Source organism: Pseudanabaena sp. UWO310 (assembly GCF_006861605.1).
Classification (GTDB): Bacteria; Cyanobacteriota; Cyanobacteriia; order Pseudanabaenales; family Pseudanabaenaceae; genus Pseudanabaena.
Map to the genome: position 1 here is coordinate 1 of NZ_SELU01000050.1, position 42,746 is coordinate 42,746.

At 43.3% G+C, this 42,746-nt stretch carries 17 protein-coding genes and 3 pseudogenes; 6 read left to right on the forward strand and 14 right to left on the reverse strand.

Features of this window, described 5'->3' with window-relative positions; all coding sequences use genetic code 11:
- Nucleotides 1–16: 16 nt before the first annotated feature.
- A complete protein-coding gene (locus PseudUWO310_RS16015; protein ID WP_223805697.1) occupies nucleotides 17–22,402 on the forward strand; it encodes a putative Ig domain-containing protein in 22,386 nt (7,461 codons plus the stop codon).
- Nucleotides 22,403–22,502: 100 nt separating this feature from the next.
- Nucleotides 22,503–23,330, forward strand: a complete 828-nt coding sequence (locus tag PseudUWO310_RS16020) for a hypothetical protein (RefSeq protein WP_142603033.1) — start codon at nucleotides 22,503–22,505, stop codon at nucleotides 23,328–23,330.
- 558 nt (nucleotides 23,331–23,888) lie between these two features.
- Here PseudUWO310_RS16020 and PseudUWO310_RS16025 read toward each other — a convergent pair.
- Both PseudUWO310_RS16025 and PseudUWO310_RS16030 read right to left on the reverse strand, forming a co-directional pair.
- The gene (locus PseudUWO310_RS16025; protein ID WP_317845582.1) at nucleotides 23,889–24,149 is read right to left on the reverse strand and encodes a hypothetical protein; all 261 of its coding nucleotides are present in this window, start codon (nucleotides 24,147–24,149) and stop codon (nucleotides 23,889–23,891) included.
- A gap of 59 nt (nucleotides 24,150–24,208) precedes the next feature.
- Nucleotides 24,209–24,418 carry a hypothetical protein gene (locus PseudUWO310_RS16030; protein WP_190316052.1) on the reverse strand — a complete coding sequence of 70 codons (210 nt, stop codon included), beginning with the start codon at nucleotides 24,416–24,418 and terminating at the stop codon, nucleotides 24,209–24,211.
- Nucleotide 24,419: 1 nt separating this feature from the next.
- Between PseudUWO310_RS16030 and PseudUWO310_RS16035 the strand changes: the two genes are divergently transcribed.
- Complete coding sequence (locus PseudUWO310_RS16035) at nucleotides 24,420–25,274, forward strand: Rpn family recombination-promoting nuclease/putative transposase (RefSeq protein WP_142603037.1); 855 nt, start codon at nucleotides 24,420–24,422, stop codon at nucleotides 25,272–25,274.
- A 149-nt stretch (nucleotides 25,275–25,423) separates the two neighbouring features.
- Here PseudUWO310_RS16035 and PseudUWO310_RS16040 read toward each other — a convergent pair whose 3' ends face one another.
- The 5 genes from PseudUWO310_RS16040 to PseudUWO310_RS16060 all read right to left on the reverse strand — a co-directional run bounded on the left by PseudUWO310_RS16040 (nucleotide 25,424) and on the right by PseudUWO310_RS16060 (nucleotide 32,811).
- Complete coding sequence (locus PseudUWO310_RS16040) at nucleotides 25,424–27,085, reverse strand: HlyD family efflux transporter periplasmic adaptor subunit (RefSeq protein WP_223805698.1); 1,662 nt, start codon at nucleotides 27,083–27,085, stop codon at nucleotides 25,424–25,426.
- A 95-nt stretch (nucleotides 27,086–27,180) separates the two neighbouring features.
- Entirely contained in the window at nucleotides 27,181–30,129 is a 2,949-nt protein-coding gene (locus PseudUWO310_RS16045) for a peptidase domain-containing ABC transporter (protein WP_142603042.1), read from the reverse strand.
- A gap of 6 nt (nucleotides 30,130–30,135) precedes the next feature.
- Nucleotides 30,136–30,879, reverse strand: a complete 744-nt coding sequence (locus tag PseudUWO310_RS16050; RefSeq protein ID WP_142603044.1) for a peptidylprolyl isomerase — start codon at nucleotides 30,877–30,879, stop codon at nucleotides 30,136–30,138.
- A gap of 35 nt (nucleotides 30,880–30,914) precedes the next feature.
- Nucleotides 30,915–32,489 carry an AAA family ATPase gene (locus tag PseudUWO310_RS16055; protein ID WP_142603047.1) on the reverse strand — a complete coding sequence of 525 codons (1,575 nt, stop codon included), beginning with the start codon at nucleotides 32,487–32,489 and terminating at the stop codon, nucleotides 30,915–30,917.
- Nucleotides 32,490–32,520: 31 nt separating this feature from the next.
- Nucleotides 32,521–32,811: a hypothetical protein gene (locus PseudUWO310_RS16060; RefSeq protein WP_142603049.1), complete on the reverse strand. Its 291-nt coding sequence runs from the start codon at nucleotides 32,809–32,811 to the stop codon at nucleotides 32,521–32,523.
- Nucleotides 32,812–32,904: 93 nt separating this feature from the next.
- Between PseudUWO310_RS16060 and PseudUWO310_RS16065 the strand changes: the two genes are divergently transcribed.
- Together PseudUWO310_RS16065 and PseudUWO310_RS16070 are read left to right on the forward strand one after the other, a co-directional pair.
- On the forward strand, nucleotides 32,905–33,102 hold the full coding sequence (locus tag PseudUWO310_RS16065; protein ID WP_142603051.1) for a transposase DNA-binding-containing protein: 198 nt from the start codon (nucleotides 32,905–32,907) through the stop codon (nucleotides 33,100–33,102).
- A 14-nt stretch (nucleotides 33,103–33,116) separates the two neighbouring features.
- Nucleotides 33,117–33,716: pseudogene (locus PseudUWO310_RS16070) on the forward strand (IS4 family transposase); the annotation flags it as partial.
- 36 nt (nucleotides 33,717–33,752) lie between these two features.
- On the opposite strand, the pseudogene PseudUWO310_RS16075 reads toward PseudUWO310_RS16070, so the two are convergent.
- Nucleotides 33,753–34,965 (reverse strand): annotated as a pseudogene (locus PseudUWO310_RS16075) (IS256 family transposase).
- 78 nt (nucleotides 34,966–35,043) lie between these two features.
- On the opposite strand from PseudUWO310_RS16075, the pseudogene PseudUWO310_RS16080 reads away from it, so the two are divergent.
- Nucleotides 35,044–35,628 (forward strand): annotated as a pseudogene (locus tag PseudUWO310_RS16080) (IS4 family transposase); the annotation flags it as partial.
- 365 nt (nucleotides 35,629–35,993) lie between these two features.
- On the opposite strand, the gene PseudUWO310_RS16085 reads toward PseudUWO310_RS16080, so the two are convergent.
- The 6 genes from PseudUWO310_RS16085 to PseudUWO310_RS16110 all read right to left on the reverse strand — a co-directional run bounded on the left by PseudUWO310_RS16085 (nucleotide 35,994) and on the right by PseudUWO310_RS16110 (nucleotide 42,494).
- Nucleotides 35,994–36,314: a transposase gene (locus PseudUWO310_RS16085; protein WP_223805699.1), complete on the reverse strand. Its 321-nt coding sequence runs from the start codon at nucleotides 36,312–36,314 to the stop codon at nucleotides 35,994–35,996.
- A gap of 259 nt (nucleotides 36,315–36,573) precedes the next feature.
- Nucleotides 36,574–37,212, reverse strand: coding sequence for a hypothetical protein (locus PseudUWO310_RS16090; RefSeq protein ID WP_142603053.1), 639 nt, complete (start codon nucleotides 37,210–37,212; stop codon nucleotides 36,574–36,576).
- Nucleotides 37,196–37,525 (reverse strand): hypothetical protein, encoded by a 330-nt coding sequence (locus tag PseudUWO310_RS16095; RefSeq protein WP_142603055.1) that lies wholly within the window; start codon nucleotides 37,523–37,525, stop codon nucleotides 37,196–37,198. Before PseudUWO310_RS16095 ends, PseudUWO310_RS16090 begins: the two co-directional genes overlap by 17 nt.
- A 5-nt stretch (nucleotides 37,526–37,530) precedes the next feature.
- Nucleotides 37,531–40,938 carry an RHS repeat-associated core domain-containing protein gene (locus tag PseudUWO310_RS16100; protein WP_142603057.1) on the reverse strand — a complete coding sequence of 1,136 codons (3,408 nt, stop codon included), beginning with the start codon at nucleotides 40,936–40,938 and terminating at the stop codon, nucleotides 37,531–37,533.
- Nucleotides 40,939–41,008: 70 nt separating this feature from the next.
- Nucleotides 41,009–41,431, reverse strand: a complete 423-nt coding sequence (locus PseudUWO310_RS16105) for a hypothetical protein (RefSeq protein WP_142603059.1) — start codon at nucleotides 41,429–41,431, stop codon at nucleotides 41,009–41,011.
- Between the two features lie 37 nt (nucleotides 41,432–41,468).
- Nucleotides 41,469–42,494, reverse strand: a complete 1,026-nt coding sequence (locus PseudUWO310_RS16110; RefSeq protein ID WP_190316054.1) for an RHS repeat-associated core domain-containing protein — start codon at nucleotides 42,492–42,494, stop codon at nucleotides 41,469–41,471.
- Between the last annotated feature and the right edge of the window lie 252 nt (nucleotides 42,495–42,746).

Here is a 42,746-nt window from a genome sequence, read left to right on the forward strand (position 1 = left end):
GACTTTTACCTATAGCTTGGTTACAGGAACTGGAAGTACTGATAATGCTGCTTTCACAATAGTTAACAATGAATTACATATCAACAGTTCTCCTGACTTTGAAGCGAAGAATAGCTACAGCATTAGACTCAGAACGACAGATCAAGGAGGACTATCTTTCGAGAGAGTATTTACGGTAGGTATCACCGATGTCAACGAAGCACCAACAGCATTAGTTCTCAGCAATAACACAACTCCAGAGAATGTTGCAGCGAATTCTTTAATTGGGACATTTACCAGCACAGACCCCGATACAACTCCACAGACTTTTACCTATAGCTTGGTTACAGGAACTGGAAGTACTGATAATGCTGCTTTCACAATAGTTAACAATGAATTACATATCAACAGTTCTCCTGACTTTGAAGCGAAGAATAGCTACAGCATTAGAGTCAGAACGACCGATCAAGGAGGACTATCTTTCGAGAGAGTATTTACGGTAGGTATCACCGATGTCAACGAAGCACCAACAGCATTAGTTCTCAGCAATAACACGACTCCAGAGAATGTTGCAGCAAATTCTTTAATTGGAACATTTACCAGCACAGACCCCGATACAACTCCACAGACTTTTACCTATAGCTTGGTTACAGGAACTGGAAGTACTGATAATGCTGCTTTCACGATTATCAACAATGAGTTACGCATTGTTAACTCACCTGACTTTGAAGCGAAGAATAGCTACAGCATTAGAGTTAGAACCACCGATCAAGGAGGTTTATCCTACGAGAAAGTATTCACAGTCAACATTCTCAATGTCAACGAAGCACCAACTTTGTCAGCGATCGCCAATCAAACGATCGCTTCTGGAACATTATTAAGCTTGACTGCGATCGCCACCGATCCAGATCGACCAACCAACCTTACCTATAGCCTCGAACCAAATGCTCCTACAGGGGCTAGTATCAATCCGATTACGGGTGTTTTTACATGGACACCAACCGTATCCCAAGCAGGAACTTACACAATTGGGATTCGCGTCACTGATGATGGTAATCCCAGTCTTAGCGACTTCAAAACTTTTCAAACAGTTGTCATCAATCCCAATCTAGCTCCGACCGACTTAGCTCTTAGCCCCAGCTCCATAGCTGAGAATGTGCCCGTTAATACGGAAGTCGGCAGTTTTAGCAGCATCGACCCCGACACAGGTAACAGCTTTACCTATAGCCTAGTTAATGGGATCGGTGATATCAACAATAGCCTCTTTACTATTGAGAATGGTAAACTCAAACTCAACTTCTCACCTGACTTTGAGAGCAAAAACAGTTACTCCATCCGAGTCAAAACCACAGATCAAGGTGGTCTAAGTTTTGAAAAAGCGCTAATTATTAGCATCACTGATGTCAATGAAGCACCAACAGCATTGGTTCTCAGCAATAACACAACGCCAGAAAATGTTGCTGCAAATACCTTAATCGGCAAATTTACCAGCACAGATCCAGATTCAACTCCGCAGACTTTTACTTACAGCTTAGTTGCTGGAACTGGAAGTTCGGACAATACTTCTTTCTCAATTATTAATAACGAACTCCACATCGTAAACTCACCTGACTTTGAGACCAAGAATACCTATAGCATCAGAGTTAAGACTACGGATCAAGGTGGGCTATCTTACGAGAAGGTATTCACCGTCAATATCACCAATATTAATGAAGCTCCTGTATTTACAAGTGATATTAAAAATAACGGAAGTGCAGGTCAGCCCTACCAATACAATATCACCACATCCGATCCTGAAAATAATACCCTTGACATTACAGCGGCAAACCTACCATCATGGCTCACCCTTGTAGACAACCATGACGGCACGGCCAAACTCCAAGGTACACCTAGTTTTACCGACTCAGGCATCTATAACATCCAGCTCAAGGCTAGAGAAAATAGCACTTTTGAGCATTTAGAAGCCAACCAAAACTTCTATATCTCCGTAGATCTCAGTCTTAAAGAACGATCGTTCTTTAGCCCTATTCGTTCTATTCCTATTACAATTCCATCTCAGCCATCGATCCTGCAATTCAAAATCGATGGACTTAACTTTGATACCGCTGCTTTAAATTCTATCCATGATGCCTTTGAAGTTTCCTTAGTGGATAGTAATGGCAAACCCTTAACCTTAACGATCGGTGCGGGTAGAAGTAGCTTCTTTAACCTCAGCGAGAGCAGTAATATCCCAGCTCTTACCGCCGCTACGACCTATGACCCCATCACGGGAATTGTCAAATTAAATCTCACGGGTATTCCAGCGAATACTTCAGCTAATCTGGTGTTTCGCCTGATCAATGATGATGCAGATACCACTACTCAGGTCACAATCAAGGACTTCGCCATTGTCAACGCGCCACTAAATACTTTGCCTGCTCAACAGACAGTACTTCCCGCAAGCCCTTCACCCACTCCTCTAAATTTAGGCAATACGATTGATGTTAGTAGTAGCATTTTGCCTCAGTACGATCGCACGTCTTTCAATCAAGATAGCAAACTGCTATACGCAAGCCTCGCCCTGAAGAATTCAGGCACTTACGCGGTTAACAATCCACTTTTAGTCGCAGTAACCAATATTAGCGACCCCACGGTTCAAGTTCGTAATACCAATGGGTTTACGCCTGATGGATTGCCTTACTATGATTTCAGTGCGTTGGTTAATGATGGCAAGCTAAATCAAGGGCAGATCACCGAAATCGGCAATTTGATTTTCTACAATCCCAATCAAGTCCAGTTTACTTACAAGCTCCAAGTTCTTTCCACACTCAACAAACCACCAGTAATTACAAGCCAACCAAACTCAGAAGTAATTGGTGGAAAGACCTATACCTATAATGTCAAAGCTACTGACCCCGACAGCGATAACCTCACTTACAAACTTTTGGTCAACCCTGATGGTATGACCATCAATAGTCAGACTGGTGTGATTACATGGGTAACTACTACGGCGGATATTGGTAACAAGTCCATCAGCGTTGAAGTTAGTGATGGTAGAGGTGGGGTCTCAAAGCAAGACTATAACCTTGCCGTAACGGATATTCCTCCCAATCGTCCTCCCGCATTTGTAACTAATCCTGTAGTTCAGGCTTATATCAATAAGCTGTATCAATATGATTCTCAAGCGATCGACCCCGATCAAGACTCCCTAACCTATAGCGTCGTCATTGGTCCCGATGGATTAAAAGTTGATCCAGCCACAGGGAAAGTAGAATGGACAGCCCCACCATCATTAATTTTGGGCGACACTGTCATTGGGCAGATCAATGTACCTGGACAAAACCAAGAATTTAATTTCTCAGGTAAAGCAGGGCAGAAATTTTATTTTGACCCACTGCAATACACAGGCAGTAGAGAGAATTGGAGTTTTCAAATTTATAGCCCATCGGGACAGTTGGTAGCCAACACCTATCTTGCGTACTATGACAGTCCACTTCTAAGCCTAAATGAGGATGGCAACTATAAAATCGTCATTAATCCAAGTGGGGATACCGTAGGCAGTTATGGCTTTAGAGTGGTTAATCCTGCACTTCTTCCCATTACCAATTTTGACAAGGTAATTAATGACACCCTGAATTTAGGTTCACAAGATAATCTCTATCGCTTTACTGCTAGTAAAGGACAGAAACTTTATTTTGATATGCAAAGTCGTGCTTACGACAAGATGGACTGGGTACTCTACGATCCGCGAAATGTAGCTATTGCTGCTAATGGCTACATGGATGATATGGAAGTAGATATTCAAACTGATGGGGAATATGTTTTAGTAGTTCGCGGTAGAGATGCTCTGACTACGAGTAATAGCTATTCATTCAGCATTATTAACTCGCCATTACCCGTAACTCCCATGACTTTGGGAACGACAATTAGTGGCAATCTGAAAAAGGGCGAACAGGATACATTCACTTTTACAGGGACAGCAGGACAGCAGCTATTCTTTGATTCTTTAGTGCATCCATACAATTCAAGCTACTTTATTGCCTATATCTACGATCCATCAGGCGTGCAAGTAGATACATTTGACAGTCGTAGCGATCGCACTCCAGACAATGCTGGACTGCGTCTTACCTCTGATGGCACATACAAAATCAAGATAGATGGTTCTGGAGAGAACAATGGAGCCTATGCATTCCGTCTTTTAGATAAAGCTGCTGCTACGCCAATAGCTCTAGATACAGAATTTTCTGGAACCTTGGGAAATGGAGGCTACAATATTGAGCTATTTCAGTTTGAACTGACATCTCGTCAGTATCTCTATTTCGACACAACTTCTCTAGGGTATGACAACTATTATCCTGCATACTACAATGCTCAGCCTGGAGGATGGCAGCTTTATGATACTAGTGGTCAGTTGTATTACTCCCAACGCCTTTGGGAAGACAGAGAAGGATGGTTAGAAGCTGGGAAATATACCTTAGCGATACAGGGCTATGGCGCTGGCTACGAGTCACGCTATAAATTTAATCTGGTCACGCCCGAACTGACAACTAAGCCAGCTATCACTTTTGGCAGCGATGTCAGCGGCACTTTGACTGAAAAAGGCGCTCAAGACTATTACACTTTCACAGGTAAAGCAGGGCAACAGTTGTACTTTGATTCTTTAAGTAATCCAGCTAACTCTAACCCCTATAATCCGACTAACTTTAGCATCATTATTTACGATCCCACGGGTCGCGAAGTAGTCAGAACCAATAGTCGTTCGGATCTTAATCCCAGTGACTATGCGGCACTGAGACTGACTATGAATGGAACCTATAGAATTACCGTAGATGGTGATGGTGAGGCGATAGGCAACTATAAGTTCCGATTGCTGAATAAAGCAGATTCGCCTTTGGTGGCACTAGATACGGATATTGTGGGAACGTTTGATAACGATAATCTTGGTAGTGTCGGTTATCGCTTTAACATTCCGACTCAAACCTATGTGTATATCGATGGTCAGCAAGGTAATGGCTATTGGTACATATACAATGCTAGTGGACAGAGAATTACAGGAACTGGTACCAATAACGATCAAGAGCTATGGCTTGGCGCTGGTGAATATTGGCTGGTGGCTCAAGGCAATGGTTATGGCGATAGCAGTTACAAGCTGAGAATTGTTACTCCTGATTTGTTGTATAGCAATATAACGCTCAATACGGACATCATCGGCTCGATCGCTGAAAAGGGAGAACAGGATTACTATCGTTTTGAGGGTAAGGCTGGACAAGTTCTCTTCTTTGACGATTTGGGAACTAGTTCGGGCATTTACGCTACTCTCTACGATCCTAACGGTCGATATACTGGTTTTCAGATTAGCCAAGGAGATGGGAATCCGCATGACTACGCAGGGCTAAGATTGACTAGCGATGGTACTTACCAAATTAATATTGATGGCAGTGGAGAGACAACGGGTACTTATGGTTTCCGTTTACTTAACATGGCTGATTCTCCCCTAGTAGCTCTGAATACGGATATTACAGGAACTTTTGACAATAGCAATCGCGGTAGTGTGGGCTATCGGTTTAATCTAGCCGAACGCACTTATATATATGTTGATGGTCAGCTAGGTGATGGCTACTGGACTATTTATAATGCTAGTGGTCAGAAAGTTGTGGGGACTTATTCTATTAGCAATGGAGATCAAGAGCTATGGCTTGGCGCTGGTGAATATTGGCTGGTAGCTCAGGGTAATGGCTATAACGAGAGTAACTATAAGCTAAAAATTATTACTCCAGATCTGCTAGCTACTCCTTTAGCTTTGAATGGAGTTGTTACAGGTTCAATTAGCACTAAAGGCGAGCAGGATTACTATACCTTTACAGGCATTGCAGGCGATAAACTATTTCTTGATGCACTTGGTATCTCTCCAAATTTATCTTTCTATATTACCGATCCATTTGGACGGAATATATACAGTACAGGTAATATTTCCGATGCAGGACCTGATACTAATAATACAAGTTTGCTGTTGACTAAGAACGGTACTTATACCATTACCATTGATGGAAATGGCGAAGTAACTGGCAACTATAAGTTCCGCATTTTGAGTGATAGCTCTTCCCCATTAATCAATATCGGCGATATCATTCAAGGCACTTTTGATAACGGGGGAGTTGGAAGCAATGGCTATCGCTTCAACGTTAGTAATACTCAGACAATTCATGTTGACATCCAAGATGGTCAAAGTCCCAACTACTGGATTATCTATAGTGGTGATGGTCAAATTGTTGCCCGCCAAAATTTCCCTAATAGTGCCGATGTTAACTTGACAAAGGGGGAGTACTGGCTGGTAGCGATCGGGAATAGCTCTGCTGACAATACTTATAAGCTTCAGATTAATTCATCGTACCTTGCTTCTTCTAACGATCCCACACCCATTCCTTATATACCAAACACTACGATTAGTGGAACTATAGCCTCATCAATTGTCTCACCAATCTTAAACTCTAACAACTCACCTGTTCCTTATACAGTTACTGCTTCAAGTGAGTATTATGGATATTACCCTGCTTATCGAGCCTTTGATGGGAGCTTGAATGGTTCTAGCTTCTGGGCTTCTTCTGGCGAACAAAATCCATTCATTCAAATCGATCTGGGATCTCCTGCTACGATTTCTGGGTATTCTTTTGTTTCGCGAGCGGATGGAGAATATAACCAAAGTCCTCGTTGGTGGGTACTTTCTGGCAGTAATGATGGTACGACCTTTACATCCCTAGACAGTAGGTCGGGACAACCCGTTTGGGGCGTTGGCGAAAAGAGAGAATACGCACTTGCAACTGCTGACAATTATAGATATTACAGATGGACATATACGACTGAGGGCGCAATAGGTCAAAATATTATCTCTATTCAAGAAATTCAGCTAATAAATTCAATTGTTGATAGCAAGAAAATTTATTCCTTTGATGCGATTTCAGGACAAAGCTTCAAATTTGATGGTCTTTCTCTTGGAAACAACCTAAAGTACAGTATTATTGATCCAAATGGGAAATTACTAATTAGCAATGCTAAGGAGATAGAATCTAGCAAGGAAGTTTTTGCTAGTGAAACTGGAACTTACAAGCTAATTATTGACTCAGCCACAAAAGATGGCGGTAGCTATAGGTTTAATTTAGTTCCAACACTTTCTACATCAATCCCTTACTCGCTCAATACTACGGTGAGCGGAACTATAGCTGGCTCAATTGTAGTCTCACCAATCCTCACAGCTAATGTGATCTCTCCTTATAGAGTTACGGCTTCAAGCGAATATTTCCCAGCATATTTTGCCTTTGATGGTAGGACAAACAACTCAAATGGTTATGCTATGTGGCATACAAATGGTGAACCCAATCCATTTATCCAAATTGATTTAGGAACATCTACATCGGTTTCTGGATATTCTTTTGTTTCGAGAGCAGATGGGGAATTTAATCAAAGTCCTCGACAGTGGGTGTTTGCTGGCAGTAATGATGGAATTAATTTTACGACATTAGACAGTAAATCAGGACAACCTATCTGGGCTACTGGAGAAAAGAGAAGCTATGCTTTGGGAGAGACTGATAGTTATAGATACTATAAGTGGTCGCTTACAGCGCAATCATCCATAGGGCAAAGCTATCTATGTATTCAAGAGATTCAGTTGTTAAATTCAGTTTCTACTGGAGACACTAAAAAAATCTATTCCTTTGATGCAACCGCAGGACAGGGATTATATTTTGACAGTCTTACTTCTAATTCGGCTTTACAATATAGCATCATCGATCCCAAAGGTAGAACATTAGTCAAGCAAGGAAATTTAACGAGCGATCGCGGTGAAATTTTTATTGGTGAAACGGGAACTTATCAACTCATCATCGACTCATCTGGAGGATATGCAGGCAACTATAGCTTTAACTTAGTGCCCTATGGTAATAGCTCGACAATTGCTACCCCTGTAAGCCTAGGTAGTAATCTATCAGGCACGTTTGGCACGGATGGAAGAGAAGCTAAATTCTATCGATTTACGGCTAATGCCAATCAGTTATTAGCGATCGACCCATCTGGTGATAGTAATACCTATTGGTTTATCTATTCTCCGAAAGGCGATACCGTTGCTTCGGGCAGGTTAAGTAAGTATAAGGAATTTTTCCTCAATCAGACAGGAGAATATACGCTTGTTATCGCAGGAAACGGGGCGGCGAATAATAGCTATCAACTCAATCTATTAGCACCTAGCACGACTACGACTCCCTTAGCTATTGGTACAGATATCTCTGGAAACATTTCTACTAAGGGTCAGTATGACTCCTATACATTCACAGGTAAGGCGGGTCAGCAGTTATTCTATGATGCCTTGGGTGGAGACAATTATCTCTATGTCACAGTCTACGATCCCACAGGTAGAAAGATTGTCGATCGCGCTAATAATCCAGATGATCGCAATCTTCAAGACGGGCTAATCCTGCAAATGAATGGGACTTATACTTTGCAAATTGGTGGCTCAGACTACAATAGCTACATTGATTACTACGAAACTTCTTACCCCACTACCTCACCATATACAACCCACACTGGCAATTACAAATTCCGCTTATTAGATAAAGCTGATGCCACTGCGGTGAATGTTGGTGACTATATTACAGGTACTTTTGATAATGGAGCTTTGGGTTCCAAATTATACAAACTCTCGCTTACCGAAACTAAAGCGCTTTATTTCGATGGATTACAGGGTAATGGCACTTTTCGGATTTATAATTCCAACGGTTATGAAATTACAAACCTCAATCTGAATGACGGATACGATCGCGAGTTAACTCTGGGCGCGGGAGAGTACCTGATCGTGATGCAAGGTAGAGGTTCAGCCAGCAACTACCAGCTCAGGATTTCGCAGCCACCAGCTTACTTAAACGTTCCCATAGATTTTGATACTGTGATTAGCGACAGTATCACTGATAAAGGGGCGAAGCGATACTATAGCTTTAATGGGAAAGCAGGTAAGCAAATTTTCTTTGATGGTTTAGGTGGAAACTTCGGCAATAATTTGGTGATTTACGATCCCATAGGTAGAGTGATATTTAATCAGAGGCCTCAAGACGATGCTGCACCAAGCCAAGGATTGATTTTACAGATGGATGGCGTTTATCAAATTGTAATTGATAGCTCTTCCCACTATTACTATGACTATAGCTATGTCTATCCTTACCTAGGTGATTACAAGTTCCGTCTATTAGACAAAGACAATGCCACAGTGGTTAATGTTGGTGATGATATCACTGGAACATTTGACAACGGAGCTTTGGGATCAAAAGCATACAAACTAACACTAGCTGAAACTAAATTTCTCTACTTTGATGTAATTAAGGGGAATGGTTCTTTCATTCTTTATAGTCCCGACGGACAATTCATTAATAGCCTAGGATTATCTGCTGCCAATGATTTGGAATTCCCTCTATCTGCAGGTGAATACCTAATTGTGATGCAGGGGATTGGAGACATTGCTGGTGCTGACTACAAGCTACACATAAGCGCACCAATTATCCCTCCCGCAGAATCTATTGAACTTGGTACAGTTGTTAGTGGCAGCATCACCGAGAAAGGCGTGAAACGCAACTATACATTTACGGGTACAGCAGGACATCAGTTATTCTATGATGCTTTGGGAAGTGACTTGAACTATGTATCAATTTACGATCCCATTGGCAGAAGAATTTTCTTCCAAGATGGTCGCTACGATCGCGATCCTTATGTCGATGGACTGACTTTGCAAATGAGTGGAACCTATACTGTTGTAATCGACGGTTCAGATCACTATGCAGATCGCTTTGCTGGCTATGGCGATCATAGCTATGTCTATCCGAATTTAGGTAATTACAAATTGCGATTACTGGATAAAACTTTAGCTCCAGAAACGACATTAGATACAGTTGTCTCAGGTGCATTTGATAACGGCGGATTGGGAACCACTCAATATCGACTAAATATCAGCGAGCGGAAGTATGTTTATTTTGATGCCCAAGGAGGTAGTGGTAATTGGATTATCTATTCTCCCGATGGTAAAACTCGCGTCGCTTCGTCAGAATTGAATCGCAGTCAAGAATTTTGGTTAGATGCTGGTGAGTACACGATCGCTATCCAAGGAGTACCTCAAGGCTCGAATACAGTTCCCTATCAATTTAAAATAGTAACTCCAGATTTGGTTAGTACTGCCTATAAAGTGGGCGATACAATTTCGGGCAGCATTAGTGAAAAGGGAGAAAAAGACTTCTACACTTTTGAAGGAAAACCAGGGCAGAGATTATTCTTTGATGGTCTATCTACTACCGCCAATATTTATGCCACCCTCACTTCGCCAACGGGCAAGACAATCTTTAGTAGATTGGACACCCAAAGTAATTATGCTAATGAAGTTCTTGATGAGAATGGAATCTATACCCTCACCATAGATGGTTCGAGCTACGATTATTATGGCAATGTTTCTCTGGGGAACTACAGTCTGCGTTTATTGGAATATGCTAACGTTTCCTCCTTTGCTACATCTCAAGCTGTATTAGTACAGCCTAATACTGATATCACGGGTAGTCTTAGCGATGCTAATGGCAAACAGTCCAATCTCTATCGTTTCTCAGGGACTCAAGGACAAACCCTATATATCGATACGATAGCAGGCGATCCATCCAATTTTTGGGGCATCTATGCACCAAATGGTACAAGTGTAACCTATGGTAACTTGTCAACTCCTGGGGAAATAGTACTCTCGCAAACAGGAGAATATACCCTTGAAGTGCAGGGTCGAGGCGCTAGCAATCGTGACTATACAATACGCCTGATTACGCCAAATAGTTCGATCGCTAATTACACGTTAGGGAATGTTATTAGCACCTCTCTAGCTCGTAAAGGCGAAACCGACACCTATAGCTTCACAGGCAACCTCGGACAGAGATTATTTTTTGATTCAATTACGGCTCCGCCGAATGTCAGAGCAAGACTATATAGCCCCACAGATGTTCTATTGAAAGATAGCCTTTTAAGTGAAGGAGACTGGTTGCCTGAAACCTTAGCAGAGACTGGTAAATATCGACTAGTGATAGATGGTGATGGCGGAGCAATTGGGAACTATAGCTTTAGTCTCAGCGATCGCGCCATTGCCTCTGAAATTAGTCTTGCTACATCAATCTCAGGAACCGTCGCAGCTAATAGCGCCAACCTATACAAACTAAATGGTAAGCAAGGACAAGTCCTTAGTTTTGACCTTACCGCACCAAATTTGGTGGGTGCTAGTTGGGCTATCTATGACCCTTCGGGGATAGCTATAGCTACTCCTAGTTCGGCATCCCCAGACTTTAAAGTAGCTCTAGCTTCTACGGGAATATACAGCCTAGTAATTAATGGTAATAGCGGAGGCGAATACAGTTTCCAAGTTACCGACATCACTCCTGCGGCGGTAGCCAATTTAGGAATCGGTGTTGTCCAGACCGCAAGCATTAATAATGCAGGGGCGACAGTCGATTATGAATTTACGGGTAAAGCAGGTACGCAGATATTCTTTGACGCTCAAGCCTATGATTCTTCTAATAGCTATAATAATTATTACTATGGCGGCTATGATTACTATAGCTACTACTATTCTCGGTTTAGATTGATTAATCCAGATGGAACCGTGGCTCTAGACAACCAATCTGCGACCTCAGATCAAGTCTTGACTCTTTCTCAAACAGGTACTTATAAGTTGCAGGCTTATAGTGTCTATCCATATGCTGCTGCAAACTTTAGGTACAACCTATTGGAGATGCCGAATAGCTTTGGTTCGCCAGCACTTAACTATCTTGCCTTAAACGATACAGTAACAGGAACCCTAAATAATAAAGAAACTAAAATCTATACCTTTCAAAACTCTGTCGGCACTAAGGTACTGTTTAATGGCATGTATGGAGATGGAGTCAATGCCTATCTGTATGACCCCAGTGGACGAGTAGTTATGAGTCAGGGGGTTAACTCATCAGATTCAGCCCCATATACGCTCACCCAAGAGGGACTATACCATTTAGCAATATCGGGACAGGCTAACACCTACAGCAGTTCATTGCAACGTAGTTATTCCTTCCAATTGCTAGATGCTAGTACTGCTCAAGAGGTCGAATACAACCTCCCCATTACAGGCTCTTTAGACAATGGAGAGAAGGGCACTTTCTACAAAATTACGGCTGAGGCAAATAAGATCCTTTACTTTGATAATTTGTCCTTCAATACTAATTGGTACTATCCCTATGAATATCGTTGGACACTCTATGGGGCTGGCAATAATGTCATTGCTAGCAACGAATTACGTAATGATTTTGAAGTAAAAATCGACAAGGCGGGAGAATATTATCTGTATGTCGCAGGAGCCTATGCCACCAATCCTGTCGATTACAAATTCCGTGTAGTTGCCACTGATATTAGTAATCGCAGGGATGTGATTGTTCCTGGCTCTGGTATATCTGGAGCGAAAAATGACGATGGCTCCCTTGCAACTGTAGCGGTGGAATTACAAGCCAAAGATGGTAAGGGCGGCACAGCCACCCAAAATTATGATATTAAGCTGTTTGCCGACCCCAATAATGCAAATCCAGTTATTACTAGCATTCCCGACACAAAGTATAGCCTTGCAGAAGATGGATATCGTTATCAAGTTAAATCTCTCGATCCAGATAGCGACTCTTTAGTTTACCGATTAATTAACTCACCCATTGGCGCAGTCATTAACCGTGACACTGGCGAACTACTGTGGTTTCCTGCTGCTTCGGTCGTACCTGGTAGCAAAGCTAATTTCACAGTGGAAGTTTCCGATGGCAGAGGTGGGAAAGACACCCAAACTTTCACTGTAGATGTTTATGGCAACTTGGGCAAAATTCAAGGTGCGGTATTTGACGATCTTAATGGCAATGGTTTACTGGATAGTAAATTAATCAAGGGAGATAACCCTTCTGTGGTGCTAGCGATCGATGTATCGGGTAGTACTGCTGCTCCATTTCTAGGGACTGGCAAGTTTAAGGATGTTAAAACAGTTCTGGATGCAGAAGTAGCTGCTATAAAATCTTTGGTCAGTTCCATAATTGCTCAAGGACAGGGTAGTAAACTCAAAATTGGATTCCTACCTTTTACAACTGGCGCAACAATCCAAGACATGGACTTGGTCATGGCAGGATTGCAGGAATATACGACGGCGCTAGCTGATAGTAATGGTAATGGAACTTCTAATATCTCTGAAGTATTAGCCCTGCCTCTGTACCATGTTCCTGATGGCGGTAGCAAACTTAATAATGTCATCGAACAGATTGACACCTTGGTTAATGTATTGCCTGGTACGCCCAATCTGATCTTCATGTCCGATGGTTATTTCAGTAATTTAAATCCAACGGAAATTAACACGATCGTAGCGAATATTAAGTCACGGGGTGGAAATGTAACAGCATTTGGTATTGGGGATGCGGCAACTACCGATACTCTCAAAGCAATCGATCCCGATGTGATTAAGCTGAAAGACATCAACGAACTATCGAATATTTTTACTGGCTTTGATGAGAGATACGCTCTAGAGCCATTCAAAGAGAATGTCAGCGTTTACTTAGATTTGAATAATGATGGGCAGTATGAAGCGGGCGAACCCATCCAATTGACGAAACGAGGCAATGCTCCAAATAGTGTTGGTCAAACACCTTACTACTACACATTCGATCATCTGACTCCAGGAAACTATACCGTCAGAATTCTGACTCCCAATGGTTACAGCCTGAGTACTCCTGATACGGGTTTTGCGACAGATGTAGTGACGACAGCGGGTGAAACCTTCAGTCATCTATTTGGGGTTACCAAAATCGCAACACCTGTTAATACTGCACCGCAGTTTACGACTATTCCTCCTGAATTAACTCAACTTAAAGCAGGACAGTTACTGAACTACAAGGCTAAGGCGATTGACCCTGACGCAGACTCCGTGACCTATAGTCTGGTGTTAGCTCCCAAAGGCATGACGGTGGATAATGAAACTGGAACGGTAATCTGGAATCCTACTAAAACTCAGATCGCCGACTACTATGCCCAACTGGAAGCCGATCGCCAGCGCGTTGGTCCGAGTCGTGCGGCGGCGATCGCCAAGACTCCCGTATTTAACGTACTGCTGCGCGCACAAGATGGCAAAGGCGGACAGGCTCTGCAATATATCAAAGTAGAATTGCTATCGGATAACCAAGTACCTGTATTCACCTCAATATTCCCCAGCACCACACCACAGGCTAATAAAACCTTCCAGTACCAAGTTAATGCGCTCGATCCGAATAACGATACCGTAACCTTCTCTTTGGTGACTGCGCCCTCTGGAGCCACTATAAACGCCAGCACTGGGCTGTTAACATGGCAACCGACGAGCAATCAAGTCGGTGATAATAACTTCACGATCAAAGTAACTGATGGCAAGGGTGGTGAAAGCTTGCAAACAGGTAAGCTCTCAGTCATCAATGCGGTTCCCAATCGCGCACCGACGATCAGCTCTACCCCACGCAATAGCGCTAGATATGGCAACAGCTATAGCTACGAAATATTGGCGACCGATGCCGATGGGGATGCTCTAACCTACAGCTTAGTCACGGCTCCTGCGGGAATGACGATCAAGGACAATATCCTGAGTTGGCTGCCTAGTAGTAGCCAATTTGGAGACAATAATGTATCGGTCAAGGTCACCGACACGCAGGGTGCAAGCAGCATTCAAACCTTCCAAATCAGAGTCGGCAGTCAATTAGAAAATAAAGCCCCGACCATTAGTTCTGCGCCCAATCTCGTTACGACCATAGACCGCGAATACCAATATGACTTGAGTGGCAGTGACCCGAATGGCGATCGCCTATTGTGGAGCTTAGATAAAGCCCCGACGGGAATGGTAATTGATGCCACCACGGGACGACTAAGATGGCAACCAACCGTCAATCAAATCGGCGAACAGGCGATCGCCATTCGCGTCACCGATAACTATGGAGCCTATAGCGTTCAAGAATATACGCTCAAGGTCAATGCGATTAACACCGCTCCCAATATCCTATCGACCCCAATCACCAAAGCAGGACAGGGACAACCCTATGTCTATAACGTCGTGGCAACGGATGCCGAAAACGATGCCATTCGCTATAGTCTGATTAGCTATCCCACAGGGATGAGCATCGATAGCGAGACAGGCAAGATCTCATGGACACCCAGCTATAGCAATATTGGCAGCTACAAAATTCAAGTCCAAGCCACCGATAGTAAAGGGATATTCAATACCCAAACCTACCAACTGGAAATAGTTGCCGCGCCCAACCTCACTGCGCTCAATCACACCCCCAGCATCACCTCCACCCCGATCGCTCAAATCGATACGACGAAACCCTACCGCTATCAAGTCGTAGCGACCGATGTCGATGCGGGAGATAGCTTGAGCTATGGATTAATTAATAGCGGAGGAGCGACAGGGATAACAATTAACCCCACCACAGGACTAGTCACATGGGATAGTCCTACATTGGGAACCTACAACATTGAAATAGGCGTAACCGATAGTAGCGGCGCAAGAGCGACCCAAGGGTTTACTCTCAATGTCAGCAATCAACCTGCTGGAACTGCTAGCAATAAACCACCACAGATCGTATCGACACCGATTACCCGCATTGGGCAGGGACAAGCCTATAGCTATGAAGTACTAGCCCGCGACCCAGAGAATAACCCCGTCATCTATAGCCTGAAGAGTAGCCCTAATGGTATGGCGATCGATGCAAATACAGGGAAGATCTCTTGGACGGGAAACACCGTGGGCAGTTACAACGTGGAAGTCCAAGCCACTGATAGTCAAGGCGGCTTTAGCAGCCAGAGCTATCAACTGGAGGTGATCGCTAATCCCATCAACCATGCCCCCAGCATTACCTCTACACCGCAATTCCAAGCCGATACCAATAGCTCCTACCGCTATCAAGTCACCGCTAGCGACCCCGATGCGGGAGACAAACTCGAATATCAACTGATCAGCAATGGCGGAGCCACAGGGCTAGCGATCGATCGCCAGACAGGACTATTGACAGGGAATAACCTGAGTGCAGGAAACTACAAAGTCGTCATCGGAGTCGTCGATGAAGGCGGCTTAGGAGCGGCACAAGGATTCACCCTCACCGCAAGAGCCAATCAATTACCCGTCATTAGCTCTGATAATCCACCAACAAAAGCCGTTCCCAATGTTCCCTATGTCTATGACCTACGGGTTAGTGACCCCGATGGTGGTAGCTTGAAATATAGCCTTGATGACGCATCTAAGAACTTAGGAATTAGCATTGATGAGCTAGGTCGATTGCGTTGGACTCCTTCTGTTACTCAAATTGGCGCTCATCCCATTACCATCAGCATTACCGATGAGTCAGGGGGTGTGATCTCGCAGAACTTTACGATCAACGTCCAAGCCGATAGTACTGCCCCGAGCGTAAAGTTAACCTATGCGGGTTCTATTCCCGCCGCTAAAGGTAGTGCGATTACCTTCCAAGTCCAAGCCACCGATGATGTGAAAGTCTCCGACCTACAGCTACTTGTAGACGGACAAGCGGTTCCCTTAGACAACTATGGTATTGCCACCGTGGTCTTGAACAAGGTGGGGAATATCCAAATCGTGGCTAAGGCGATCGATGCTGCGGGCAATGTGGGGCAGGATACGACGGTATCGATTCCCGTATTTGACCCCAATGCTGAAGCCCATGCGCCAGAGGTGAGCTTCCAATTATTTGGAATCGAGGATGCGATTTCTAGTCTCAGCGATATCAAAGGACTAGTTGATGACCCCGATGATAATCTGCAATCCTATGTGGTGGATATTGCGGCTGTTGGTACGGATGACTGGACGACAATCATCACGGGTAATAGTGAAGTCAAGGCTGGTGGCGTACTCGGTAAGTTTGACCCCAGTATCTTCGCCGATGATAGTTATCGGATTCGTTTGACCGCAACAGATACGACTGGGCTATCGAGTTCGGTGGAAGAACAGGTGAATGTGGTCAGTCAGGGATTAAAACTGGGTAACTTCACTCTTTCATTCACTGACCTATCGATTCCGATATCAGGTATTCCGATTAATGTAACCCGCACCTATGATTCACTCAATGCTAAGGTCAGCGATGATTTTGGCTATGGGTGGAGATTGGAGTTTCGGGATACGGATCTCCGCACGAGTTTGGCAAAGGATGAGGTTTACGAACAGACAGGTTTGAGAACACAGGCGTTTAAGGATGGTACGAAGGTATTTATCACTTTGCCAGGGGGCAAGCGCGAAACCTTTACCTTTAAGCCCACCCGCGATCCAATTTCTAGCTATTTCCCTACGATCGATGGCTACGATGCATCGATCTATCATCCCACCTTTACATCGGAGAAAGGCTCCACTAGTACCTTGACTGTTGTCGATACTAAGTTAAGTTACATCGATGGTAAGTACTATTCCCTTGGTAGTGGGGTGGCTTACAATCCTGCGGACGGCTATTTTGGGAATAAGTATATTCTCACCACGAAGGAGGGGATTGTGTATGAGATTGATGGCACGACGGGGGATCTGAATAAAGTTACCAATCCCAATGGCAATACGCTCACGTTTACGGATGCAGGGATTACTAGCGATACAGGCAAAGCGGTGACATTCCAGAGGGATGCTAGTGGTCGGATTACTTCTGTAACCGATCCTCTCGGTCAGGTGGTGAAGTATCAGTATGATGCGAAGGGTGATTTGATTGGGGTATCGGACAGGGAGAATAATACGACCCAGTTTAAGTATGCTCAACCCACCCGCGACCATTTCTTGACAGAAGTGGTCGATCCCCTTGGAAGATCTGGGGTGAAGAATGAGTATGACGCGCAGGGGCGGTTGAAGTATATCTATGATGTCAATGGCAATCCCGTAGAGATGGCTTATGACCCTAATACTTCCAAACAAACTGTTACAGATGCAAGAGGATATTCCACTACTTATATTTACGATAATCGTGGCAATGTTCTCACCGAGATTGATGCGAAAGGAGGCATAACCACACGCACCTATGATGACGATAATAATTTACTCAGTGAAACCGATGCTGACGGCGTTACGAATACTTACACCTATGATGCCAATCGCAACCTCCTAACCAGTACCGATGGTGATGGCAATATCACACGCATGACTTATGACAGAAGCGGTCGAGTTACCAGCGTTTTATCTCCCACGGGCTTAAGTACAAGTGCTAAATATGATAGTCGCGGTAATTTAGTTGAAAGTGTCGATACAGATGGATTAAAAACTACCTATATCTACAACGCACGCGGACAATTGCGATTCCAAACCGCACCCGATGGACAGGTCACAGAGTATAACTATGACCAATATGGCAATCCTAATGTCATGGTTGATAGTCGGGGTAATAAGGTTGAAGCTAATTACGACCTCAACGGTAGGATGTCAAGCGCCACCACTACCTTTAATCTGAATGGTCAAACTTACACATTAGGAACGGAGTACGACTACGACGACAATGGACGCACGATCGCTAGTCGAACTTCTCGCGGTACAAGTCAATCGATGACTTACGATGCGCTCGGACGGGTGAAGTCAATGACCGATGAGTTTGGTAATGTTACTTCCTTTAACTATGACTTACAGGGAACTCCATCTGGAAATACTGCATCAACAATAGGTTCAGTAGTGACGCGCATTGATGAAATCATTCAACCAGACAATACGCCCAACAATAGCAGCGACAATCCTAAGATTATTAGGAAGTACGATCAGAACAATAATCTGATTGCCGAAATCTCACCCACAGGTTTAGAAACCCGCTATGTCTATGATGAATTAGGACGCTTAATCGAAACGATCGCTCCTGATACTACCCCCGATAATTGGAATGATAATCCACGCCTTAAGACTAGTTATTCATTGGCAGGTCGCGTCAAAACTCAAAGCGATATTTTTGGCAATGATCAGAAGTATTTCTATAACAATATTGGGCAACTGATTAACTATCAAGATGTGCTTGGTAATGCTACAACCTATACCTACAATGAGGGTGGACAAATCGAAACCGCTACCGATCCTCGAAATCGCCTTACCAGATATGTCTATGATGACAAAGCTAGAGTTACGGATGTGATTTACTTTGATAACTCTTCCTATAAGCTGACCTATGATGAATTAGGAAGGGTGAAGACGGAAACTAACGAACTCAATCAAACGACAACCTACGAATATGACGCTTATGGTCAAGTCAAAGCGGTGATTAGTGCCGATCGCTCTCGCACTGAGTTTGAGTATGACAACCGTCGCAATTTAGTTAAAGTTACCGATGCGTTGGGACGTAGCACCAATTACAAATACGATCAGTATGGACAACAAGTCGAAACCCAGTTTGCAAATAGCGATAAGGTATTACGCAACTATGACCAGTTTGGTCGAGTGACGCAGGTGACCGATGAGAACTCCCATAGCACCAATTACAGCTATAACAATCTCAGCCAACTGACGGAAATTATCCAAGCTAATCAAGCTAAGACTACATATACCTATGACAATTTAGCAAGACTAACGGCGGTTACGGATGCTAATCAAAATGTGACTAAGTATGAATACGATGCTTTTTATCGCCAAACTGCAACGATTTTGCCGATGGGTCAGCGCAATCTGACGGTTTACGATAAGTTTGGACAAACTGTCAAAACCACTGATTTTAATGGCGATAGTATTAATTATGCCTATGATGCGATCGGGCGGTTAGCAAATAAAACCTTTACTGATTCTAGGGTGGCGACGGTTTCCTATACCTATGATGCGGTGACTTCGCAGTTAAAGACGGTCACTGATGGGCGTGGTGTAACCAGCTATAGTTACGACCAACGCGATCGCCTCAAAACAACGATTATGCCAGACCAAAAGTCAGTGACCTATGGTTATGACTTGTTGGATAACGTTACTTCGGTAACGACTCAAGCTTCGACAACCAACTATAGCTATGACTCTCTCAATCGTCTGGATAAGGTGAAGGATGGAACTCGTCTGTTGGCTGATTATGATTACGACCTTGTTGGGAACTTGACGCAAAAGAAACTGGCTGATGGTTCGGTGGAGTCGCGGCAATATGATGTCAGAAATCGTCTGACTCAAATAACCACCAAGAATGTTACGGGGACGGTTTTCTCTGGCTTTAGCTATACTCTCGATGCGGTGGGTAATCGCACGCAGGTGGTGGAGAATAATGGTCGAACCGTGGATTATTTCTATGATGTGGTCAATCGCTTGACGCAGGAGAAGATTACGGATGCGGCTGTGGGAAATCGCACGATTGGCTACAATTATGACCTTGTGAGCAATCGCTTGAGCAAGACTGATACGCTGGAGGGTTTGACGACCTATGCCTATGATGCGAATAATCGACTGACGAATACCACGGCTGGAACCAAGGTTACGAATTTCTCCTATGACAATAATGGTTCGCTGAAGTTGCGGAGTGATGGGACTAAATCTACTGTCTATGATTGGATTAATGATGGTGAGAATCGCTTGATTGGTGTAAATACGACCAATGCTGGTATTACTTCGCAGTCTAGTTTTGTTTATGATGCTTTTGGCAATAGGGTGTCCAGTACTACGGATGGAGTCAAGACTAATTATTTGACAGCTGCTATTTGGGATTTGCCTGAGGTGTTGATGGAGTATGACGATAACGATAATATTTTAACGGATTATACTCAGGGTATTGGTTTAGTCAGGTCGCGGCATGATGGGCTTGAAGGGTTCTATCATACGGATGCTTTGGGTTCGACTAGGGTGGTGACAGATAATGTTGGTTTAATTACTGACCGCTATACCTATGATGCTTTTGGGGTGTTGTTGGATCAATCTGGTACTTTTGGTAATTCTTCGCAGTTTGCGGGTGAGCAGAGGGATAGTGAAACTGGTTTGGATTATCTCAGGGCTAGGTATTATGACCCGCTTTTAGGGCGGTTTGTCTCGAAGGATGCTTTTGGTGGAGTGATTGAGCGACCTGCGAGCCAGAATAGTTATCTTTATGCGGATGCAAATCCTGTTAGTAATACTGACCCTTCGGGTTATTTTACGATGGGGGATGTATCGGCTACTTTGAGTGTGCTATCGACTTTAGCGGCGAGTGGTGGTGTTGGTTTTGGTGTTGGCTATATCGGTACGGCTGCGGCAACAGGTGCTAGTGGTGAACAAATCTTAGGTTTGTTTGGTGAATGGGGTGCTGGTTTTGCGAGTGGTGTATCGGGTGGTTTGTTAACTGATATCTATGAAGCTTCTTCTGGTAAGAAGATTGAGCCGAAACATTCTGCTCTATTCAATGCGGGTAATATTACTGGTATTGGTGTATCGTTCTTAGTCGGTTTGAGGGCGGCGACTTGGGCTAGTACTTCTATTGGTCGCTTACAATGGGTTGCGGGTATTGATCTTGCATTCAATGGCTATGGAGCAATTAAGGCGACTAATAATCTTTCTCAAAGCTATCAGGACAATGGCAAGTTTGAACTTGAGGACACATGGAATCTATTAGCTTTTGTACCTTTTGCGGGTTCGCTCTTAGGCGTTAAACAGTTCCTTTCGGCGAGTAGAGCAGTTAAGGGTAGTACTGAGTCTGTTGATGGCTTAATGACGGCTCAAAAGACAGTGACTAAGACTGGAAATTGCTTTGTTGCTGGTACAGAGATTCTCACGACTGAGGGTATTAAAAATATTGAGGATATTAAGGTTGGAGACTGGGTAATTGCTGACGATCCGAATACAGTCGGTGAGATTGAAGCAAAGCAGGTGCTAGATACTTTTGTCAGGCATACTACTGCTTTAGTTGATATCTACATTGATGGTGAGATCATCTCAACTACAGGTGAGCATCCCTTCTGGACTCCTGATCTTGGTTGGGTAGAAGCTAAGGATCTCCATGTTGGAAGTTTGCTACAAACTGAAGATGGTAGAATCATTGATGTAGATGGAGTTGATAAGCGTGAAGGTGACTTCACTGTTTACAATTTTAAGGTTGAAGGCTTCCATACCTATTTTGTTTCTAATCTGGGGATTTTAGTTCATAATGCTGATTGTGAGGATGTAGCTAAACTCTATAAAAGAGAGATGGAAGGTGGTATGCGAATACAAATCTCCTCCAAGGATGGTGGTACGCTATTAGATCCTAAAGATAGTGGTTGGTTTGAGCATACAGTTTTCGTGAAAAAAGGGATGGTTTATGACCCTATGGGTATGGGAGACTTAGGTGGCGTTAATCTGCCAAATCGCTCTTTTCTAAATTGGAGAGATTTCGATAGATTTGACGCAAACCCAACTCCGTGGTCTGATTGGTTAGAAGCATACGGTGGTCGCGAACGGCTCAATTTCAAAATAGATCGAAGTCCATGGGAAAATATGGATTAGACTTGTTTTTCAGAGTGTCTCAACCAATTTTATCCGAGTAAGACCCGATAAGTCTATTTTCTTTATTAGGATTTTACTACTCGAGCAGGAATATATAGCTATGCATCAAAAACTTGAGGAACTAATCAAACTGTGTAGAAGACCAACCATTGAGCTACTTAGAGAGGCACTTTTGTGTAGACAAGAACTTTCTGAAGCTGAAAGTAATTTCATTACATATATCGCGGGATTTTCTCATCATGAATTTGCCGAAAGTTTATTTTCAAATTTTAATTTATCCTTTTTAGAAAACACCTCGATATTTTTTGATCGAGAGAATAATAAGCTTCACTTCAAGATATTATTACATGACAAATCTCATTACTGTGCTAAGTTACATATGGGAAGGATAGAACGTGATTACAACTCTCCAATGTTTTGGAGTAAAATTGAATTTAGGGATAAAGATGGTTTATACATTGATAGTCTTGGAAAGCAGCTACGCGGATGCTCTGGAGATCAGGTCAGAGCCTACATCTCACAAGGAATATCAGGTGTATCTGAAAATGTAGTGTCTTATCAAAGAAATTTGCAAGGTTATTCCGTAGTTACTCATTTCGTTCGAGCGGCTGAACCTAATACGGATATCAATGTGAAAACTGTTTTCAGCCGAGTCACAGCGTGTATTTTTGTGAACACCTGCGAAAAATCTTTCTCTAATCTATCACTTGATCAATTTCAACACCGAGCCGAGCTATACCCGTTACTAAAAAGCGTATATTGGTATGTCATAGATGCCATACAGCCTGAAAGAGTTACAGATTTCCTTCAGAAAATTGAAGCCGATTTTAAACTAATGCAATATGATGTAAAATACGATTATCTTCAAGAAATACTACCTGAGATTGAGACAATGATATTAAATATTCTTTCCCATAGTAGGGATTAGAATCGCAATTCCTCGTAGTTTGGATAGAGCAAAATCGAACCTTAAGATTATTAGACCGCCTAATTCTCTCACTTTAAATAAATATACAGGTTTCGCTAGTGGCATATCTGCTAATTTCTTAATTGACGTTTATGAATTTATTTAGGACACCAAGTATGAGTCTAAAGATTCGTCACTATTCAATGCTAGTAGCTTAGGGTGAGTTACATTCCATGAACGCACCAAATAGATTTATTAGAAACCTAGCTTGTTGTTCCATCGACCTCCATACAAATATCCAAACGATTCCGTCAAAGGTGATCAGAAATTTTAGATGATGTTTTAGGCGATCAGGATTTTCTCGTTTCAGAGAGATCGCTTTCTAGCAATGAGTAGGCGATCAATGTTTTTTCAGATTTAGTGGCGATCGCTTGTTGGGATTTGTAATTGTAAAGGCGATCAGGAGTTTATTGTTTGATAGCGATCGCTTGTTGTTTTTTTGATTGTGAAGGTGATCGCTTAAGGTTGAAACTTATTATTTGCGCTCGCTTCTTTATAGAGAATATTGGGATAACTCACTTAAATTTCATCAGGATTAATCCCCAGAGATCTAAGGTATGCAGCAAGTTTTTCGTTTTTATTACGCTCTTGCTCCGCGATCGCCTCCGCCTCGCGCCGAGCCTGTTGCTCATAGGAACGCTCCAACTCAGCAATCAAGCGATCGTGTTCCGCCTCAGCATAAGAGCGCAAAATCTGATTAGAAATTGGGTCAAAGAACCGAAATCCAAGATCTGGATACAAATGTAAATCTAAACCTAACACTTCACTATGTAACGACAAAGTGCCATCAGCTAAAACTGAAGCAGCGATCGCTATGTATTTACCATTTTCTCAACGCATCAGACCTCACTCGTTTCGGAAAAAGCGATCGCTTGTTGTTTTTTGTAATTGTGAAGACGATCTGTTTTTTTAGATTTAGGAGAGATCGCTTTTTCGTTTGAGAGCGATCGCAGATTTTGAGATGATGTTTTAAGTGATCGGGAATGTCTCGTTTGGTAGCGATCGCTTTCTAGCAATGAGTAGGCGATCGGTAAATGATAGAATCCCAAAATGATCGATAATATTTGCAAATTCTTAGCCGAAAGCTTTTCCAGAGACTTCGCCAGTTGGATATTGGGCGAAGCGATCGCCCTAACCAAAATCGAACCCTCGGAACTCTCAGTCGAACCAATTCGCGCCGACTCCGTGATATTTCTCGAATCGACCAAAATTATTCTGCATATCGAATTTCAGACCGAAGCAAATCAAAATATCCCCTTCCGCATGGCTGACTATCGACTGCGACTATATCGTAAATTCCCAGAAAGACAAATACATCAAGTCGTTATCTACCTCACCCCCAGTCAATCTCCCCTAGTCCATGAAACAAACTTTAGCATTGGCAAGCTAAACCATGAATTTAACGTCATCAGACTATGGGAACAGCCCACAGAAATATTTCAGCAATACCAAGGACTCTTTCCCTTCGCTGTACTAACAAAAACCGAAAACCCCACAGAAACCCTAAGACAAGTTGCCAAACAAATCGAAAATATTACCGATAAACAAGTACAAAGCAACGTCGCCGCATCGACAGCTATAATATCGGGTATAGCCCTGAATAAAGAGATCATCCAAAGACTTTTAAGGAGCGAAATCATGAAAGAATCAGTTATTTATCAAGAAATTCTACTAGAAGGCAAAGCTGAAGGCAAGGCTGAAGGCAAGGCTGAAGGCAAAGCTGAAGGCGAGGCTGAAGGTCTAGCTAAAGCAACGAAACAAATCGCCATAAACATGATGCGTTCCAATATGTCTATGGATTTAATCGCCCAATTCACAGGACTAAGCCTCAAACAAGTCCAAAAACTGCAAAAACTTGCTGCCCAACCAGCCAAGAAGCCAAAGTCATCCAAAGCCAAAGCCTAAATCATCTTATACCAATTCACTGTAGTGTTGTCTCACTTCAGTGAATTAAACAACAAACCCAGTAAGGTTTTGAGATTCCCAAAATGGCAACGCCATTTTGGGAATTGGTATTAGAGACAAACAGAGGCTTTAGGCTTTGCCAGATAAAACTAGCGGACAAACTTGAGACTTTCGGTGTTTTTGACAAAGAAATCAGTAAACAGACTAATGACAGTGCGATCGCGAATTTTGATATTCGCCATCAGCGACATACCAGACTGCAAACGAATTTCGCGACCATTAATACTCAAAGACTGTCGTTCCATGAGCACCTTCGCAGGAAAGCGATAGGTCGGATGGGATTGATCGGGTGGTAAGGCATCAGAACCAATCCAGATTAACTTCCCCTTCACATCTCCAAACTCAGTAAAAGGGAAAGAATCAATCCGCACATCAACAGGCATATTCTCCTTCACAAAACCAATATCCTGATTAGTGATAAACACCTTCGCGACCAGTAGATCATCGGGCACGATTTTGAGAACGACCTCACTCGCATTCATATTCGCCACATAGCCCAGCCCAGCCTTCAACTCAAATATCGTACCCGCCGCAGGAGCCCGCAGCTCTTGGTATTTGAGAGTAACCTCTGCCTGCCGAACCTGACCATCAATCTCCGCAATCCGCTTACTGTTATCCACTAGAGCCTTAGTAAACTGGCTGTCAATCTCCGCCATCCGCTTAGTATTATCCGCAATTTGAGCGGTCAATTCCTTGCGCGTCGTATCAAAGGTATTATTAAGACGAGCCTTACCTTCAGCGATCGCTGCCTTAATCCGCATTTCCTCCTGCGCAAGCTGACGGATCTCGGATTCTGTCGTCATTACCTGTTGTTTTTGCTTGAGATATTGGGAACGAGGAATCCCGCCCTCTTTGGCAACAACCTCAATATCATCGAGAATTTTTTTGTCGATCGCCAACGAACTCTGACGACCAGCACGGTTAATCCGCGTTTGGTTGAGCTGTTCTACTAACTGAGCGATATTGGCTTCAGCCGCTTGAGATCTAGAACTCAGTTCAGCTCGATTAGCGATCAGCCGATCCTGCTGATCGCTCGTCAAACTAGCACTCCCCCCATTGACCTGCATCCGATACATTTCGATTTCCGTAGCCAGAGCTTCACGATTGCGGGCAAGGGCAAGGAACTCCGCAGGCACAGCCACAGCCTTCGCAGGGTCAATGACCGAACGCTTGCCATTGAGCACATCCCGATAGAACTGATTTTCCTGTTGCAAATTCCGCCGCAATTTTTGGAGCGACTCAAGCTGAGCCTTAGCGGCGGTTGCATCAATCCGCAGCAAGACATCTCCCGTTTTGACCCTCTGACCATCCTGCACTAAGATCTCCTTTAGTACACCATTGGCCGGTAAACGCACCTCTTTGACTGCCCCCTGAGGCTCTAATTTCCCTTGAGCGGGAATAGACTCCTCAATCTTGGCTACCGAAGCCCAAACCAAGCCTACGGTTAACGCACCTAGAAAAGTCCATAAAATTGTTTGAATCCATTTAGGCGATTGACTCAATACTAAGGGTTGATCGAAACTATTTTGGGAAGAGTTGCCCTTGGGTGTTTTTGCATTATTTTTTGAGTTGTTTTTCGCGTCATTATTTTCGTTCTTACTGCCATCCCCCATGTCTTGAGGCGATATTACTTCTAAATGCTGCGATTGAATTTCCCCAAGATCGCGATCGCCATTTTGTTGCTTCCCATTTTGCTGCTTCCCACTTCCATTCATCATATTTTTACTGCCACCGAATTGAATTTTCTCCAAATATTAAATCCATCAAGTTATCCCAAAGCTAAAAATGGCTATGCCATTTTTAGCTTTTCAAACCGTTGCTAGGCTCGGTTTTAATTCCCAAAAGACTATGGGTCTCCAGCCGCTTCCTGTTGGCGATATAAGCAGTAGTAATTGCCTTCGATCGCCATCAATTCATGGTGAGTTCCCTGCTCCGCCACCCGACCGCTATCCATCACCACAATCAGATCGGCATTCCGAATCGTCGCCAGACGATGGGTAATAAAAAAGACCGTTCGACCCCGAAACTCTTCGGCAAGATTCAAGCAGACTTGGCGCTCGGTATTATAGTCTAAAGCACTCGTTGCTTCATCCAGAATTAATAGTTTTGGTTTCTGCAATACTGTCCGCGCGATCGCTATTCTTTGTCTTTGCCCCCCTGACAATGCGGCTCCCCGTTCGCCCACCCTTGATTCATATCCCTGAGGTAGCTGCATGATAAAGTCATGGGCACAAGCGATACGCGCGGCTGCAATGATTTCGTCGGGACTAGCATCGGGATTGGTCAAGGCAATATTTTGCTGGACGGTTCCATCAAAAAGTAACGTATCTTGTAAAACTACGCCGATCTGTCGGCGTAATGAATAAAGCTCGACCTTACCGATATCATACTCATCGATGAGAATCCGACCTGCTTCGGGATCGTAGAGTCGCGTCAATAATTTTGTCAGGGTACTCTTGCCCGCACCGCTAGTACCTACGACTCCGACAAACTTACCTGAAGGGACTTCTAAATTAACGCTATTAAGCTGTAGGTTCCCATGGGGATTGAAACGGAAATTGACATTTTCATAGCGGACGGCTCCTAAGATCGCGGGCATGGGAATATTGCGACGACCTGCGGCTTCTTGTTCTTGGGGATGATTGATGATATCGCTGAGGCGTTCTAGGGAGAGGGCGGTCTCTTGGAAATTTTGCCAAAGCTGAATCAGGCGCAGTAATGGCGATGTCGTATAGCCAGCAATGATCCGAAAGGCGATTAGCTGCCCTAAGGTTAGCTTGCCGTCGAGAACTAGATATGCGCCGACCCATAGCAATAGCAAACTAGAGAACTGGTTTAAGAACTGGCTCATCGAACCTGCTGTAGTCGAAGTCACCACCGTTTTAAATCCATCGGACATATAACGGGCATAGCGTCGTTGCCATTCCCACCGTGATTGCAATTCAATGCTTTGGGCTTTCACTGTCTGGATTCCTGAAACCACTTCGACCAGATAGGATTGCGTCTCGGCGTTGCGTTCGGCTTTTGTCCGCAGTTGCGATCGCACGATGGGGGCAACGATGAAGGTGAGCAGTCCAAATAGCGGCACTGTCCCTAGGGCTACTAGGGTTAGGAGCCAGCTATAGAAAATCATGACGACGATGTAGATTACCGAAAAGACGGCATCAAGAACGACGGTAAGTGCTGTACCCGTGAGAAATTGACGGATGTTTTCTAGTTCGCCAATGCGACTAGATAGTTCACCAACTGAACGCTTCTCGAAATAACGCAAGGGCAGTCTGACCAAGTGGTCGATGGTTTCTGAGCCTAAGGTTAGGTCGATGCGATTGGTTGTATTTACAAATAGATAGGTTCGCAATGCGCTGATGACTGCTTCAAATACAGCGATCGTCAACAGGAGTATGCCTAGGGTATTTAAGGTTGCAGGGGCATTTTGATTGATTACTTTGTCGATGATTACCTGAGTGATCAGCGGATTTGCCAATCCCAATAGCTGTACAAAAAAAGAAGCAAATAGAACGGTGATCAGGGGACTGCGATAGCGCTTGAGATAGGGTAAGAACCAAGATAAGCCAAATTTCTGTTTGGGTGTGTCTTTGGTTGGTTGAACAATTAAAATCTGTCCTGATTCCCCCCATAGCTCGGCGAATTGCGCTATTTTTTTAATCGTAATTCCTTGTTCGGGAATACCTAATACCAGTTCGCGATCGCTGGTTTTATAGAGAACGGCAAAGGTATCTTGCCAAGGTAATAGGGCGGGGGTGGGAATCTGGCTAATTGCGCTGGCGGGAATGGTGACTAATTGTCCGTTTAAGCCCATCAGTTCGGCAATCATGCCGCATAGTTGGAGAGAAACTTTTTGGGAACGTTGGTATTGGCTGGCGATCGCGCGGGCGATCGCATGGCGATTAAAGGGCATTCGCCAGTATTTGGCTAGCATCTCAAAGCAAGCGACTGAGGCCTCGATGGGTCCCCTACCATATATATGGGGATAGTCTTGTATCTTTCGCTCGTCAATATCGGCAACCGTTGGTAGGTCGGGGGCATAGGGGATATCAAAGGCAGTGGGGTGGGGCGGTATTTCTGCGATTGCTTCGATGGGAGGGGCAAAGTTGTCGCGCAGACCAATCAATCGTAGATAGCTATCTTCGGGAATTTCGATAAAATCGCGTTTCAGTTCGAGGCGACTTCCCACGGGAATTGGGATGTTTTGACCGCCACTTACTAGCCAAATAAAGTCGGGAGCGAGTTTTGTGAGGGGTATTTTTCCCGATGAGAAGGTCGTTACGGCTGCTTGTTGCCAAACCTCGCGGGTTAGTTGGGGAAAGTTGCTGGGGGCTTGCGCCCTTCGTTCCATTTCAATCGTTAGGAGGTCGAATACTTCCGAGGTCGAGATTTGATTGCTAAATGCAGCCTTAAATGCTGGGTCGCGATCGCAGAATTGCAGGAAATCTCTTGCGTCTAGGGCAAAACAGATGCTTTCAATGGAGGCGATCGCTGTTTCGCAGGGTAGGTTGCGCATCAGGCTTGCCCAGCCGATTATGGCTCCTGGTTTAAGGATCTCTAGGGTGATCGGGGATGTTGTTTGTGGTATTTGGGCAAGTAGTCGGGCTTGTCCTTCCCATAAAAACATGATTTGGGCTGGCATGGTCTCGCGCCGCAAAATCACTTGCCCCATGCGATAGCGTAATGGTTGGAGGCGATCGCTTAGTTCTGTTAAAAGTTGCCGATCGATAGTTTGTAATAGGGGGATGCGATCGAGAAGTTCTTGAATTGCATGGATTTTGGTGGTCATTCAAAATTAAGGACTAACGGCGAGACTACTGGTTATTATCATATTTTGTTCTTGTAACTTTTGCTCTTGCAAAAATTCTTCAAATAATTGATTGAGTAGTAGTTGCTGGGTCTGAGGGTCAAATTGGGCGGGCATTAGTTTCTCTAGCCGTAAAATTACGAACCATTCTTCTAACAGAAATGGTGGATGTATTTGTTGGGGACGACTGTTGCGCAGTTTATCCGCCATGATGGGTGGTAGTTTACTGAGGGCTATGGGTCCAATCTGTCCTCCTGTTTGGGCTTCTGCTCCCTGTGAGTATTGGGATGCGAGTTCGGCAAAGGATTGCTCGCCTCCTTGAATCCGAAAGAATAATTCTTGGATAAGTTCGGGGTTTTTATGTCTTATGAGGGAGTAGGTGGCTCGATCTAGGTTGGCGCGATTGTTTAAAAAGGTGGATTCCAGTCGGTTGCCCCATGTTTGCTGTTTGAATTTTTCGATTTTGTATTCGCGCAGAGCGATCGCTTGTAGTTGGATGTCCGTAAGAGAATAAATCTGGATGTATTTCTGAACTGCTTCTTGGCTCGTCAATTGGTAGCGTTGCTGGAATTGTTGTAATGCGATGGCAATCTCTTCTGGGCTAATGCTTATGTTGGCAATCTCGCGATCTATGGTTTGTTCCCGTTGAAAGTTTGGGAGTAGGCGATAGGTGGCTAGTAAGGACAATATGCTTTCGATCTCGATTTTATCTATCGTCAACTGGGCTCTCATGTTTCTAATTTCTAAAATGTTAATAAGTTAGGTGTCTATCCCCGAATCACAATGATTTCTCGTCCTGCGGGACTAATCACATTTTCAGTGGTGGTGCGATCGCTTAGCGATGGTAACCCAGAACGGCGATCGAAAATCACTAACCATCCTGTATTCAAACTCAATCCTGATAAATATTTATCTAACTGCTTTAATCCTTCCTTGATTGGATCTGGTCTTTTATCAGCCCAAACTTTCAACTCCATTCCCAAAGTTACTTTACCATAGCGCAAACAGATATCCATTCTTCCCGAACCAATCGCATATTCTCTTTCCAGCGTCCCAGCACCATTCACAACCCGATGCAAAAATGCCATCAGCACCAGATGGGGCGCAATCTCTGGATAGTTAGCACTCTTAAATAATGGCTCACCATGTTGTCGCCAAAAAACTAGAAAAGCATTAAGTAGGACTTCAGCATTGAGACTTCCATCAACATTCAGCCAGCTAGGTTGAATCATCGGCAGACTATCCTGCACTCCTTGAGATAAAACTCTGGGAATAACTTCTTGATAAATCGGATTCGCAATCTTCAAACCACCTTCCTGACTTCGCACCACTAAACCTAAGTCCAACAAATAACGCCGATCGTCATCGGTCGTGTCTCCTAACTCTAATCCAGATAAAATGGGTTGAATTATGGCTCTGACTCGATCTTCCCGTAATCTTTCGGCAAGGCTATCCAGATGCGTATCCTGTCTCTTAATCAGTATTTCCTTCGCTTGATTCACTAAGTCAGGAGTAATCGGAATTGCAGGATCTTTCGTAATGTATTCCACAATTTCCTTGGCGATCGCATTCACTAACCAAGGCTGTCCCTGTGTCAAATGAAAAGCCAAATCAACTGCTTCAGGCGTAAATACCTGCCCCGTCGCATTCGTATGTTGCTGGTAGAGATTCCGCACGTCCTCAAGGGTAAAGTTACTTAAGGTAAAGGATCGGACTTTGATGTTAAAAGGGCTGGAGGTATTTAGGCGAGTACCTACGGAAGGCGAAGCGCCTACGCTTCCTCCTGACGCATATTTATAATCCCGCACATCGCGCATCCCCACCAGCGCCACTGACTGGGGAAATCCCTGAGGACGACGCGGAAATCCAGACCTAATTTGCCGAAGTACGGAAACTAAAGTCTCATCACTCAAAGCATCGATTTCATCGAGAAACACTACCAATGGTCTTGGCGATTCCTGTGACCATGCTGCCAAAAAAGCGCCGATATGACGACCTGATTCTCCTAAAATGCTATGACTGGGGTGCAACTCTGATGGTAAATAAAACTTAATTGCATCCTGCCACTCATCCAAAATTGCCCGCCCTGCTAATTCTGGGTCATGGGAAAATACAGCCCCTACTTCCAGCGATAACATCACTGCCGTATATTGACCACTCGCCGTTAGCTCTTGGGCAAGTGTCAGCATCGCTGTAGTCTTACCCACCTGCCTTGGCGCATGAATTACGAAATAGTTACGCTGGGCAATCAAATTAACTATTTCAGGAAGCCGATCTGTAGCCGACAACATGTAATGAATATCAGCTTGGCAAGGACCAGCGGTATTAAACCATTTTGGCATAACGAAAACTAACTAACGGGCAGATACCCCTTCAATATATATCAACGCGCCAAGCAAACCTCCTCAAACCTCGAAAACGTTTTGGTGTTGCCATTTTGGGAATTGCTATTAGAGAGACTAAGAAAGAAATAAAAATTATCACGTGACAATTGGATAGTAAAGTTTGGTAGGTTCCCAATGTAGGACTATCCCATATGACTAGTCCTGTGGTGGGGTTAATCGCTAGCCCTGTCGCGCCACCCCCATTAATTAATCCATAGCTCAAGCTATCTCCCGCATCAACATCGGTCGCTACGACTTGATAGCGGTACTTACTTTTCACGTCATCTTTGAAAAGTAAACGAGAAGGGGGTTTCAGGTAGATGGTACGGATGGGGTTAAAGTAGTAAAAATAAAGTAAAAGCAGGCAAGAAAAATGTTGAACTGGTGGGACAAGAATTTTGCAAGTTGTGAATTAGGGGATGAGAGACTAAGCGACAGAGCCTACTCAATCGGTAAAAAAATAAGTGAAGGATTTGGGAAAGCGTTGTCCGAGATATTTAAGAGTGGCTCTGAGTTAAAAAGAGCTTATGAGTTTTCGGCAATCACAAAACAGAATTTAGCAAGATCATAAAACCGCACTGTAAAATGACCAGTGAAGCCGTGGAAGAACAAGAAGAGGTCTTATGTATAGGAGATACCACCTATCTAGATTATGGCAAAATTAAAGCCAAACGGGAAGGTTATGGACCAACAGGAAACGGTGGGAACGGATTAATTCTGCACAGTGCCTTAGCGATCGCGCCCGAGCAAGGACAAGTAATCGGGTTGTTATGGCAAAAATTGTGGAACCGCGAACCAAAAGCCAAGCCACCGCAAGATGAGACTCCAGAAGCGAAAAAACAACGAAAGGCGCTTGCCCGAAAAGCATCCCGACAAAGGTTATTCAAAGAAAAAGAGTCCTATCGATGGGTAGAAGCGATGACCGAAGTCGAGCATCAAGTCAGTAGCAGCACCCATGTAATTCATATTTTCGACCGTGAAGGAGATATCACCGAAGTCTTCGACCAAGTACGACAACTGAAACATACAGGGGTATTAGTAAGAGCAGCCCATGACCGTAGCTTAGACCAAAATAGCGAACGACTATGGCAAAAACTGGAGTCGCAACCCGTAAGATTTGAACAGGAAATCAAAGTACCAGAGACTGGTAAACGTAAAGCCCGTATCGCAAAACTGGCAGTACGATTGAGACTGTCAAGCATTTTGTGTAAAGTCTAGAAGCTAGATGTGGAGACGATCCTCAAAGAGGATGGCAAAGCGATTAAGAGCAGGCTTCCAATCACGAATGGGCATTGTCCACTTCTTCGAGATATTTCGCATTGCCAAATAAACCAGCTTGAAAGCAGCCTCATCCGAGGGGAAAATCTGTTGAGATTTAATCACCTTCCGCAAGCTACTATTCATTGACTCAATGGCATTAGTGGTATAAATCGCCCTGCGAATCTCAGGGGGGAAAGCAAAGAAGGGGATAATATTCGCCCAATGACTGCGCCAAGACTTGGAGATCGACGGATATTGTTTGTCCCATTTCTCAGCAAAGAGTTCGAGATTAAACTCAGCCTCCGATTCCGTCGCCGCAGCATAAATCGCCTTGAGGTCAGCACAAACTTGTTTGCGTTGTTGCCAAGGTACAAAAGCGACCGAGTTTCTGACCATGTGGACAATGCATAACTGCACCTGTGTCTTAGGAAATACCGTCTCAATCGCATTAGGGAAACCAGTCAAGCCATCGACGCAAGCAATCAAGATATCTTTGACCCCACGGTTGTGAATTTCGGTGAGTACAGATAACCAGAATTTTGCCCCTTCATTCGGGGAAATCCACATACCCAATAATTCCTTGTACCCGTCCATATTCACCGCCAAGGCAAAGTACAAGGATTTATTGATCACTCGTCCATTGTCTCGAACTTTGATGACTAAACAGTCCAGAAATACGATCGGATAAACCGCATTGAGGGGACGGTAGGGCGCATTGCTTGACTTCATCAATTACCTCATCAGTGACATTGGAAATAAGCGTTGGTGATACTTCGACCCCATACATTTCTTGCAACTGGGCTTGGATATCCCTGACACTCATACCTCGCGAATACAAGGCAATGATCTTCTCGTCTAATCCTGACAGTCGATTTTGTCCTTTCTTGACCAGTTGTGGTTCAAACTCTCCTTGCCGATCGCGGGGGACTGCGATTTCGGCTACACCAAAGTCGCCTTGGACTTTTTTCTGGCTATAGCCGTTACGACTGTTGCTTTGCCCTTCTGGTTTCGATTCATGCTTCTTGTACCCTAGATGGGTCGATAATTCTGCTTCCAATGCTCGCTCCACTAGTGCGGTGGTTAGTTGTTTCAGGATTCCTCCTTCTCCGAATAGGTCGGGTGGAGTTTTACATTCTTGCAGTAATTCATCGAGCAATTCTTTGCGTATATTCATCGGTTTTAGTGTTAGTTATTGTGTGTCTAGATTATCTCTCTGTATATATCCCAGACTTTACACAAAATACTCTACACTCTCGTACGATTTTCTAAGGTTCATCTACGGGTTCCCTATCGTTTTGACAATCGTGACCCACTACCAGTTTATGCTGTCTATGCCACTGAAATCGATTGCCCTGAAGGTGAAAGCTCTTTGGAATGGATGCTCCTGACCACTGAAGTCGTAGCAGAACTAGAGGTGGCTATTAAGATTTTACGTTGGTATACTTATCGTTGGCGTGTAGAGGATTTTCATAAAATCTTTAAGTCTGGCTGTCAGTGTGAGCCCTATAGACTTGCTGCTGAAGGGATGAAGACATTGTTAGGATTTTTAAGTGTCTGTGCGGTCGAACTTTTACAGGTTACTTATCTCCATCGAAATCAACCTGATACTCCTGCGGTTGAGATTCTTTCTCCTCTCCAAATTCAGGTTTTAAAAGCTCGATTTCCTAAATCTCCTCCTGTTTTAACCGTTGCGTGGGCTATCGAATCGATTGCTTTCCTTGGCGGGTATCTTGAGCATCGTCGCAAATCTCCCATTGGTATTCAAGTTCTCTGGCGTGGTTGGTCTAATTTACGTGAACTTTGCCAAGGCTGGCTTCTTGCCCAAATTCATACTTAACGGGAAAAGTAAGGATAGCGGTAGGGTTTCGTCGTATCGATTTGAGCGATCGGGGTGGAGGTGATACTGGGGCTTTGTCTAGGTTCCACAATAGGCGATCGCCATTCGGGTCACTGCCACTCAGGTCATATTGGTATTTGATATGCTAATGGGAGTTAAGGAGTATTTTCAATATGACCCAACTAGTGAATATTTAAAACCCACATTCCGCTCTTATTTTACTGAAAAAAGTATTTAGAAAACAAATCCTTATACAGTAAGTGTTTTGAGCTTTGCCAGCAAAAATATCACTATCTTAATACTTTAAATAGTGATGCACTAATAGGAATTAATATCATTAATTTTTCCAAAAATCACTGAAACCCTCATTGTCTCGTTTTAAATATTTTTAGGCTTCCATTACGAGCGGAATGTGGGTTTAATCCCATCAAGTATAGGCACAATATCCACATCTGTAGTGGTTTATGGTGTCCTGCAAATATTGTGTCGGTTAGATCGTCAAAGTTGGTGTTACAAGTTTTACACTGGTATCGTTGGCGAGCAGGCTGTGTTTCATCTTTGCCGCGCTTGATCACCACTAGGCTTTGACATTTTGGACAGCATACTCCTCTTGTCCATCGCATCTGACGCACTGTTTCGTAGCATTTTGCGTCGTCGATTAGATGGGTTAAGTTCACACTCAGCATAGTGATCGCTGCTTTTGGATTTCGCTACAATATTATCAATTTCTGCCTTTCTTTACCTCCCCAAAACACCTATTGAGCCATAAGACATCTATAAACTAGTATTTTTTGCTTAGCGATAAAGAATTTAAAGTGAAAGATACAATTTTTGACTGCTTTAGCATTGCTCTGGAGAATATTCATTGACAGACACTAGGACTCAGCCTTACTTATCCCTCTTTAACAGTCCAGTGCCAAGCTATAAGCTAGAGTCATGACATAATTATGATTCTGAGTTATATCCAATTTCTTGTAAATCCTTATTTACTAACTCAATTGAGGCTTTAGGGTTGAGGGCATAAATAATACTTGATGTTAATGCTTTGCGTGAAAAAATATGAATAATTGATTCGATTTTTATATTGATTTCATAGTATTCTTCAGCCCATTTTTGATATTGTTGCGGACTATAAACTAAAAATGGTAGCAATTCTTCAGAACCATCTTGAAAGTTTATTTCTCCAACTTTCCATGAAACATCTGAATAGTTTCTCCATATGCAAAAAGTCGTTTCCTCAGGAATCAGCGATACTTCTTGCAAATAGTCTTTAAAGTGAGGAGGAACTGAATCTAGAATATCTGTAAATATACAAGATTTATCTGGATTGAAATGGTTTATTGGTGCTTCATGATCAAATCCTTTAATCAAACAACCGTAAGAATCAAACACAACAAATAAGTGATTGCCACTACCATTATTCAAAGAGGCTAGAGATGTATCTTTAGCCCAATTAGAATTAAATGAATAATAGCGATACTCCCACTCGGGCGATAAAATAGAATCTAAAGTTGCTAAAGACTGAAGGTTAAACATTAAGATATCAATACTTGGTAAGTCTTTTAAATCATGCGTTGAGATCATTTGATGTACTATCCCTTACTTTTAAATAACGTTGCCAACAATCATCTTTGGTTTTGCGAATTGCTATCCATCCCGACGGTAAGTCGGCTAGCTCTAAAATACTTTGATCCAACTTGACTATTGTTCTTAATGCAATAATCTTTGGTGTGTCTTTACTGATATTTTTCCCAGAAAGAAATTGCCAAGAATCGTCTTCAATATCGTGTGAAACATACAGAATAGGATGGTTGCCTGATACAATTGCCTCTGTTGTAAATACGGCAAGGTTCTGAGGCTCCATAAATAGCCAATCCTGAGGCAAGATATTAGTCATAATAATTATTGGTTTGATTTTGCTCTATTGTTTGCCCTTGAGATAACCTTAGCATTTTTGTAACTATTGGTTCCAGCAGAAACATCTGGATCAGCAGGGTTTTTAGGTATTATATGATCTACTTGAGCTTCATTCTGGGGTGGTGTTATTCCTTTTATACTTTTTTGACTTGGAACAAGCAATTCATCAGTATCATCATCTCTTAATTCTCCTCCATTTCTACTTCGATTTTCTTCTAATATTTTACGCTTCTGAGCAGCAGTAAAGTCTTTACCTGCTCCTACGCTAGGTGAGTCTTGTAAATGAGAATATGGACTATCATTAGAAAGAAAAATATGAGTTAGAAGAAGACCGCCTAAGTCTTTACCAAAATTAATATCGTTCGGGCTAAAACCACCATCGGCAGCAGGAAAAGTTTCGATCCAGTCGCGCCAACTTTCGTTGGAGTCACGACCCTTATTCGTATTGATAGAATTAGGATCGAAATCATCATTAGGATTGAAATCACCATCGGGAAGAGGATAACCATAAGCTAAGTCACGCAAAACAGAATCGATATCTTTACCAAAATTAATATCATTCGGGTCAAAAACACCTTGCTTTTCTGTAAAGCTTGACGGAAGAGTGCCATCAGCAGCAGAATTAGGTACGAGAAGTTTTACAACAAATGCGCCAGCAACAATTATAACGAAATGCGTAGCTTCAAAAGCAACCCCTCTTAAAGCCGCTTGTACAATAAAGCTAGCAACATTTACAGAAGCATAAGCAATACTACTGAGAATTCCAATGATTGCAGTCGATTCAGTAGCACCTAATGCATCGTAACCCGAAGGGTCAGTAAAGTTAATCGGATTATTATTCGCATAAGCATAGGGATTCTTAGAAATGGGACTACTCATACGCCCACCAAAAGCATCCTTCGAGATAAACCTGCCTAAATCCGAATCATAGTATCTAGCTCTGAGATAATCCAAACCAGTGCTATCCCTCTGCTCACCCGCAAACTGGAACGAATTACTAGAATTACCAGCACTGGCAATCAACTTGCCAAAGGCATCATAGACATATCTGTCTGTCACCTGACCCGAACTATCTGTTAACAACCTCGTTGAACCTAACCCATCAGAATGGTAGAAACGCTCACCACTAGCACTATCAGACTTGATTAAACCTAAACCGAAAGTATACCTATTCAGAACCTGACCATTAACATCAGACTCTTGCAGCACCTTCGCATTACCTCTCGAATCAAGCAGATAATTCTTTCTGACTCCATCGGTAATACTCGCCACGCGATTTCCATTCGCATCATAAATATAATTCGATTGGGAAGTGACTCCATTATTAGTCGAAGTTACACCTACTAAGCGATTTTCACCATCATTAATCCAATCATAAACAACCGTATTCGTGCCATCAGATTTAGTCAGAGTCGAACCGTTATTGTCATAGGTAAAATTGGTGACCTTGTTGCCATTAGTCGTATTTTTGAGACGATTATTTGCATCATAGAGATAGGTAGTGATACCACTAGCAGGATCGGAATCATTCCGCTTCAAGCGATTTCCCACAGGGTCATACTCATAAGAGATCGTTCTATTTCCCAAAATCGAATCGGTCATAGACTCCGATTGCAACTGATTCACCACATCATAGGCATAGTTGACAGTGCGACCATTATTCTCAACCACCTTAGTTCTATTGCCCACACCATCCAACGTATAGGCATAACTAGAAAGTACTGTCCCCGAAGAGTCATTGGTAATCATTCCCGTCAATCGGTTAGCAGCATCATAGGTCTGCGACTCAGTCGTACCATCCGCTAACACCGTACCAATCAGATTACCTGCGGCATCATAGCTATATTTGGCTAACTGAATACCTGAAGTCACCGTATCAAGGCGATTCAGCTTATCGTAAGCATAATTAACCGTATTCGCCGCCGTCGTCAAAGTTTTGAGATTGCCCAACGCATCATAGCTATAGCCCACTGTCTGACCATCAGGACTCGCAACCAAATTCATACGATCATAACTATCAAAACTATATGTAGTCACACCCCTACCATCCGTCACCGTCTTGATTTGCGAAGTCACAGGATCATAGGAATAACCCACCGTCGCCACACGCGGATCGGAGAAGGATTTATTAGCCAATCTGCCATAGAGATCGTAGGCATAGGTAATCACATTGCCATTGAAATCCGTCGTCTTCGCCACCTGACCGAAATTATTGAAAATCGTCGTAGAACGCTGACCCAAAGCTAGATTTGTCGCCACCTTGCGGTTAAACGCATCATACTCATAGGTGGTTTTATTGCCATTGGCATCCTCAAACAACGTCTGACGACCTAAATTGTCATAGCCGTAAATGGTAGTCGCTTGATTCGCCAACTTCACTGAAGTTAGTTCACCCAGATTATCGTAGGCATATTCCGTAGTATGCAGATTCGCATCCTTAACCGCGATCGCCTGTCCGAATTGGTCATAGGTCGTTTCGGTTCTATTGCCATTACCATCAATCACCGCCGTCCGCCGATTGTACTGGTCATATTCATACTTGGTTTCATGACCCAAAGCATCAGTCACCTTAACCAGACTGCCGCGACTGTTGTAGGTAAACTGAGTGCGTTGATTGAGCGCATCAATCATTGCCGAAACTTTGCCAAAGGCATCGTATTCATAGGAAGTCGTTTGACCCAGTTGATTAGTTTCTGACTTGACACGACCTAAAGCGTCATAGACCACCGTAGATGTAGTGCCATCAAAGTATGTATTCACACTAGAGCGACCTTGAGTATCCAGCCCTATCTGGGTTGTGCGATTCTTCGCATCAGTGACAGAAGTAACCTGACCGCCTGTGTTGTAGGTATAGGTGGTGTCATTGCCAATCGGATTACCAAAGAAATCGCTCTCTTGAGAGATCCTTCCTAACGCATCGTAAGTATATTCAGTGCGACTGCCAAAAATATCGATTGTTGCCTTAATCCGACCCGATGCGGTGTACTCGATATGCTCTTTGGGATTGTCGCTATTGTCGTTAGGCGTAAGGTCAGGGAAGATGGTATCGGTCAATTGACCCAATGCGTCATATTCATAGCGAGTTTGCAATCCCGTCGCCGATGTTTTGGAGATAACTCTTCCCACGGCATCATATTCAGTGAGCAATACAGGATTATCCGCAGCGTTATTCGGCGTATTGTCTGGCAGAATGACCTTTATTTGTTGTCCCTTCTCGTCATAGAAATACTCAGTACGATTACCTCTTATATCTATTGTCGCCGTGACATTGCCATTGGCATCATATTCAGTACGGCTGACATTCCCCTGCGGATCGGTAATCGATGTCACCCTTCCTGCCTTGTCATAGGTATAGCTGATATTGAGCGTCTGATTTTCGGTCGGGAAAACCATCGATAGGTTCGTGACTTTGCCATTCAGGTCATAGGTGGCAGTTACTAGAAACAGGAATAGAAATTTCTAATTACAACAAAAATTTTGATATCCTCAATTCTAAAAGCCAGCCTAAACCTAAACCAGCTAAAGTCACTAAAAGTAAGATAAAGAAAATATAGAACTTATTCATACTCTTTTGAAGTTCATTTTTGACTTGCGACATTCCCGAAGTTATACCCCAGAAAAGAAGTAAAAGAACAATCCCTAAAATCTCATCAGACAAAGTATCTGCACCACCAATTTGAGGATCTCCGCCAACACATCCTTGATCCTCCTTAGGTTGTGGTTCTTTCTCTTTTTCTCCTCTATAAGAGACAAAACAAACACAACCTATGGAAAAGATCAGAGTAAATATGAAAAGAGAAGAAAAGAAGTGAAAGGTTATAAACCCTAACATTACATAAAAAATAATAATGATTGATATGAATTTTAGTAGAGATATTGAGACCATTTTTACTTCCTTAATAATTGGTTGTTAAACTACTAAGTTAACTAGGAGGCAACAAAAGAGATGGCCAGTAGATTGAAACGCCAGAGGCTAATCCTCCTCCCCATATTGGTGTTGGTGGAGTAGCGCTTGTAGGTGATTGCTTATAATAAGCTCCGACTCCCCATCCAGCAATAAAGCCTCCATTAACAGCAGAAACTCCTCCTCCAGAGACTAAAGTTCCTCCCAAAAGAAAATTCAATGCAAAAGTTTGTGGACCTGCACCTATAATACTAGGCGATTCAATTGAAGCATCAGCATTAATTACTGTGTAGCCTCCAATACCCGCATTTGCTATCCCAATACCAAGACCAACGATAAGCCAATTGCCTGAAAAACTTGGGACTTCATCAACTGTTTTTGCGGAGAGAATTCCCCCAGCAAGATTAATGCCACCCAGATATTTAGTGACAGCAGGAGGAAGAATACCTAGAGTGAGTTTACCTGACCAATCAATATCTTTACGCAATGTAAGTGCTGATGTTAATTGAAAGGCTGAAACCAAACCAGATGCGGCAAGAAGACTATCTAACATTGAATTAGCAACACTTATATCTAAAATACTTATAGCAGAATTTCCACTAGGATCTTGGAAAGAGATAGGATTATCATTTCCGTAAATAAAACGATGTCTGGACATCGGATTCATCGAATTTCCTTCAAAGGGATCGACACTATTAAATCTTCCAAGATTAGGATTGTAATATCTCGCTCTTAAATAGTAATCACCAATATTAGAATCAAACTGTTCGCCTCGATAGAGATAACTGTTTGGAGTATTTCCTGTTGATCGCAACAAAGTTCCATAAGCATCATAGTTATAGGTATCCGTGATGACACCTGAGCTATTCGCCAACTGCCTTACCCCGCTATGACCATCTCCTAGGTAAAATGACTTGTTGCCATTGCGATTTTGAGAAATTAAATTATTACCGTAAACAAAAGAAACTTGGGAACCATCCGAATTATATTCCTCCAACACCTGAGCATAAGGTCGATTGGCATCTATCAGATATCGTGTTTCCACACCATCAACAGTTTGTCCAACTCGAATACCATCTGAATTGTAGCGATAGCTTACCTGTTTTGTGCCTGTCGAGGTTACAACACCTGTACTCTTTAATCTATTCTCATAATCCCAAACATAAGTTGCTTAGTGGTGCAGAAAAGTCTGGAAAAGGTTGCTAGGCATAGAGTCTCAGAATGAGACAAGAGGGATAAAAGGGGCAAGAGATGAGATACTCAAGTTCCTCAACAAAAGATCTTATCCATGCCCCAC

Coding starts and splice junctions, on each gene's coding strand:
- PseudUWO310_RS16095 (WP_142603055.1), bottom strand. CDS start 37,525: ATGACTAATATCTTGCCTCAGGATTGGCTATTTATGGAGCCTCAGAAC.
- PseudUWO310_RS16100 (WP_142603057.1), bottom strand. CDS start 40,938: ATGGTTTTCCCGACCGAAAATCAGACGCTCAATATCAGCTATACCTAT.
- PseudUWO310_RS16050 (WP_142603044.1), bottom strand. CDS start 30,879: ATGAGAGCCCAGTTGACGATAGATAAAATCGAGATCGAAAGCATATTG.
- PseudUWO310_RS16090 (WP_142603053.1), bottom strand. CDS start 37,212: ATGATCTCAACGCATGATTTAAAAGACTTACCAAGTATTGATATCTTA.
- PseudUWO310_RS16105 (WP_142603059.1), bottom strand. CDS start 41,431: ATGGTCTCAATATCTCTACTAAAATTCATATCAATCATTATTATTTTT.
- PseudUWO310_RS16055 (WP_142603047.1), bottom strand. CDS start 32,489: ATGCCAAAATGGTTTAATACCGCTGGTCCTTGCCAAGCTGATATTCAT.
- PseudUWO310_RS16085 (WP_223805699.1), bottom strand. CDS start 36,314: ATGCTGAGTGTGAACTTAACCCATCTAATCGACGACGCAAAATGCTAC.
- PseudUWO310_RS16020 (WP_142603033.1), top strand. CDS start 22,503: ATGCATCAAAAACTTGAGGAACTAATCAAACTGTGTAGAAGACCAACC.
- PseudUWO310_RS16035 (WP_142603037.1), top strand. CDS start 24,420: ATGATCGATAATATTTGCAAATTCTTAGCCGAAAGCTTTTCCAGAGAC.
- PseudUWO310_RS16045 (WP_142603042.1), bottom strand. CDS start 30,129: ATGACCACCAAAATCCATGCAATTCAAGAACTTCTCGATCGCATCCCC.
- PseudUWO310_RS16065 (WP_142603051.1), top strand. CDS start 32,905: ATGTTGAACTGGTGGGACAAGAATTTTGCAAGTTGTGAATTAGGGGAT.